We start from the raw sequence: 57,671 nt of genomic DNA on the forward strand, positions 1-57,671 counted from the left end.
GGTCAGGGCCACGCTGCTGTCGGTCAGGGCGCGGCTGTTGTTCATCACGGCGGATACCTGCTGCGTGCCGTTCTGCAGACCGGCCACCAGGCCTTCGATTTCCTCGGTGGATTTCTGCGTGCGCTGGGCCAGGCCACGGACTTCGTCGGCGACCACGGCAAAACCGCGACCGGCTTCACCGGCCCGGGCGGCTTCGATGGCGGCGTTGAGGGCCAGCAGGTTGGTCTGTTCGGCCACGGCCTTGATCACGTCCATGACGCTGCCGATCTTGTCGCTTTCCTGTTGCAGCACGCTCATGGCTTCGGTGGAACGCACCACTTCGCTGGCCAGACGCTCGATCTGAGCGATGGCTTCGTTCACCACCTTGTCGCCTTCGCGGGCTTCACCGTCAGCGGCGGCTGCGGCTTGCGAGGCTTCTTCGGCGTTGCGCGCGACTTCCTGCACGGTGGCGGTCATTTCGTGCATGGCGGTGGCCACCTGATCGGTCTCGACCTTCTGGCTGTTCACGCCGGCGCTGGTCTGCTCGGTCACGGCCGACAGCTCTTCGGCGGCGCTGGCGATCTGGGTCACGCCGTCCCGGATGCCGCTGATCAGGTCGCGCAGGGTCACGCCCATGCGCGCAATGCCTTGTTGCAGCACGCCGAGTTCGTCGCGACGGGTAACGACCACGTTCTGGCTCAGGTCGCCGCTGGCGATGCGCTCGACCACGGCCATGGTTTCCTGCAGCGGACGGGTGATCTGGCGGGTGATGATGAACGCCGCGATGACGCCCACCAGCAGCGCCAGCAGAGTGCTGATCAGCTGCAGGGTGCGGGCCTGGGCGCTTTCCATGTCACGACGGTCGAGCTGGATCTGATACATCTGCTCGCTCAGGGTCACGATGTTGGCGCCCTGATCGGTCATTTCCTTGCGGGCCTGCACGGCTTCGCTGTTGGCGTTCTTGAACGCCTGCAAGGCACTGCGGTAGTTGGTCAGCGCGGTTTCCAGCTGACGCAGGGTGTCTTGCTGGGTGCTGGAGAAGTGCGCGTTCAACTGTTTCAGGCTGGCGATGGCCACATCCAGTTGGCCGACGGCTTTCTGCTCGGTATCGGCATTGGTGGTGGCGGTGTAGCCGCGCACTTCGTAGCGGGCCAGGATGAACGCTTCCTTGGCTTCGGTGATGGCCTGGAACTGCTCGAAGCGCTCCTCGCTCATCGCCATCTGCCGCACGCGGTTGCTGATCGATTCGATCAAGTTGTAAGCGGTCTCGGCATTGGCGGCCATGGTATCGCGCGCCGTATTGCCGGTGCGGTAGGCGTTGCGCATCTTGTTCAGGGAAGTCTGGTACTCGGCGATGGTCGCGGCCTGCTCCTTGAGCAGCTTGACGTTTTCCGGGCTCTTGAACTTGCCCAGCAGCGCCTGCTGTTGCGCGGCGAAACCATCGAGGGTGGTCTGCACGTTCTGCGCGGCGGTTTCATCACCATTGGTCAGCATGTATTGCAGGCGCACCACGCGCAGCTTGGTCAGGCCGGCGTTCAGCTGGGTGATGTCGCTCATCCAGTTGCTGCGGTCAATCAGGCCGCCGAGGCTGGTCCAGCCGGTCAGGGCCAGAATGCAGGTCAGGGCCAGAACGAGACCGAAACCCAGCCCCAGTTTGAGGTTCACGCTGATATTGCCGAACCAGCTATTCATCACAATTCCTCCAGAAAACGTTGTGCGTCTTGATCGTCGGTCAGGCTGGAAGATTGTTGTTTTTTTGAGCCAGCAAGGGTGTTAGCTGGACTGTATCGGCCGCAAATCCGAGAGCTGAAAGGATTTTGTCCGGCGGAATTTGTAACAAGAGTCTCAAGACTTTTTTCACATGGGTTTCACCGGCTGCCCACGGCGGCCTCTGTACCTTCGCCGGATCAAATGACAGTGCCGCGGACTGGCAAGGCGGATTTTTTGTGGAATTGAGACTGAGTCTGTTCGGCGTCAAACGCTCGATCGACCTGAGTGGCCTGGCCCGTTTTCGCAACCTCGGGGTCGTTCTGGCGGCAGCGGCGCTGGTGGTGCCGCTGACCCTGTGGCTGCTGGCGCCCAAGGCGGTGCCTGATCTGGCCCACGGCAACGTGGCCGGTGCGCAGGCGCTGGCCGCCGGTTGGGCCAAGGGCGACATGATTGTGCTGGTGCGCCATGTCGAGCGCTGTGATCACTCTTCGGCGCCATGCCTGAGCGGCAATGACGGCATCACCGACCGTTCGCGCAGCGTCGCGGTCGCCGTCGGTGCACAGTTCGAGCACCTGGGCCTGAACCATGCCGATATCTACAACAGCCCGATGACCCGCACCGTGCAGACCGCCGGCTACATGTTCAACCACGCGACGACCGGCGAAGACTGGCTGATCAGCTGCAAGGGCCGCATGTTGCAGGATGCCCTCGCGCACAAGGTGCCGGGGCGCAACCTGATTCTGGTTACCCACAGCGAATGCATGGCGCAACTGGAAAAAGACCTCAAGGTGTCGGCCACGACCCCCGGTTATGGCTCCTCGCTGTTCGTTTCCGCTGCCAACCCGGCGGCGCCGAAAATGCTCGGCTTCATCGAAGCCTCCGACTGGCGCACGCTGTCCAGCCGATAAGTGATCGTCACTCAAACGAAAAAACCGCCGGTGAGGGCGGTTTTTCGTTTGTGCTTCACAACATCAATAACTGACGAAGTAGTACGCCTGCCGCCCGACCATCATGGTCTTGAGCACCTTCAACGGGGCGGCGGGCTCGTTGTCCCCCGACATCACGGCGATGTTCGTGGAGGATGCACTGAGGAAATCCTTCAGTTGCGCATCGGTATCCAGGCCCTTGAGGACGCTCCGGGTATAGAACACGCTGGCGCCACCGACCCGTTCGTTGGCCTGGAACAGCGCGACCTGATGGCCGCCGGCTTGCAGATTCTGGATGTGTTCGGTCAGTGGCAGGAACGACAATTCCTTGTCCGCCTTCGGCAGTGCCCATTGCGCGGCGCCGAGGTAACTGGCGATCACCACCGTCAGGATACCGGCCGCCAAGGCCTGACGATGACGGGCGATCCATCCGACAAACCCGCTGTTACGGCCCTGCAATCTCTCGAACAGCACACCCGCATATTCCGCCGCGATCACCGCCGCTGCGGGCGTCATCGACATCAGGTACACCGTGCGCTTGCTCGACGCCAGGGTCAGCATGATGAACTGCGCCACGATCCACAGGCTGAAAAACAGCAGGTAACGATTGGCCTTCAATTGTTTGCGGAAGTGCCACAGCCCCAGGTAAACCAGAATGTTCCAGGGCAGGAACGCCTCCGGCAGCTTGGCGATGTAATAGTAGAACGGCTCATAGTGCCCGGCTTCGACGAAGGAACCGCTGAAGCGTCCGACACTGTTGGTCAGCAAGACCTCTCTGACGGCTTGGGCGCCGCCATGCTGATAGAGCACCACAAGCCAGATCAGCAGCGGAATCAACCCGACCACCGTCAGCAGTCCGGGCCGCAACCAGTCCGTCAGTTTGAAGCGCTTGTCCATCAGGTTGTCGGCCAGCAGGTAAGCGAAAATCACCACCCCCGGCATCGCCAGACCAAGCACGCCTTTGCTCAGGGTGGCGATGGCAATTCCGACGATAAACAGCAGCGAATTCCCCGGCGTCGAGTGGCGCTGCGCCTGGAAAAACGCCAGCAATGCCGTGGTCACGCCCAGCGCGAGCAACGCATCCTCGCCAACCCCGCGCACGTTGCTCCAGTAACTGGCCATGGTCGCCAGCAGAATGCCCGCTGTCCACGCAATCGCTTTCGGTCGTCCGAAGCGCCGCAGCATGCCGAATAGCACCATCACACTGAGCAGACCGGCCACCGCCGACGCCAGCCGCACCGCCCACGGCGACACACCGAACACGCGCATGGCGCCGGCGTCCAGCCACAGACTCAGGGGCGGCTTCTCCAGAAACGGTTCGCCGAAAAGCCGGGGCGTCACCCAGTCATCGTCCAGGTGCATCTCCATGGCGATACCGGCGACGCGGGCCTCGGTGGAACCTTGCAGTTGATGATTGCCCAGCGCAAAGAAAAACAGCAGGGCGGCAAGCAGGAACAATGAAGTGACGGCACGCGACGGCATAGGTTTCAGATAACCGGAAAGGGCGGGAGGCCAGAGCATACTTCGTCAATGCTTAACAAATTGTGAAACTCACGCGAGTCGCCGCGACCAACGCTGATCCGGGGCCTCGAATGCCGGATTGACCAGCGCCGTCAGCACATGATCCTGCCAGCGCCCGGCGATGTTCAGATACGCCTTGGCGTAGCCTTCTTTCTCGAACCCCAGGCGCTCAAGCAGCCGTGCACTGCGTTCATTGCCGGGAATGTAATTGGCCATGATCCGGTGCAGATTCTGGGTCTCGAACATGTAGGCGATGGCGGACTCCAGTGCTTCCTGCATCAACCCCTTGCCCTGATGCGCTTCATCGATGTGATAACCCAGATAACACGCCTGGAACGCACCCCGAATGATCCCGCTGAAATTGCACGCACCGATCATCTGCTCGCCATCCGGGGTCAGCAGCGCCATATGCACCGCCAACCCGGCTTCGAAGGCACTGGCCTGTACTTCGAGGCGTCGGCGGATCTGTTCGGTGGAGAAATAGTCGGTGGTACGGATCGGCGACCACGGCGCGAGATGCCGCTGGTTGCGTTGGTAGAAATCACTTTCCAGAGACGCCTGTTCCGGGTCAAGCACCGCGAGCGTCAGGCGTTGGCAGGGGAGGGTCAACAGCGGCATTAGGGGCTCCGGCTTTCAGGGGGGATCACCAGAATTGCGCGGTGGGCAGCAAAATACAAACGCGCTGCCAGACGCCGGACAAAAAAAAGCCCGCAGGAGAGCGGGCGAACCGTAGTTTCTTGAATGAGCGAGCGGACTTTACAGGTTTGATGGTGAAGGGGCTGTGAAGAAAAATTCATGTCGCTACACCTCCAGATCAAGACCTGATATCCGCGGATTGCGGCTCTTTCAAGAGGGTCAGTGGCAAAGAACCGGCTTCGAATCGGTTGGCGGCTGCAATGGATCGAGCTTGCTCAGAGCGCTGCCCACCAACAACTCCGCCAATCCCGCCAACTGATGCATCGCGACAATCCGCGCACGCTGCACCTCGTCCGGCCGATGAACCAGATCATGCGCCATGACATTCAGCGCCGCGAGGTTCTGGCTGGCGTGGGTCAACAACGTGACCAGATCAACGTCGGGACGCACGCTCAGGATCTGATCCACCGGAAGCAACCGCGAACCGCGCCTGCGGACAACGGAAATGGGGTGATCGGAAGTCGAGACCGTCCCGGACTCGGCAACCGGGGAATCTTCGGATGGATCGTGGGTATCTTTTTTCATGACCGGACTCCATGTGAGGGGGGATCCTTGCGCTTCGGCGGGGTAGTGCCGTTCACCTGTTTGTTGCGAGGAGTGGAGGGTAACCGGGTGGGGAAGGTGGGGGTAGTTCATGGAAGTCGACGGGGGTTGAGGGAAAATTCCTAGGGTGCTAACGGGGAAGATCGGAGCTCGCTCTTCGGATATGAATTTCCAGATGCGACGAGGCCCGCACTTGGCGGGCCTTGTTGTTGAGAGTTGGTGGGCCGGGGTAACCTGAAATGATTTTATAAGCCTATGAAAATTCCTGATTTTTTCAGTTTTTTATTTTTCGTGGAATACCGTTTGGAATGCGCAGCACGGAATTACGGCGGATTGTTGAATAGTGATCCTTTCAGTCAGCTATCAGGAGTCGTTTGGCGGCGGCCAACCGTGAGGTCGTCAGCCTTTTTTTCATCCCTTGTACAGAGGAAGAGGGGACAGGTATCGCTCGTCTGCCATGAGAGGCAGATGGGTAAGAGCCAACGACTCCTTACAGGTGTGGTGACGGCCTGGTTACCGAGACCTGAGTCGAGAGCGACTTAGCGTATTCGACATGGCAGGGGTGATCACTGCCGGAGAAGAGGGACAGTGTGATCACGGTTCGTCAGACCAGCGGCACCTGCGGCAAATTTTATGAGGGATTTTCGAGACAGTACGCCATTTGCCCCCTATGATTTGCACCTTTGCGTGCCTCTGCTTACGTTATCATGCAACCGCTCAGTCCCGAGTACCTCCCCACGCTTCCTCGAACCACTCAAACAACGACATCACGTCGCGGCAGAATTTGCGGCTGGTCGCCGCACATTTGACGTCATCGAAAATGCCTGTCCCGGCGTGAGCCGGTATATGGTGCGGCTTGTGCTTCGGGCCATCAAGTCAGAGAGGTTGATTGAGCCGACCGGCAAAGGGCGCGGTGCAAAATGGAAGCGCATCTCGGCAGGCATCTACGTTAGTACGGCGTTTCTGGCCACTAGCAGCAAGACGGATCAGTGAGGACTCACCATGGATAACGTTTTTCAGTTCCGCGACCAGCTCATTGAACGCTATGGCAATTTTTCCCGCAGCTTCGTACGCATCGCTGCACCCGATATCCAAGCAGAGGTAGAGCATCAATACACTCAAGGTCGCTACTGGCCTGAGCCACTGGTGCAGATCAATCCTAACTACCAACGCCAAGGCACGGCGCAGCAGTTGGTGGACCAGGGCATTTTGCACGCCGCCTGTGCGGAGATTTTCCAGGTCGGGAAAACCGAAGGTTCGCCTCAGCCACTGCATCTTTACAAGCATCAGTTGGAAGCCTTGGCCAAAGGTCAAGGACGTCAGAGTTATGTGGTCACGACTGGCACAGGGTCGGGGAAGTCTCTGTCCTTCTTCATCCCGATCATTGACCGCATTCTCAAGGAAAAGTCATCCGACGACAAAGCACGCACCAGGGCTATTGTCATTTATCCGATGAACGCTCTGGCCAACAGCCAGCTAGAAGAGCTTGACAAGTTTTTGCATGGCTATGCGCAAGAGCTTCGTCCCTTCACCGTCAAACGCTACACCGGCCAGGAAAGCAAAGCAGAACGCACAGCGATTGCGGATAACCCACCCGATATCCTGCTCACCAACTTCATGATGCTGGAATACATACTCACGCGTTTCGACAAAGACGACCGACGGGTTGTAGAGCACTGCGAAGGTCTTGAGTTTTTGGTGTTGGATGAACTGCATACCTATCGTGGCCGTCAGGGGGCGGATGTCGCTTTGCTAGTGCGACGCCTGCGAGAGCGCTTGAACGCTACGCAATTGGTGTGCATTGGCACATCTGCCACCATGTCCAGCACGGGCAGACAGATCGACCGTAACCGTGTGGTGGCCGATGTGGCCAGCAAGCTCTTTGGTACCAATATCAGTGAACATGATGTCATCGGTGAGACCTTAGAGCGTGTCACCAATCCACTCAAGGACATCAATGCAATTCGTTCAGCATTGCCTGCGGCCGTCGCTCGCGAGCATGATATCTGGGCTGATTTCGAAGCTTTCCGCGACGATCCGCTGGCTGTTTGGGTCGAGTTGACTCTAGGTATCGACCTTCCGCCCGATGAGCCTCCGCGCCGAGCCCGCCCTATGCGCTTGGAAGATGCCAGCGGCCGCCTTGCAAAAGACGCCGACTGCCGACCTGAAGAAGCCCGAGCCGCCCTGCAGCGCTTCCTTGTGGCCGCCCATAATATGCGTACGCCACAAGGCAAACCGCCATTCGCGTTCAAGCTGCACCAGTTCATTAGCGGCCCCGGCAAGGTGCTCACCACTTTGGAAGCGCGTGGCAAGCGTCTTGTTACGTTGGATGCACAGCGTTTCGCGCCGGGACGTCAGCAAGATAATGTGTTGCTTTACCCCGCGCACTTCTGCCGCGATTGCGGTCAGGAATACCTGCCTGTCTGGCACTCACAGCAACCTGTCAGCTTTAGCTCGCGTGAAATCGACGACATCGCGGCAGAGGACGATGCCAGCTATGGCTTTTTGTGCCCTCTGGTGCGCGGACAGCAATACGGCGGCCTGCTCGAAGACTTGCCGGAAAGCTGGATCGACCTCAGCCGCAGCGAGCCCAAGGTCAAGCCAGCTTACAAAAATGCCCTTCCTTATATGGTCACTGTCGATGCAAAAGGGAAAACAGGCTCGGGGACGGAATTCTGGTTTATCCCCGGCAAATTCCGCTTCTGCCTGAACTGCGGAACAACACATGAAGCTCATGGTAAGGATGCCAACCGCCTCTCCAGCCTATCTGGTGAAGGCCGCTCTTCTGCTACCACCATGATAACCCTGGCGGCCTTGCAACAGTTATTTGCATTTCCCGAACCATCACCAGGCCAGCCTGATCCGCGCAAGCTGCTAGGTTTCACCGACAACCGTCAGGACGCTGCTCTGCAGGCGGGGCATTTCAACGACTTCATTTTCCTGGTGACACTGCGCGCCGGCTTGGTTGGTGCACTTCAAAGCAGCGGCGGTCAAGTCGATGAAGAGCATCTTGCCGAAAGCGTATTCAAGGCCCTAGGTTTTCAAGGAATCGATAACGCAACACTGGTGGAGTATCTGCGTACCCCAAAACTCATGGGGCTGGCCCGGCAGGAAGCACAACGCACGTTGCGCTTCATCATCGCCTATCGATTATTGCGTGATTTGCGCCGCGGCTGGCGCTACAACAACCCAAATCTGGATCAGCTCGGTTTGTTGCAGATTCGTTATCGCGAGCTGGATGGCTTCTGTGCTGATTCGAGCATTTTTGCTGGCAACCACATCCTCGCCAGATTGACGGTCGCACAACGGGCGATTCTATACGAGCTGCTGTTCGACACCCTGCGCCGCCAATTGTGCCTAGAAAGTCGTTACCTCGACCCGGTCGAGCAGGACAAGGCGCGCACCAGTGCTCACACTTATCTGAATGAACGCTGGGCTTTTGCCCCCGACGAGAAGCTCGATACAGGTCGTTATCTCATTCTCAGCAAGCGACCGGAGTACCGCGGCAAGCCGCGTACAGATCTGGTTACAGGCGGCCCGCGCTCACGTCTGCTGCGGCAAATCAAGACCGCACCCTTTTGGCGCGACAGCGCCTGCGCCAGTGAAGTTTTGCATTGGAGGGATATCGAATGGGTCGAGCTTATCGAAGCCTTGCTGGAGTCTGCCAAGAACTACGGTTATGTGCAGAGTCAGCCCATCGATGCCCAGCTCGCGGGCTGGCGCTTGAACGCGGCAGCACTGGACTGGTGCCTAATTGCCGATCAGCCGCAATCTGACAGCAGTCGTATTAATCAGTATTTCCGCGCTTTGTACCTCGGTATTGCCGACATGTTACAACGGCCCTCGCATCCACTGTTTGACTTCGAGGCTCAGGAACACACGGCCCAAGTGGATGCGCCACGCCGACAACTGCTGGAGCAGCGTTTCCGCTACACCGAAAAAGATAGACAGGACTGGGCGCAGACCCCGGCTCATGAAGCTCCCCTGGAGCGTCTGCCGGTGATGTTCTGTTCGCCCACCATGGAGCTTGGTGTGGACATCTCCGCGCTCAACACTGTGTATCTGCGCAACGTGCCACCGACACCGGCCAACTATGCCCAGCGCAGCGGTCGTGCTGGTCGCTCAGGGCAGCAGGCCCTGGTCATCACCTACTGCGCGGCGCTTAGTCCGCATGATCAGTGGTTCTTTCACAATGCAGAGCAGATGGTGCACGGCGTAGTGCGCGCTCCAACTCTAGACCTGACCAACCGCGACCTCATCGACAGCCATTTGCAAGCGGTCTGGCTGGCCAGCACCCAGGCGCCATTAGATGACAGCATCGCACCCATGCTGGACCTCGATCAGCCCGGAAAGCCACTGAAGCAGCCCCTGCACGAAGCGTTGCGGTCATCTGCCGTCCAGCGGCGGGCATTGGTAAGTGCGGGACGTGTCATCGACCAACTCACGGGGGAGCTCGAGAGCAGTTCCTGGTTTACCCAAGACTATGTGCGCCAGGTCATCGACAACGCGGCGCAGGCCTTCTCCGGGGCACTGGAGCGTTGGCGCGTGCTGTTCGATGCCACCCGTCAGCAGATGGACATGGCCGACCGCATCGTAAAGAGCCATAGTGCCTCGCATACGGAACGCCAGAATGCTCAGCGCCGCTACGGTGACGCTGCGCGCCAGTATGCCGTGCTGCTCAAGTCCGGTAACGGCCAGAACAACGACTTCTACACCTATCGTTACCTAGCTAGTCAAGGCTTCCTGCCTGGCTACAATTTTCCGCGCCTGCCGCTTATGGCGTGGATTCCCGCCCGTGGCGGGCAGACTGCCAATGGCAAAGACGACGAAGGCAGCATGGTCAGCCGACCGCGTTTTCTTGCTCTATCCGAGTTCGGCCCACGCAGCCTCATCTACCACCAGGGTCGCATGTACCGCGTGGTGCGCGCCAAGCTCAACGTCGGCAATACGGACCACATCTCCGGTAGCAGTCAACTGTCTACCATTGCCTCGCTGGTATGCAGTCAGTGTGGCTACGGTCATCTCGGTGAGCCTGGAGGCGAGCAGCCGCTGGTCAACCGCTGCGAAAACTGCGACGCCCTGCTCACCGAGCACGATTGGGTGCGTGAACTCTACCGCATTGAAACCGTGGAGACAGTAGCTACGGAGCGCATCTCCATCAACGACGAGGAGCGTCAGCGGCAAGGCTTCGAGCTGCAAACCACCTACCGCTTCTTGCCCGGTCCTGATGGCTGTATACAGCAGCAGAAGGCCGTAATCCAACAAGGCGAGGACGTGCTGGGCGAGCTCACTTACGCACCCGCTGCACAAATCTGGCGCATCAACCGTGGCTGGCGCAGACGCAAGGACAAGGAGCAACTGGGCTTCTACATCAATCCCATCACCGGCACCTGGAGTAAACAGGATGCACCAGACGCCGAAGACGACAAGGGCGAAGGTGATGCGCTGATGGAAAAAGTGTCCAACCAGCGCATCGTTCCCTTCGTCGAGGATCACCGCAATCTATTGATCCTCGCACCTCTGCAAGTGCTATCACTGGAGGCCATGGCCACGTTGCAGGCTGCGCTCAAGCGCGGTATAGAAATGACCTTCCAGATCGAGGAATCTGAACTGGTGGCCGAGCCTCTGCCTAAATCTGATGAGCGTCGTGCCCTGCTGTTCTATGAAGCCGCCGAAGGTGGTGCCGGCGTCCTTACCCGCCTGGCTAACAGCCCCGCCGATATGGCCTTGGTGGCAGACAAGGCGTTGCAACTAATCCACTATCGCGCCCCGCAGAACGGCGTATGGACCATGGACGACCTGCCGTCACTTGAACGCAGTAATGAACTTGGCAATCATCAGTGCGAAGCTGGCTGCTACCAGTGCCTGCTGTCCTACTTCAACCAGCCCGACCATGAGCACATCAACCGCCGTAACGCCGATGCGCTTAAGTTGCTGGTGGCGCTGGCCAATGCTCAGGTAACGCCCTCAATGCAAAACCCGTCCGCTGCGGTGCCCAGTACGGCAGCCGACGAGCCTCTTGATGCCTGGCTAATAGCCCTCAAGCAGGCTGGCACATTGCAACCCGATGCGCTCAACGTGCCCGTCAACAACGGTGTAGCCGTCGCCGCCGCGCAATACAAGGCATCCCGTGCCTTGGTATTTCTATCCCTGGTGGATGAGCAGACCATAAGTGTATTGCAGGACAAAGGCTGGCAGGTGCTCGATTTTTCGGACGTTTCACACTGGTCACGACAATTTGCCACACACGCCGATGTGTTCGGTTCCAAGGAATAAAGGCGCATGACAACTCTCGAACACGACTTTCTGCCCGGCAATCTGGTGCGCGCCCGTGGTCGCGAATGGGTGGTGCAGAGTGACTCCCGCCGCGACTGGTTGCGCCTGCGCCCATTGAGCGGTGCCGATGACGAAAGCATCACCCTGATCCCTGAACTGGAACTGTATCCCGTCGAACCCGCCACTTTCTCCTGGCCCGATCCCGCGCATGCTGGCAACCACGCCGCCTCGCTGTTGCTGCGCGACGCCCTACGTCTGACCCTACGCGCCGGAGCCGGCCCGTTCCGCTCCTTCGGTAACATTGCCGTTGAACCGCGCAGCTACCAGCTCGTGCCGCTGTTGATGGCGCTGCGCCTATCCACCGTGCGCCTTTTGATCGCCGACGACGTGGGTATCGGCAAAACCATCGAAGCCGGTCTGATCGCCCGCGAACTGATGGATCGCGGCGAAATTAGCCGTTTGGCCATCCTCTGCCCACCGCATCTGGTCGAGCAATGGCAAAGCGAATTGGAAACTTGTTTCAACATTCAGACCACTGCGCTGACCTCATCCTCCGCCGCTCGCATCGAGCGCGAACTACCGCATGGCGTGCGCTTGTTCGACCATCATCCGGTGGTAGTGGTCAGCCTGGATTACATCAAGAGCGAACGCAACCGCGAGCAATTCCTCGCCACGGCCCCCGAGTGCATCATCGTGGACGAAGCGCACACCTGTGCCAGCAGCGGTGCAGGCAAGCAACTGCGGTTTGAACTGCTACAACGCCTGGCGAGAGACGAAGAGCGCCACTTGATTTTGCTCACCGCCACGCCGCACTCAGGCGATGAAGCAGCTTTCTACAACCTGCTGTCGCTGCTCGCCCCGCGCTTTGCCGCCCTGCAAGGCCGAATGACGGCCACCGACCCGCTGCGCCAAGAACTGTCCCGCCACTTTGTTCAGCGCCGCCGAAAGGACATCGCCGAATGGCAGGCCGAAACCGACGATGGACGCGGCTTCCCCCGCCGGATGAAAACCGAACTCACCTACCAACTCAGCGGTGAATGGGGCGCGTTTTTTGACGCTGTGCAGGACTACTGTCGTGAGCTTGCCGAAACTATTGAGCAGCAGGATGCCCAAGGTGGTGCCGGTCTCATCTGGTACGCCACTTTAGCATTGCTGCGCTGCGTAGCCTCATCGCCCGCAGCCGCTGTCAAGGCACTGACCACTCGGCTTGAAGGTGCCCTGCTGGATGATTCCTTTCTCAGCGACGAACGTCTGCATGATGGCGAAGCTGACGACCTCTCCAGCAACGACCTAGAGCCACCTGCGCAAGTACAAACCCAGGTGCGGGATGCCAGTCGCCTCCAAACCCTGATCACCGATGCACGCCGGCTCAGCGGTAAAAGGGGCGACCCCAAACTGGCTGCGCTGATCCAACATATCGAGCTGCTAGTGAAGGATGGCTACCATCCCGTAGTGTTCTGCCGCTACATCGCCACCGCCCATTACGTGGCCGAGCACCTCAAAGCTGCGTTTCCCAAGACCACGATCGAAGCCATCACCGGCGAGCTCACGCCCGAGCAACGCCGAGAGCGTGTGGACGACATGGCGGATGCCGACCAGCGTATCCTGGTCGCCACCGACTGCCTCTCCGAAGGCATTAACCTGCAGCACCTATTCACCGCCGTCGTACACTACGACTTGGCCTGGAACCCCACCCGCCACGAACAGCGCGAAGGCCGGGTCGACCGCTTCGGTCAACCGTCCGAAGAAGTGCGCTGCACCATGCTCTACGGCCAGGACAACCCCGTGGATGGCTTCGTGCTCAATGTTATCCTCAAGAAGGGGGAGGCCATCCAGAAGGAGCTGGGCGTGTTGGTTCCGCTACCCGAAGATGAGGCCCGCATCAACCAAGCGCTAGTCAAGGCCGCCCTGATGGGCCGTGAACGAATGGCAGCACCCTACACGCCTGATCTATTTGCCGAAGCCAACGTCGAACTACAGCCACTACAAGCGCAATGGCAGGATGCCCTGGAAAAAGCCAAGGCCAACCGTACCGTCTTCGCACAGCGCCGAATTAAACCCGACGAAGTGTTGCCCGAGTGGCATAAACAGCAACAAGCTTTGGGCACCCAGGCCGACGTGCAGCGCTTCTTGCAAAGCGCCTGCGTGCGTCTGGGGGCGCCGCTGGAAGCTGGCCGCAAGCAGACCGTACGCTTCCTGCCGCAGCACCTGCCGGAAGCCCTGCGCCAACGCCTGGCCGATGAAGGCATCACCACACCCCTGTCCATCGACTTTAGAGAAATGCACCGCAGCCACCCATTGGTGGGTCTGCTGGCCCAGCACCTGTTGGAAGGTGCGCTCGGGGGCGAAAATCCACTGGCCGCCCGCTGTGCCGTTACCCTGACCGAAGACGTTGAAGTAGTCACCACCCTCTATCTGCTGCGCCTGCGCCACCAGCTCAGCTACATACGCCGCCGCGAGCCCTTTCAGATGATGGCCGAGGAAACCGTGGCTTTGGCAGTGCAGGGCCGCAACGTTCCACAGTGGCTGGCCGACGACAGCGTGAGCCGCCTGCTTGAATGCACGCCCAGCGGCAACTTGCCTACTGAAGCCGTGCAACGCGAAGTACGTATGGCGCTCGACTTCCTCGCCGCGCACCCACAACAACTGCAAGCGTTGGCCCAGCAGCGTGCCGATACCCTGCTGACCGACCACCAACGTGTGCGCGAGGCCACCCGTGACGTAGGGCAGTACAGCGTCAGCCCCTGCCTGCCCGTCGATGTGATGGGTGTATACGTGCTGCTGCCTGACTCGCTATAAGCTTTGGCCTAGAGAAGAACAACCATGAAACGCACCCGCAAACCCCAGGCCACGCTGAACCTGCCTACCCTCAAACTCGAAGGCGGGCTGTTCCTGCCCGATCAACTGGAAAAAGCCGCCGAGGGCCGCGCCAGCGCACAGCTTGAGTCCGACTATGCCCCCCCTAAGGGTGTCAAGCTCAAGGACGAGTATAGCCGCGGCTTTCAGATCGCCTGTGCTCAATGGCAGCATTTCGCCGCACAGATGGAACGCACCGACGTCAATACCACGCAGCTCACCACCGCTTTTATTCATGAACTGCTCCGTGATGCTTTTGGCTACACCACCCTGCAACCTGCGCAAGAGCAAGAGGTAGGTGAACTGCGCTATCCCATCAGCCTTATGGCCGGTCACCTACCTGTTCTGGTGGCTCCGCACACCGTGAGGTTGGACGACGCCGACACGCAGTTTGCTGTGCAAGGCAGTGGAAACCGCAAAAAATCCCCATTCCAAGCTATGCAGGAACTGCTCAATTCCAGCGAAGCGCTGCAATGGGGCCTCGTTAGCAACGGCAGACAGTTACGCCTGCTGCGTGATGCTGCCTCGCTTACCCGCCCCAGTTTTCTCGAAGTCGATCTGGCCGATCTGTTCAGCAGCCAGCGTTATGCCGAGTTCGTCAATGTCTGGCGTCTATTGCACGCCAGCCGTGCTCCTTTGCTCCCATATCCTCTCATGGGGGATGGCCATGGTGAGGGGAGGCCATCCGCAACGTGCATCTGGGAGCAATGGCGTAGTGAAGGCCAGCAAGAAGGCACCCGTGTGCGCGATGGGCTGCGCAACGGCGTCGAACAAGCACTGTTGACCTTCGGCACGGGCTTTCTGCAACACAATGCCAACCACAGCCTGCGGGCTGCATTGGACAGCGGCACGCTGAGCAAGGACGCCTACTTCCAGCAACTGCTCCGCCTAATCTATCGTTTAATTTTCGTCTTCACAGTCGAAGAGCGTGGTGTACTGCACCCCAAGGATGACGGTGGCGAGTCCGTGGCTGCCCGACGCGCGTATACCGAAGGTTATGCCTTGGCTCGCCTGCGTGAGTTGTGTCTGAAACGCCGCGCCCGCACCCGGTACGACGATCAATGGCAAGCCATTCGTATTGTATTTCGTGGCCTTGCTCAGGGCGAGTCACGCCTAGCACTGCCTGCATTGGGCGGTCTGTTCGCTCCCGAGCAATGCCCCGATCTGGATGCCGCCAGCCTGGACAACGCCCACTTATTGGCTGCTCTGCAACAACTGCGCTGGGCTCTGGTGGCTCAGGGCAAAGGTAGCAGCCTTACTCCTGTAGATTACCGCAACATGGGGCCGGAGGAGCTCGGCAGCGTATATGAAAGCTTGCTGGAACTGGTACCCAGCATCGACTTGCCAGCGCGCCGTTTCGGCTTTGTCGGCCTTACCGAGGAAGGAAGTACCGCTGGTAACGCCCGTAAGCTCACCGGTAGCTATTACACCCCCGACAGCCTGGTGCAAGAGCTGATCAAAAGTGCACTTGAACCAGTCATTGAGCAGCGCTTGGCCGGCAATCCAACCAACCCCATCGCGGCGCTGCTGGCTATCCGGGTTATCGATCCCGCCTGCGGCAGCGGCCACTTCCTGCTTGCCGCCGCACGCCGCCTGGCAGAAACACTGGCCCAGTTACGGAGCCTCGAAGGCGGGCAGGAGGGGGCCATCCAGCCTCAGGACTACCGTCATGCTCTGCGCGAAGTGGTGGCCCACTGCATTTATGGCGTGGACCGCAATCCCATGGCTATCGAACTGGCACGCATGGCTTTGTGGCTCGAGGGCTACGAGGAAGGGCGCCCGCTGGGATTTCTCGATCATCACCTGCAAGTCGGCGACGCCTTGCTGGGCCTTACCGACTTAAAAGTATTGGAACAAGGTATCGCCAAGGACGCTTTCAAGCCCCTCAGCGGCGACGACAAAGACGTGTGCAAGGCACTGGCCAAAGTCAATGCCGCCGCCCTCAAAGACTTGGAGAAAAAGCGTACCGCGCGCACTTTCGGCCAGACCGAACTCGTTCAGCGGCACGATATTGGCCTCGAGGCATTGCGCGCGCTGGAAGCCCTGCCCGAAGACAGCAGTGAACAGATCGCCGCTAAGAAGCAGGCCTACGACCGCTACCTGCACACCGCTCGCACCGGCCAGCTTGCCCAGGCAGCCAATCTGCTGTTGGGGGCCTACCTGTTGCCCAAAACAGAAGGCAACGCTCAGGCCATCCCTACCACAGCCGCGCTCTACCTCACCCTGCTAGGCAATGCTCTGCCTACTGAACTGCAGCCGGCGCTGGCTGCGGCACAGCAAGCCTGCGAAGAGGCCCGGGTGCTCCACTGGCCATTGGCGTTTCCACAGGTATTTGCCCAAGGTGGTTTTGATTGTGTGCTGGGCAACCCTCCGTGGGAGCGCATCAAGCTGCAAGAGGAAGAGTTCTTCGCAACACGCCACAGTGACGTGGCTCGGGCCCGCAACAAGGCCGAGCGCGCTCAGCGTATTCAGTGGCTCAGTGATGGCATGCTGGCGCGCCACCTCTACCCCGAACTTGCCCATGAAACGCACGAGGACGAAGCGGAAAAACGCCTCTACCAAGCGTTTATATCGGCCCGTCGTACCAGTGAGGCGGCCAGCCTGTTCGCCCATGTTAAGGGTGACGATGGTGGCCGCTTCCCGCTTACCGGCGTGGGCGATGTGAATACCTATGCGCTGTTCTCAGAAACTATCCTGCAAATCCAAGCCAGTAGCGGCCGTGCCGGCTTTATCGTGCCCACTGGTATTGCTACTGATGACAGCACCAAGGCCTTTTTTGGTCACCTAACAAGCACTCAGCGACTAGTAAAGCTGATTAGCCTTTATGAAGTGCGTGCGTGGTTCAAAGCAACAGACGACAGAAAGTCGTTCTGCTTGCTAACCCTGGGAAATTCAGTTTCAACAGAATTTCTTTTTGATGCCAAGAAAATTCAAGATCTCTACGAGCCTGCAAAGTGGTTCACGTTAACACCCAGCGAATTCAGTCTTATCAACCCCAATACACTTACCTGCCCAGTGTTCCGCAGTGAGCGCGATGCTGAACTGTCTAAGAAGCTCTACCGTGTGGCGCCTGTTCTGATTCGTGATGCTGTGACCGCAGGTAAAGGCAAGCAGGCTAAGGTGATAGAGCCTGTAGTCAATCCATGGGGAATTTCGTTTTTGACGATGTTCCACATGTCGAACGAAAGTCATTTGTTCAAGTACGAATTTGCACCGGACCGTCTGCCCCTATACGAAGCCAAGCTTATACACCAGCTTGACCACCGCTGGGCAACGTATGACAACAATGGCAGCAGTCGCGATACAACCCTTGCCGAAAGAAATGATCCGGATTTCATCGTTACCCCACGCTACTGGATCAATCGTACCGAGGTGGAGGAGCGCCTGTGCAAACGCGACCGTGATGGTCGCGTAGTTTGGCAGTGGGAGCGAGATTGGCTAATGGGTTGGCGAGATATTGCCTTGCGCTCTGTAGAGCGAACAGTGATTGCATCGGTGATACCAAGGGTCGGAGTCAATCATAAAACTCCACTATGGTTCGCCAAATCCTCACCATCTGTTGAGCATTCGGCGGCGCTTTTGGGTAACTTTAATTCACTAGTTCTGGATTATGTCGCTCGCCAAAAAATTGGTGGAACATCGCTAACCTACTTCTACTTGAAGCAGTTTCCCTTTCTTCCTCCTGAACGCTATACCGAAGCCGATCTCGCTTTTATTGTTCCGCGCGTACTGGAGCTAACTTACACCGCCCACGATCTAGCTAGTTGGGCGCAGGATTTGGGCTATGATGGCCCACCCTTCGCCTTTGACCCCGACCGCAGGGCAATCCTTCGCGCTGAACTCGACGCCTGCTACGCCAATCTCTATAGCCTCACCCGTGACGAGCTGCGCTATATACTCGACCCCGCCGACATCATGGGCGACGAGTACCCTAGTGAAACTTTCCGGGTGCTTAAGAATAAGGAGCTGAAGGAGTTCGGTGAATATCGCACCCAAAGGCTGGTGCTGGAGGCCTGGGATATGTTGGAGCAGCCATCGCTCATCATTCCAGCAGTTAAACCGACGCGGCGTACCGCGCCGCTTTCTATCTATGCCGAAGGCGGCACACCTGCCTCCGAGGCAGAGGATTGGCTGGCTGGCCTCATATGCGATGTACTTGTACATGCCGGAGAGTGTGACGACAATCGCTTGCGACGCATTCTTGAAGCGCGGTTGCCAGAAGCTACTCCGCATGCAGGGTGGCTACATGATTGGCTGATGCCGTTGAATACAGAGCGTTGGACGCATATTTGTGGTTGGCTTCGCGATCTATTTGGCGTAGCCACCACTGCGTCTCTATCCATTCGCAATCAGGAACCATTGCACAACGTAATTGGCGATCATCGCACCGAATCGCTGGCTCAGGCCCTGGTCGAAGCGCGTCGCCAGAAAGATGCTGCCTTGAGAGAAGCGCTGGTAGGCTCGACATCGGCTGCACAAACAGATGAGCTACGCAAACGGGGATAAATGCATATGGACGATGCTACAACTTTTCCGACAAGCCCTGCTAAACCGCGCATATGGGTGGAAACGCTTTGGTTTTTGGAATCCCTGACAACTCAGCAGCCGTTGCGCGAAATCACATTTCAGTGCGGGCTGAACCTGATCGTATCGCCACCAGGGTCAGGAAGTTCAGGGCATGGTGTAGGTAAAACAGCATTCTGCCAGCTGCTGCGTTTTGTACTGGATGATCCGCTCTGGTCGAGCGGTTCGACGTTGCGCGATGAGCTGTTGAGCTGTCGTGAGTTGAAGGAAGGCGCAGTAGCCGCCCGTGTTCATGTCGGTGGTGAAGCCTGGACTGTTGTGAAACCATGGCTGCATCAGAAGCACTACCGAGCATCACGCGCAGCCGATTGGCGGCAGTTGGCCACGGGTGACGCTGAGAACGAATTCAACGCCTACCAAGCAGCACTCCACCAGCATCTGGTCGAAATCCTGCCTGTAAAAGAACTGCCAGCGTCGAAACAACCCATCGAATGGCATCAGATTCTGGCTTGGTGTTCCCGCGACCAAAACACTCGCTATCACAACTATTACCAGTGGCGTGCTGACGGGGTTGGATTTAGCCTGCCGGCGAAGTCCCCTGCGGCACTAATGCAAATCGTGCTGGGCCTACTGCACAACGCCACAACATTGCGTGATTTGGATAGCGCAGCCAAACAGATGGAGGATCAAAAATCACAGCTGCAAGCATTGCGTGAGGAGCCCGCGCGCTTGCTGACACACGTGCGCAGGCAATTGACTCGACGCCTCAGTGTCCCAGCCGCTACTCCATTCCGGCAGGACGGTCTGCTTGAGCATCCGAACCTTATCGGTTTCGCCAAGCAAAGACATGAGGCTTATCAGCAGGAACTGCGGACAATCGAGTCTGAGCGAAAAGATCTTGCTGCAGATCATCAGGCATGGGTGGAAAGGCGAGCGCCACTAAAAAACCTCATGGATCTTCTCTCCAACGAGATTGAGCAAGTGGAAGCATTGATTGCGGGCGATATCCAGCGAGTAGAAGAGTTGCAAAACGAAGTTTCGTCATTGCAGCAACGGCTGCCAACTCGCTGCGATGTAGGAAATCGCTTGCTCAAGGATTGCAGCTATGTCACTGAGCGCATCGGACAGACGCAAATTGACCGGAAGCAGCGTATCGCGGGGCATCAACGATCTAAGCAGGCTCTCGAAAGCGAGCTGCCGCTCCTGCAGGACCGGCTGAATGAGTTGAAGGAGGAGGCAGCGCCTATTGACGCAAAACTGGCAGCAATCTATCAGCAAAATACTGAACTGGATGCAAGATACGCACAGTCTCTGTCAGCACATCAGTTGCTCGACGAGTCCATCGAAGACTACGAATATTACGAAAATATCGCATCAGGCAGTTCCCAGTCGGCCGATATCGAAGCAGTCGAGCTCAAAGTTGAATCGACTCAGCGTCAACGCGAAAAGCTTCAGATACAGCTTGAGAAAGAGCGTGAGGCGGTGAAGGGGCGTCGCCGTGTCATCAGTGATGCCATGCAAGCTGTTGCTAAATCGTTACCCTCTTTCCGGTGGGGCGTTTTTAACGATGAGGACAAGCACCGCAATCACCCGTTTCAAATGGGGCCAATGCATTCAACGACTTTCAAGGTTCTGGAAATCCTGGCAGGAGATATTGCCTGCTTGCTAGACAGCACGAAAGATGAAAGCTTTCACCCTGGATTCCTTCTGCATGACTCTCCTCGTGAGGCGGAAATGAGCGAGGCCATACTATGGTCTCTGCTTAGGCATGTAGCATCGAGTGGAAGTGATTCGTTCCAATACATTGTCACCACTTCAACTGAGCCCACTGAGGCTTTCAAGTCTTTTGAGCGTCTCAGACTTTCATCCGATAACGAGAGTGGCCTTCTTCTTCGAAGGCGTCTGGGTGCAAATCTTGAGTCGTTGACATGAGTGACGCAGTGAATCCTCTACAACGCGCCTTGATTGAGAAAGCAGGCCACGACAACGGCTTCGAGCATGTGCTGCCCGCACTTGGTAATACCGTGATACTGGCTTCGGCACGTCACCGAAGTAGAGCGGCAATGGTGCCGATGGCCGGCGGGTTTGAGGTGCGCTTGCAGCCTGCTTCACCTGCGCTGGTGTCGGAGTTACTGCGCAGCTTCAAGCCATGGGCGGGGGTAGATGGTGCATTCTGTGTGCCCACTCTAGCCGATCTGTCCACATTGCTCCGCCGCGCGGCCAGTTTGTCACAGGCGCTACCGAATCAGGCTGTACGCGATTACCACTCGGCAGTTACGCAGGCACTAGCAGCCTTGCCGAGCGGAAGCGGAGGCACAGAAGTGGAACGCCTGGTACGCCAGCGCGTAGGGCAGGATCGTTTTCGAGATGCGCTATTGATTTACTGGGGCGGTGCCTGTGCGGTGACCGGCATCACCTTAGTTGAAACACTTCGCGCCAGTCACGCCAAGCCTTGGGCGCAATGCGCCGACGATGTCCAGCGGCTGGATTCCTTCAATGGCTTCCTGCTTGCGGCTCACCTTGATGCACTTTTTGATCGCTTTCTGATTAGCTTTGATGATGACGGAAACTTGCTAATCGCCGGTCGCATATCCCAAAACGATCTGCATCGCCTTGGTATCCACTCAGGCATGGCATTGCGCTGGCTGGCTAACGAGCATCGGCCATATTTACGGTGGCATCGCGAACGTTTCCTGCTCGGCGCCTGATCTAGAAACAGATCAATGCCTTGAGTTCTTGAGTTAAAACTCGATACAAATTCACTCGCAATTCAGCTTACTGTAAGCCATCGTTATGCTAGCTACTGGCGTTTGCTGTGGAATACCCATGATTTCCCTAGTCGACGAACAAGTAGCCGAACAGTTAGCAAATAATAATACCGCGTCGCGTCACTTCGCTGGCTCATGCGTTCCAGGTACCAAGCCAAATGCTTTCTCTGCCAAGCCCAAGGAGTGTCGCGCTGCCAGCGTTCTGCAATTTCAGCTTGGATAAGCATCGCCTGTCGCAAATGGCGTTGCCGCGTCGCATGCGACCCTGTCAGCACGCCAGCCAAGAACAACTCCATATCGAATGGCTTGGTCATGTTCGTCCCCCAATGTAGGCAGCAACCACATCGATTCGACCGTGCCCCAGCTCATTGCTGATTTGCCTCCGGGCCTCACGATCAAGGTGCTGATCTAACCCGTAGCATTGACCTCCTTTGATGGGCGCGCGGTGTTGGGTGATTTGCTCATAGCGCTCACATGCGTAAGCCGCTCGTAGCTCATGGAAGCCTTTTAGGCGGTGTGCATGCAGGATGTCCCGCGCAGGGCGAATGATTTCTTGCAGGACATTCAGATAGGTTTGATGGAGTGTAATCAGGTTGTGGCTACCCACAGGCGACACCTGCCGTGCAAACTCAAGTGCACCTCGAACATTATCGTTCACCGCAATCCAACGGGGCGCCGAGGCGCCAGCGCGACCGCCTTTCGTGCCGTCTTGGATGTTGATCCTACCGAACGCTTTCGCCTCACGATTTAGCCGCGGCAGGTCAGCCAGGATGGCCTCACGCAGGCGCATACCGGTGGCTCGCGCCAGCAGAACGATCGCGGCGGCCCGGAGCAGATTTTGGCTGCAAAGCGCATCGACGATCTGCTTCACCTGTTCGCGGTCCTGGCCCTGTGGCACAGACTGGCGAACCCCGGTGCGCTGCATACCTAACGCCTTGCTCGGACTTGGCAGTTTCACATGCTGGTCACCGCGAAGCGCTGCCATAGTCCTGTTAACGCTGGAAAGGCGGTTTTGTGCGGTGCTGACAGCAAGGTCACCGCGCCTAACCAGGTCGCGCAGATACGCCGCATAGTCCGCCAATACGTTCCGATCAATCTGCCGCGCATCATTGATACCCGGCCCCTGTTCTGAGCGGCACCACTTCACGAATGCCTGCCATCGATCACAGTGTGCCTTGACCGTGCCGTAATGACCGCCGCCGAACATGTCTTTCAGTGCCTGCGGCCCTGCATAGCTCAATTGTCTGCCGTAGCCAAAATTACGGCCGTCACGCCTACCCACCAATGCCATGTCGGTCACCTCATCTCTTGCTCTCCAGTCCTCGCCCCACGTCATCCCGCCAAGAATGCTGAGTGTTATCAGGGATCAAGGCCCCTGCGACCTGTGGGGATGTCCTCTACGCGGGACTGGCGGCTCCTTACGACCGGGAGCAAGGGCATCTCATGATCTGGCCTCCTGAGCACCGATAGCGGTGGGCGGGTGGAGGCAGCATTGGCTGACGAGACCAGTGCCTGAAGATCCTGAGCTATGTGCAAGCAGCGCTGCGATGACCGGGGCATGCCTGACTGTCAGTCAGGTGCAGTCCATTCCCTAGTCTGCGGCACCGTCATCTACAAGGCTGTTGCTGGTGACATCGGCGTTTGTCACGCCGATTGTCACGAGGGGGATTGCCGCAAAGCCATGTGCGTTCAGGGCTGCAGCAGTGGTAGAAGCGCCCGTCTCTTTCCAGAAGAAAGAGACGGGCACAGGTTGGCGCAAAAATTTGGCCAAGCGGTTAGGTTGCTGCAGGGCAGCGAGGTACGGTGTATCTGGCGCACGAGGGCCATATGTATAAGAGCATCCATCACTGGGAAGTGACCGGGCGAGCTGCCGGATGCGAATCGCCCTTGGGGAGAACCACCGCGGGAGCGGCGTGACCTTTAAGGCTCGGGTCACCTGGGGTGCTGTCATCGACAGCCTTTGCACCGCCAGTTCTACGCCTGTGGATAAACCCGGTCAAGGGCCGAAATTCTGTGCTCTTGAGGACGTGAAAAGCGGTTATCCATCGGTGGAATACCTTGGTAAATCCTGGACAATGTCGTGGCTTTTAGCTCTTCAAAGTGAGGTCCATCCAAACAGGGCGGCTTTGCAGCCCTGTTTGGATGGACCCGCGCTGACAAGCGGATAAACGAGGCTGCTTTCCCTGAACCTTGAACGCTCAATTGTTGTTGCTGCCGTTGATGCGCATGCAGAGCGCTAGCGTATCGGCACCACGTTCTTGTCTCTGACTTGGCCGTACGCTGAGGCAAGCAGGCTGCCGGTGGCGGCTTTCTGGATGTACTCACTCCACCAGGCCATCATCGGGCGCCGGCGCTCAATGTAGTCGGCTCGGTTGTAGGCGCTGCGCACCTCATCCTTGTCGACATGCGCCAGTGCAACTTCAATGAGTTCCGGGTCCCACCCATGTTCATTCAAGATGGTGCTGGCCATTGAGCGCATGCCATGGCTGACCAACCGATCCTGAAACCCCATGCGTTTCAACGCCATGTTGGCCGTTTGGCTATTGGCGTGGGTGCGTGGGTTTCTGTCTGCTGGGAAGACGTATTCGCGATGGCCGCTGTGATTCTTCAGTGATTCCAGCAGCGCGACAGCGTGATCACTCAGCGGGATGCTGTGTGGGCGGCGCTTCTTCATCCGCTCCGCCGGGATAGTCCAGACACGCCTTTCAAAGTCGATGTCTGCCCAGCGAGTGGTCGCCGCCTCGGCGGGGCGAGTCATCGTGTGTAACTGCCATTCGATCAGGCAGCGGGTGGTGCGTTTGATGCTGGCGTTCGCGATCTCCAGCATAAGCTCGGGGAGCTCTTCGGGTGGAAGCGCAGCCATGTTCTCTTTTTTGGGCTTCTTGAAGACTGCCCTGATGCCGCTGAGCGGGTTGGCGAAGATCAGGCCGGAGTTTACGCCGTAGGTCATGATCTCGTTTAGTCGCTGGCTGAGACGCTTGACCGTCTCCAGGCTGCCTTTCGCTTCGATTGGGCGAAGCAATGCGATCACCATCGGAGCGGTGATCTTCGTCAGTGGCGTTGTCTTCAAATCGGGGAACACGTGCAGCGTGAGCGATCGCCAAATGTCCTCGGCGTAGGCCGGGGTGACCGAGTCTTTCTTGAGCTCGAACCAGGCGGTGGCCACGTTCTCGAAGGTGTGTTCCGTTTCTGCGCGCTTGGCTTCATTCAGCGTATTGCGCTGCACCTTGGGATCAATGCCCTGTGCGAGTAGCTCACGCGCTTCGACTGCCTTTTTTCGTGCGTTCGCCAGTGACAGTTCGGGGTAGGTTCCGAAGCCGATGTTGATGCGCTTCTTGGTCACCGGTTCGCGGTAGTTGAAATTCCACAGCAACGAGCCATTGCTGCGTACGCGGAGCTGCAAACCGTCACCATCCGTGAGGACATAATCCTTGGACGCGGGTTTGACTCCCTTGAGTTGTCGATCGGAGAGGCGGAGGTTTTGAGCAGGCATGAGATTGTCCTCAGGCACTGATTCGGTATTCCAAAGATTAGCACTGGGTGGACTGGAATACCGTCTGGAATACCCGAACGGTTGGAACTCAAAAACTCTCAAAAGACCGCAAAAGCGCTGGAAGCCGCGTATTTACTGGATCGCAGACACAAAAAAAGACGCCCGTGGACGTCTTTGTTTGATCATTTGGTGGAGCCGGGGGGATTTGAACCCCCGTCCGCCAGTACTCCGCTGTCGGTACTACATGCTTAGCCGTGTCTATTAAGTTAACCCTCAGCGACCCGACGGGCAGGGTGCTTTGGGCGAGTTGTGTAAGTTTTAGCCGCTTCGTCCACAACGTACTGCACGGCGATTCTGTTCTATATGACAATCATTTCGGGTTTACAGACATCCCCTGATGATTGCTGGGCCCGAAGGCACCAGAAGTGCATGTCAGCTGCAATTAAGCAGCGAGAGCAGCACCGTATTGGTCGTCATTGGCAACTATAAGAAGTTGCAACAGTGGATTTACGACTTCTGTTACCAAGTCGGCATGCACCTAGAGTTTCGCAACCGGCGTCGAATCCTGAACGGCCCCGAACTCATTGCCCGGTACATCTGTTGGAGCAACAAGCACGTGCAGTGTACGCCAAACGGCCCGCGAGGCCAACCCGAAGGTTGGCCGGGCTTCGATCAATTGTTGGTGCCGCTGGATTTTCGGAGTTCCGTAATGGTCTGCGAGGTTTCCGCGACGCAATCATCGATTTTGCCCTGGGCCTTGAGCGCCTGTGCCTTCTGCACACTGGTTTCGGCGCGCTGGCTCAGTTCCGGCGACGATGAAAGCTGGGCCTTGGCATTGTTGATGGTCTGGATGTTGGCATCGCACAGGTCGGCAGGCTTGTCGGCCGCGAACGAGGCGGATGCCATCATCGATGCCGTAACGAACAGACCTAACAGTACAGAACGTTTCATATGAATCTCCTTGAACTGAGGGATCCAGACTTCGCTGGCCGTCAGGACGGGCAACCGGGTGGAGGAAAAGCCCCGTTTGGCGGGGCTTGTTCTGTGGACTGCCGTGGCTTTCAAGGAGTTCTATTTTTCTTCAGCCTGTTTTCGCCCGGGTCACCCGATCCACCAGATACACCAGCCCGTGATAGTCGATGCCGCCGTGTTGCGTCAAGCCGATTTCACAGGTCCGGCTGGTGGAAATTCCTTCGCTGCAATGTTGCACCGCATCCTTGAGGGTACGCAGCGAATGGCCGTTGAGCTCCGGTGTGGTGAAGCCCTTGTCGCCGGCAAAACCACAGCAATGAATACCTTCCGGGATCACCACGTTCTTGCTGCACTTGCGCACCAGATCGATCAGTGCCTGACTCTCGCCCAGATGCTGAGTGCTGCACGTCACATGCACGGCAATCGGTGCGTCCTGCGGAATGAACTCCAGCCGGTCCATCAGATGGGTGCGGATGAAGCGCACAGGGTCATACAGATCGAGACGAACATTTCCTACATCCTGTGCCAGTCGCAAGGTGCAGGGACTGGTGTCGCAGTAGATCGGATCGAGCCCGCCACGGCTGGCGTGCAGCAGGGCGCCGATCAGTTCCTGGCGCTTGTGCTCGGCCTGTTCGGCATAGCCTTTGGAGGCGAAGGGCTGGCCGCAGCAGAGGTTGTCCAGATTGTCTGGAAGCACCACCTGATAACCGGCCTTCTCCAGCAGACCACGGGTTTTGTCGTACAGCGACATCTGCTCCTTGTCGCCCGCCGCCGGCCCCATCACTCGCGACACGCAAGCCGCCAGATACACCACACGCGGGCGTCCGTCCGACAGGCCGGGGCTGACCCGAATGGCTTTTTCCGGCTGCGGCATGGCGTTGGTCCACTGCGGCACCTGGCCTTTGGACAGACGCGTCAGCGTTCCCGACAACTTCGCCAGACGCGGTGCTCCCAGCAGCATCCGAGCACCGTTGGCCACGTGCAGGGTGAACCGTGCGCCTTGCAGGGTGGTGGCGAAATTTCCTTCGATCCAGTTAGCCGCTTTCGTATGGGTGGCGTTACGGGCGCGCAGTTTTTTCACCAGCTCGCCGGTGTTGATGCCTACAGGACAGCGCTGCGCGCACAAACCGGTCGCGGCGCAGGTTTCGATGCCCTGGTACTCGTAGGCTTTTTCCAGTTCGGTGGTGTCGATGCCGGCGCGCTTTCGCGCCTGAATATCGCGCCAGATCACGATGCGCTGGCGCGGGCTCAGGGTCAGGCCTTTCGATGGGCAAACCGGCTCGCAGAAACCGCACTCGATGCATTTATCCACAATCTCGTCAGCGGCCGGCAGCGGTTTCAGGTGCTTGAGGTGGATCTGCGGATCTTCGCTGAGCACAACGTCCGGGTTGAGAATGCCCTGAGGATCGAGCAGGCGCTTGAGCTGCCACATCAATTGATAGGCGTCGCTGCCCCATTCCTGTTCGACAAAGGGCGCCATGTTGCGCCCGGTGCCGTGCTCGGCCTTTAACGAGCCGCCGAACTCCACGGCCACCAGCTGCGCCACGTCGTCCATGAACGCCTGATAGCGTGCGACTTCTTCCGGACTGTTGAAGCCTTGGGTGAAGACGAAGTGCAGATTGCCTTCCAGTGCGTGTCCGAAAAGGATCGCTTCGTCGTAGTGATGTTTGTCGAACAGCTCGATCAGACGGTTCACGCCGATCGCCAGTTGTTCCACCGGGAAGGTGACGTCCTCGATGATTACTGTAGTGCCGGTCTTGCGCACGGCGCCGACGGCGGGGAAGGTGTCCTTGCGGATGGCCCAGAGGCGGGCGTTTTCGACCGGGTCTTCGGTGAAATCGACCTGTTTTTCCACCGGGAAGCCGTTGAGCGATGCCATGATCTGCGCCAGTTGCTCTTGCAGCAAAGTGGAAGAGGCGGCGCGGGATTCGATCAGCAGCGCGCAGGCATTGTTCGACAGGTGCTGTACGAAATCCGGCATGCCGGGTTTGTCCTGCACCGAGCGCAGACTGCGACGGTCGAGCAGCTCCACGGCGGACACTGGTTGGCTCTTCAGCACCGTGACGGCGTTGCAGCAGGTTTCCACATCCGGAAAAACGATCAGGGCCGAGGCTTTGTTCGGGTGGTCGATCACCGTGTCGTAGGTCACTGCGCTGATGAAGCCGAGAGTACCTTCAGAGCCCACCAGCAGGTGACTCAGGATATCCACAGGCTCATCGAAATCCACCAGGGCGTTGAGCGACAGGCCGGTGGTATTTTTCAGGCGATATTTGTGGCGGATTCGTGCAGCCAGTTCGGCATTGGCGCGGGTCTCGCGGCCCAATGTCGCCAAACGCTCCAGCAACTCGCCGTGACTGGTGCGAAATGCCGCGACGCTGGCGGCGTCTTCGGTGTCCAGGCGCGTGCCGTCGGCCAGCACCAGGCGAATCCCGGCCAACGTATGGTAGGTGTTTTGGGCGGTGCCGCAGCACATGCCGCTGGCGTTGTTGGCGACGATGCCGCCGATCTTGCAGGCGTTGATCGACGCCGGATCCGGGCCGATCTTGCGCCCGAACGGCGCCAGCCACGCGTTGGCCTGAGCACCGATTACGCCCGGTTGAAGGCGGATTTGCGTGCCTTGCCCCCGGATCTCACGGGCGTTCCAGTTATCCCCAAGCACGATCAGCACCGAATCGCTGATCGCCTGGCCGGACAGACTGGTGCCGGCGGCACGGAAGGTCACCGGCACCTGATCGCGGCGGGCCAGTTTCAGCAGCGCCACCACTTCATCTTCGGATTCGACGCGGATCACCAATTGCGGAATCAACCGATAGAAGCTGGCGTCGGTGCCGAAGGCCAGTGTCGACAGCGGATCATCGAAACGCCGTTCGGCCGGAATCAGTTGTTGCGCATCGCGCAGGAAAGTCACCGGTAGGGTCATTGGTCCTCCAGGATCAACACCACCAGGTCTTTCGGGCCGTGGGCGCCGTAGGCCAGCACTTGTTCGATGTCGGCGGTTTTCGACGGGCCGGAGACCAGCAATGCATTGGTCGGCATGCCTTGCGCCCACTCGAATTCCTGCTGCACCTGATAGAAGTTGTCGCGGATCTGACTGGCCTTGAGCAGGGCGAAGTGCACCGGTGGTACCAGGCTCATCAACCGTGGTTCTTCGCGGGTCGGCCAGAGAATCAGGCTGCCCGTAGCGGCGATGGCGCCGAGGGTGCCGGTAAGGCTGGCCGGGGTGTCGTTGAACAACTCGGCTTTCCATTCCTCCACCGGTCGGTCGTAGGATTTCAGCGTCGGCAGATCAGGATTGTTCGCCCAGTGCTGTGTTATGCGTTGCCCGTGAGGCGTCGTCGGTGCGATCAGCAGGCTTGGTAACTGGCGGTCGCGCAGCAATTGCGCGAGCAGGGCCGGCCACGCGCCCGCAGACGTCAGATGGATTTCGGTGTGCACCGCTTCCATCAGTTTGCGCAGTTGCGGGATCCGTTGTTCGGCGCTGTAGGTGTAAGGCCGGGTCACCAGATCGACATCGAAGTTGTCGGCAATCGGTGTGGTGCCGGTCAGACTTTTACGCAACTTGCCGAGGATGTTTTGCTTGGCGCTCATCAACGATCTCCTTGTTTGGCCAGATGCTCGCGGGCCATGTCATGCAGTGAGCGGGCGGCGGGTTTCGGAGCGCTGTGATTCTGCGTCCACGGCCCGACATTGTTCGGCGTCAGCGCGCGCAGGCGTGTGGCGAAGAACGCAAACAGTCGATACAAAGTCGGCGAGCTGTTGAGTTTCGCCCAGGCATTCCAGATGAACCGTTCCTTGCGCGAATACTTGCTGCCCTGGCCGCGCATCACTTGATGAGGACTGTCGGGAGCTTTGACGTTCTCCTCGCGCAGGCGACGCAGCAAAGCAGGAATTGGAATTTTCACCGGACACACTTCACCGCAGGCGCCGCACAGCGAAGACGCGCTTGGGTGGTCCGGGACTTTCGCCAGGCCGACCATGTGCGGGGTGATGATTTTGCCGATCGGGCCGGGATAAACCTCGCCGTAGGTATGGCCGCCGACACGGGTGTAGACCGGGCAATGGTTCATGCAGGCGCCGCAGCGGATGCAGTTCAAGGTCTGGCGCAGTTCGCTGTCGGCAAACGCCTGGCTGCGCCCGTTGTCGAGCAGGACCAGATGCACTTCCTGCGGGCCGTCGAGTTCATGCTCCTTGCGCGGGCCGGAGATCATGTTGACGTAGGTGGTGATCGGAATGCCCAGCGCCGAACGGGTCAGCAATGACAGCAGCGGCACCACGTCACGCAGGTTTTCCACGACTTTTTCGATGCCGGTGACGGCGATGTGCACCGGCGGCACGGTGGTGGTCATGCGTCCGTTGCCTTCGTTTTCCACCAGCAGCAGGGTGCCGGTTTCGGCCACGGCGAAGTTGACACCGGAGACGCCGATGTCCGCTTCGAAGAATTTCTGCCGCAGGACCCTGCGACCGATCTGAATGAGTTGGTCAACGTCCTTGGTGTATTCCACGCCAAGTTTGTCGTGGAACAAGGACGCGACCTGACCGGCATTCTTGTGGATTGCCGGCATGATGATGTGTGAAGGCTTCTCGTGGTCGAGCTGGACGATGTATTCCCCCATGTCGGACTCCAGACATTCAATGTCTTGAGCCTCGAGGAAATGGTTCATCTCCATCTCTTCGCTGACCATCGATTTGCCCTTGATCACTTGCCGCGCCTCGTGAGCGCGGATGATCGAAAGGACGATGCCATTGGCCTCGTCCACCGTTTCCGCCCAGTGCACTGTCACACCGTTGCGGGTCAGGTTCTGTTCCAGTTGCTCGAGCAGGTCGGGCAACTTGGAGAGCGCGCGGGCACGGATCGCATTGCCCAGTGCGCGCAGGTGTTCTCTTTCGTGGGCATCGCTGAAAGCCGCTGCCCGCTTGGTCATCAGCGAATCCATCGCCGTGCGGAAGTTGTTCCGTAACTGCGAATCGCCCAGAGCGTTGCGGGCCCGGGCGCGGAAGTCGTCTTCTACGGCAACCACAGGAATCATTGTGGAAGTGCTCATCGCGCACCTCCGGTTCGTTGCCAGAGAAAGCTCGCCAGGTGTTGCCCGCGCAGCGCTTCCTTCTGTTTTTCCAGCGAGCCGTTGATGTTCATCAGGCAGCCGCAATCGGCACTGAGTACCTGATGCGCACCGGATTCCTTCAACGCCCGGGTCTTGTCGGCCACCATCGCGCCGGAAATGTCTGGCATACGGACGCTGAATGTCCCACCGAAGCCACAGCATTCGCTTTCGTGATCGTGGTTGACCCGTTCCACGTTGCTCAACTGCGCCAACAACTCGCGGCCGTGCAGGTGGGTGTTCATTTCCCGTCGTGCCGAACACGAAGTGTGCAGCGCCACTTTGACCGGCTCGCCGCTGTCCTTGAGCTGCACCTTGCAGACGAACAACAGAAACTCGGCCAATTCATAGGTCCGGGCCGCGAGGGCCTGAACCTGTTTCAGCGTTTGCGGCTCGTCCTTGAACAAGTCGGCGTAATGCTCACGGATCATTCCCGCGCAGGAGCCGGACGGCACCACCACTGGATAATCACCGGCAAACAACGCCAGTTGCGAGCGCGCCACCGTCCGTGCCTGCTCGGTGTAACCCGAGGTGTAGGCCGGTTGTCCGCAGCAGCTCTGCCCTTGCGGGTAGTCGACCCGAATGCCTTCGCGTTCCAGCAAGTGGATCGCGTCCATCCCGGCTTCGGGATAAAACAGGTCGACCACGCAGGTGCCGAACAGGTAGACCCGCGACGGTTTCTCGCTCGGGTACTGCCGGGGTTCGGGCAGTGGTGGTGCAACGCGGGTGGCGTTGGGCACGGCGTTGTAAAAAAGCTCGCTCATCAGGCGTGTCTCCGGGTGGACCCGGTTATCCGTCTGTCGAGGCTGCCGAATATAGAGCGTGTTGCTTTCAGCAGCCTTACAGACCGGGTTGTGAATTGCTGACGCCGGAATCGCGAACCGGCGTCGGTTATTTCCATGTCGCTTGTGGTCTTCTTGTAGGTATCAGTGCACCAGCATGCCGGTGAACCAGTAGGCCTGGGCCAGGGTGATCAGGCCGACAATCGTTGCAAAGAATAGGCTGTGCTTGAGGGTGAAGCGGAACAGGTCGGACTCCTTGCCTACCAGACCGGTCGCGGCACAGGCCACGGCGATCGACTGTGGCGAAATCATCTTGCCGGTCACGCCGCCGCTGGTATTGGCAGCGACAAGCAAGGTGTCGTTGACCCCGATCTGGTGCGCGGTGGTTGCTTGCAGCGAGCTGAACAGCGCGTTGGACGAGGTATCGGAACCGGTGAGGAACACACCCAGCCAACCGAGGAACGGCGAAAAGAACGGGAACGCTGCACCGGTCGCGGCCAGCACCAAAGCCATGGTCGAAGACATGCCGGAATAGTTGGTGACGAAGGCGAACGCCAGCACCATGCCGATCGACAGAATAGGCCAGCGCAGTTCGTAGAAGGTCTCTTTTAAAGTGGTCAGACCAGTTTTGAAATTGATCTTCAGGATCACCATCGAGATCAGCGCGGAGAAGAAAATCGCCGTGCCGGTGGCGGAGATCGGATCGAGCTTGAACACCGCCGGGATGGCTGTCGGTGTGGCGACGATCGGTGCGGTCTTGATCACCAGTTGATCCAGATGCGGGATCGCGAAGTTGAACACCCAGGCATACATCGAGCCACCGGCGGCGAACATGGCCTTGAACGGTTTGAGGGTCCAGATGGTGACCAGCACCGTGAGGATCAGGAACGGCGACCAGGCCTTGAAGATTTCCCCGAAGCTGTAGGGTGATTCGATGGTGGTGCGTTTTTGGCCGAAACCACCGACGCTGGCGGTCACCACCGAGGCGGAAACCGCGCCGGCAATGTGTTGGCCGGCGGCGCGTTTCGGCTGCCAGATTTTCAGGAACAGCGTCAGCGCAATCAGGCTGGCCAGGGCCGAGGTGATGTCCGGCAGTTCCGGGCCGATGAAGTTCGAGGTGAAGTACTGGGTCACTGCGAAGCTCAGGCCGGCAACCAGTGCGGCTGGCCAGGTTTCACGCACGCCGCGCAGGCCGTCCATCATGAACACCAGCCAGAACGGCACGAACAGCGACAGCAGCGGCAACTGGCGGCCGGTCATGGCGCCGATCTTGAACGCATCGATACCGGTGACCTGCCCGGCGACGATGATCGGAATCCCCAAGGCACCGAATGCAACCGGCGCGGTGTTGGCAATCAGGCACAGGCCGGCGGCGTACAGCGGATTGAAGCCCAGTCCGACCAGCAGCGCGGCAGTAATCGCCACCGGCGCACCGAAACCGGCTGCACCTTCGAGGAAGGCACCGAAGCAGAAACCGATCAGCAGCACCTGCAAGCGCTGGTCATCGGTGATCGACAGCACTGAACTGCGGATGACTTCGAACTGACCGCTCTTGACCGTCAGTTTGTACAGGAACACCGCCGCCACGATGATCCAGGCAATCGGCCACAGACCGTAGGCAAAACCATACCCGGCGGCGGCGAACGCCATGTCCACCGGCATCTGGAACGCGAAGATCGCCACTAGGATCGCCAGTGCCAGCGTGATGCTGCCGGCGACATGGCCTTTGAGGCGGAACACCGCCAGGGCAAGGAAGAAGAACACGATGGGGATGACGGCCGCGAGTGCGGACACGCCGAGACTGCCGAGCGGGCTGTAGAGCTGTTGCCAGGTTTGCATATGGGGTGGCCCCTAATTGTTGTTGGTCAGGCACTGTCAGCGTTCTTGGTTAATTGGTAAGACCAATTTACAATCGCTGTCGGCTAGGGTAAAAGCCTTGATGTCGGTGTGTCAATTTGTCGCCCGGAAACTTTCGTCGAATGACCGGTGCAGGCTCGAACTGATCCGCTCCGGGGCGTTTCATCTGGCAGGTGTCGGCAGGGCGTCGATAGGCCAGAATAGAGAGCCCGGCGCATGGTCGGGCTCGTGGAGAATTGAGTGATGGGGTTTGATCAGATACGTCAGCGCCGTTTGTCTGACGATATTGTCGAGCGGCTTGAGGGGATGATCCTTGAGGGCACGCTCAAGCCTGGCGAGAGACTGCCGGCCGAGCGCGTGTTGGCGGAGCAGTTCGGTGTTTCCCGACCTTCGCTGCGCGAGGCGATCCAGAAACTGGCGGCCAAGGGGTTGCTGGTCAGCAAACAGGGTGGCGGCAATTACGTGGTGGACAGCCTGGGCTCGACTTTCAGTGATCCGCTGCTGCAATTGCTGGAAAGCAATCCCGAGGCCCAGCGCGATTTGCTGGAATTTCGCCACACACTGGAGGCATCGTGCGCCTATTACGCAGCATTGCGCGCCACCGATGTGGATCGCGAGCGACTGACCGCCGCGTTCGAAGAGCTACAGGACTGCTACTCGCGCCATGACGAAGTGAGTCGGGCCGAGGAGGGCGCGGCGGACGCGAAATTCCACTTGGCCATCGCCGAGGCCAGCCACAACGCGGTGTTGCTGCACACCATTCGCGGATTGTTCGACCTGCTCAAGCGCAACGTGGTGACCAATATTGGCGGTATGTACAAACAGCGCACGGAAACCCGCGACATGCTGATCACTCAGCATCGGGAACTGTATCAGGCGATTATCGAAGGGCGTGCGGAGCAGGCGCGAGAGGTGTCCAGCCGACACATTCTGTACGTGCAGGAAGTGCTGGAAGAGGTGCGTCAGGAAGTTCAGCGCGTGGCTCGGGCGGAGCGGCGCAAAGGGATGTAGCGGTGAACGATTGATTGTGGCGAGGGAGCTCGTTCCCGGTACTGGTCATTTCATGAAGACCAGGCGACTGATTCGCAGTCGAGCGGGAGCAAGCTCCCTCGCCACAGAGCCGGATCAAGGTTGAGGAATCAGTCTTCCTTGCCCTTGTTGCGCACCGCACGCTGCAACTCGCGACCGGCATCGCGTTCGCGTTCGGTATCGCGCTTGTCGTATTCCTTCTTGCCCTTGCCCAGAGCGATCTCGCACTTGACCATGTGCTTGCTCCAGTACCAGGACAGGCAGACGCAGGCGTAACCCTTCTGCTGCACGGAAGCGGCCAGCTTGTCCAGCTCGCGGCGGTTGAGCAGCAGCTTGCGGGTGCGGACCGGGTCGGCGATGACGTGGGTGCTGGCAGTCGTCAACGGCGTGATGTGACTGCCGAGCAGCCAGGCTTCGCCGTCCTTGAGCAGGACGTAACTGTCGACCAGTTGCAGCTTGCTTGCCCGCAGACTTTTTACTTCCCAGCCGGCCAGGACCAGACCAGCCTCGAACTTGTGCTCGATGAAGTAATCGTGTCGCGCCTTTTTGTTTTGCGCGATGGTCCCTGTTGGGTGTTTCTTCTGTTTAGCCATAGGGGCGGCATTATATGGAGATAAATGGCTGTCGGCTACGGTGATGCTGCGTGCTTGAGCAGGTTGAGTGAATCCCGGACAATGCGGCCTCTTTTTCTAACGCTTGGGCGTGATAAACGATGTCGACAGACAAGGTTTCTGTCCACGGCAGTTGGGCTAGCCGCTGGGTTTTCATATTCGCCGCGACCGGTTCGGCCGTGGGACTGGGCAGCATCTGGAAGTTCCCCTACATGGTCGGGGTCTACGGTGGCGGTGCTTTTGTGCTGATGTTCCTGGCCTGCATTGCGCTGATCGGCATCCCGGTGATGCTCGCGGAAACCCTGATCGGCCGGCGTGCGCGGCAGAGTCCGGCCAACGCCCTGAAGGTGCTGGCCCGGGAAGCGGGATACTCGGGCAAGTGGTCGTGGGGTGCGTTCGCCGGGATGATCACGGCGTTGCTGATCCTGTCTTTCTATAGCGTGGTCGGCGGCTGGTCGCTGGATTACATCATCGACATGGGGCGCGGGGATTTCCAGGGGGCGACGGCCGATCAGGTCGGTGCCTATTTTGGCAATGTCATCGCCGATCCCTGGCGCATCACGCTCTGGCACACGGTTTTCATGCTCCTTTCCGCCATCGTGATCGCCAAAGGCGTGGTTGCCGGGCTTGAGCGCAGTCTGCGGATCATGATGCCTTTGCTGTTTGTGATGGTTCTCGTCTTGCTGGGCTATAGCATGACCACCGGGCATTTCATGGAAGGCGTGCATTTCATGTTCGACTTCCACCCGGAGAAAGTCCTCGACGGCCTGCTGCCGGCCATGGGGCACGCGTTCTTCTCGCTGAGCGTGGGCGTGGGCTCGATCATGATCTACGGCGCCTACATGACCAAGGAGGCTTCGCTGTCCGGCACCGTCGTGGGTGTGGCGCTGCTCGATACCTTCGTTTCATTGGTGGCCGGTCTGGCACTGTTTCCGATTGTGTTTGCCGGCGGTCTGAACCCGAGCGAAGGTCCGGGGCTGATGTTCGTCAGCCTGCCATTCGCATTTGGTAACGTGCTGTTCGGTCAATTGATGGGCGTGGTGTTCTTCGTCCTGGTGGCAATTGCTGCCTGGAGTTCGGCCATTTCCCTGCTGGAGCCTATGGTCGCCTATCTGGTCGAGCGGACTAAAATCAGTCGTGCCTGGGTGACGTTCTGGCTGGCGTTCACCTGTTGGTTCGTCGGGCTGGGTACGGTGTTTTCCTTCAATATCTGGAAGGAAGCCAAATTTTTCGTGAACGAAGGCGGGATGTTCCATCTCTACCAATGGGGTGCTGCAGGCGGTCTGGACTTCTTTGGTGTGATCGACTTCTTCACCTCGCGAATCATGCTGCCACTCGGCGGGCTGTGCTTTGTGCTCTTTGCCGGTTGGGTGATGGGGCGCGAAGCGGTGCGTGACGAATTGTCGATCCGCAGCCCGGTGCTGTTCGCTCTGTCTCTGTTCTTGATGCGCTATGTGGCGCCCATCGGCATTCTTGTAGTGTTTGCCACCCAGCTCTGGAAGTAACGCTCACATGACGACACATATTCAACGATCGGCACTGTTGCCTTACCCGGCGCAGTTTCTCTACGACCTGGTCAATGACGTGGCGCGTTATCCGGAGTTTCTGCCGTGGTGTTCCTCCGCAGAAGTTCTGGAAAGCTCGCCCGAGCACATGCGCGCCAGTGTCGGCGTGGCCAAGGGAGGGTTGAGTCAGCACTTTGTGACGCGTAACACCCTGGTGCCGGGTCAGTCGATCGAGATGAACCTCGAAGAAGGGCCGTTCAATCAGTTGCACGGCGTCTGGGTGTTCAAGGCGCTGAACGAGAAGGCCTGCAAGATCAGCCTCGATCTGTCCTTCGATTATGCCGGCCCGCTGGTCCGCGCCACGCTCGGGCCGCTGTTCAATCAGGCCGCGAACACATTGGTGGATGCATTCTGCCAGCGCGCCAAGCAGTTGCATGGTTGAGCCGGTGATCGAAATCGAAGTGGTGTATGCGGCGGTTGATCGTCAGGTGCTGCGCACGATCAGCGTGGCAAAGGGATCAACCGTGCGTGCTGCGCTGTTGGCCAGCGGTATTGGCGCCGATTTTCCTGAGCTGGATCTGACTGCTTGTCCGGTCGGAATTTTCGGCAAGGTGATCGCCGATCCGGATGTGCGGGTTGTTCAGGCGGGGGATCGCCTGGAAATCTATCGGCCATTGCTGGCTGATCCGAAAGAGGTGCGCCGATTGCGGGCCGCCAAGGCTGCCGAGGCCAAAGCGAGAAATCAGTGATTACGCCGATCTGCAGGCAATAAAATGTATGGTCAGCCCATCTCCTGCAACCTCATGGGCTGTTTTCGGTAAAGCTGGCTTGCGCTAATGTATCCGGGCTCATTGTGAGCGTTGCGCCACAACGCTCGGCCCTCGATGAGTAGCCGCTCCCGACTGTCCTGAAAAAACCCTCAGCCTCTGAAGCTGATTTTATTGCCAGGTTCTCAGTCGGGCCGTTTGCCGTTTACTGTCATCAGTCAGTGACGTCGCAAAAGCCGGTGTTAAAGCTGTACATTCAAGCTTTCGGATGTGGGTCGTACTGGCCGCCTTTGGCCAGTACCGCCCACACGATTCGCGCCAGTTTGTTCGCCAGCGCGCAGGCGACGATATTGGAGTGCCGACGCGTCAGCAGCTCTCGAACCCAAGGCCCCAACGCATCATCCCTACCGTCGATATGCTGCATGATGGCTCGTGCGCCCTGCACCAGCAGCCGGCGTATGTGCTTGTCGCCGCGTTTTGTGATCCCCAGCAGCACTGTCTTTCCGCCGGTTGAATGCTGTTTCGGTACCAACCCCAACGAAGCCGAGAAATCACGTGCGCTGCGATAGTTCGAGACATCCCCTATATCTGCCAGCAAGGCGCTGGCAGTGATCGGGCCGATGCCAGGGATGCTCTGCAAACGGCTTCCGGCGTCGTCCTCTTTCAACTGATGCTTGAGGTCGGACTCGATGTCCTTGATCTCTTGGTCCAGTTGTTGAATCTGCCGGTAGAGACGCATCACCAAACCCTTGAGGCGCAACGGCACCAAGTGTTGCGGGTTGTCGAGCAACGTCGGCACACGGTGCAGCGCAGCGGTTCCAATAGGCAGGCTGATCCCGAACTCCAGCAGAAACCCATGAATCTGGTTGATCGCGACGGTGCGATGGCCACTCAGGGAATCTCGGACACGATGCAGCGCTGAAAGCGTTTGTTGCTCTGCGGTTTTGATCGAGCAGAAGCGCATCGCGGGGCGGCTTGCCGCCTCGCAAATCGCTTCGGCATCAATGAAGTCGTTTTTGTTGCCTTTGACGAACGGTTTGACGTACTGCGGGGCGATCAGCTTCACCTTGTGGCCCAAAGTGCCGATCTGTCGAGCCAGCCAGTGAGCGCCGCCGCATGACTCCATCACCACCGTGCAGGCCGGTAGCTGGGCCAAGGTGCTGAGCAATTGGCCGCGATTGGTTTTCTTGCGCAGTACCTGATGACCTTTGGCATCCTAGCCATGCAGGTGGAAACTGTGTTTGCCAATGTCGATACCGAGAAGCGTCATCGTGTTCATGAGAGATCCTCCGCCGAAAACGAGAAAAGCCCTGCAAGCGTAAACCTGCAGGGCTTCTCGGTCAGGCTGACCATCTCATTAAACCCGGAATGCCCGGGTTTTTTATTGCGTCGCAAATTATTGCGGCGAGGTGTCCAGTGGCTCTGGTGTCGGAACCGGTACGGTTTCCACGCCATCGACGTCCTTCTGGATCTGATCCAGCAAGGAACCTGGCTTGACCGGTTTTTCCGGTTTTGGCTTCTCGGCGTTTTCGGCAGGAGCGGTCACGGTGGTGCCGCTGTCTTTGCCAAGAATGGCTTCGTCACGGCTCACACCCGGCATGAAGTCACCGGAGAGGCTGACAAGACGGTCATTCGAGTCGAAAAAGACACTCATGCGTTCCTGCTGGCGTTCACCGCCACCCGGTTGCAGGCTGTACAGATAATCCCAGCGATCGGCATGGAACGTGTCGACAAGCAGAGGGTTGCCCATGATAAACCGTACTTGTGGCCGGGTCATTCCCGGGCGCAACTGGTCTATCATGTCCTGCGTGACGACATTGCCCTGCTGGATGTCGATTTTGTAAACCCCGGGGAATGAACAACCGGCGAGTGCGAGCAGTCCCACAAAGGTGAAACTGGTTAGCAAGAGCTTGGTGTTTTGCATCGGTGGGCGACTTCCACTATCTTGGCTGGGACAACGTAAACGCCGATCATACCCGCATTAAGAGAAGCTGCGAAGCAGCATCGCGAGAAAGCTGACCATGGTTGAAAATAGCGAACTACGCAAAGCCGGCCTCAAAGTGACCCTGCCACGGGTCAAGATCCTGCAAATGCTCGACTCTACCGAGCAGCGTCACATGAGTGCCGAGGACGTCTACAAGGCGTTGATGGAGGCGGGCGAGGACGTCGGTCTGGCCACGGTTTACCGTGTTCTGACCCAGTTCGAAGCCGCTGGCCTTGTGGTCCGTCACAACTTCGACGGCGGCCACGCGGTATTCGAGCTGGCCGACGGTGGTCACCACGACCATATGGTCAATGTGGACTCCGGCGAGGTTGTCGAGTTCGTCAGTCCGGAAATCGAAAAACTCCAGAAGGCGATCGCCGAGGCGCATGATTTCGAGCTGGTGGATCACAATCTGGTGCTGTACGTACGCAAGAAAAAGTAAGCATGTCGCGCGAATTTCACGTTCGCGAAACGAACGAAGGCGACCCAAGGGTCGCCTTCGTGCTTTCTGTGGTGCTCAAACCTTTGCGGTAACGACCATCTTCCTGGCGTGGGCCAGAGACTCTTTGGTCAAATCGATACCGCCGAGCATCCTTGCGACTTCTTCTATACGGTCATTCTTGCTCAGCTTCGAGACGGCGGTGTGAGTCGCCTGTTCACCGCGCACCTTGTGCACGAATAGATGTTGATGCCCCTGAGCCGCCACTTGCGGCAAGTGCGTAACGGTCAGTACTTGCCCGCGTTCACCCAGGCGTCGCAGCAACTGGCCGACGATCTCGGCGGTCGGGCCGCCGATGCCCACGTCCACTTCGTCGAAGACCAGTGTCGGCACGCGCGACGTCTGGGCAGTGATGACCTGAATCGCCAGACTGATTCGTGAGAGTTCGCCGCCGGATGCCACTTTGGCCAGGGCTTTCAACGGTTGGCCGGGGTTGGCGCTGACCAGCAGTTCAACCTGCTCGAGGCCGTTGGGCTGGAGCTCGCCGCTGACGTTGGGGCGAAGTTCGATGGTGAAGCGCCCGCCAGGCATGCCCAGTCGTTGAATCTCCTGCTCCACGGCGTCGGCCAGGCTGCCAGCAGCCTGATGGCGCAGATCGCTCAGCTCGCGAGCCTTTTCCTGATAGTGGCGAGCAAATGAGGCGAGCTCCTCGCCCAAGCGTTCGATGGATTCGTCGTTGGCATTCAGGGTTTCGATTTCATCCAGCAGTTTTTGCTGCATTTCGGCCACTTCGGTCGGCTGGATCCGGTGCTTGCGAGCCAGGGTATAGATGGCGTCGAGGCGTTCCTCCAGATATTGCAGGCGTGCCGGGTCGGCATCGAAGTTGTCGAGGAAGCGGTTCAGCTCGCCAACGGCCTCTTCGACCTGGATCTGCGCACTGGTCAGCAAACTGCTGGCCTCGCCCAGGGCGCCGATGGAATTGTTTACGCTGGACAGGCGATTGAGGCTGGCGGTCAGCGCGTTCAGCACATTGCCGGAATCGCTTTCGCTGCATTGTTCTACCACTTGCCGGCAGATACCCAGCAGGGTTTCGGCGTTGGTCAGGTTCTTGTGTTCCTGTTCCAGTTCTTCCAGTTCGTTCTCGCCGAGCCCGAGGTTTTCCAGCTCTTCGAGTTGATAGCTGAGCAGTTGATGGCGGGCGCGCTGTTCGTCGCCGGAGTTGGACAGACGTTCCAGCTCCTGGCGAGTCTGGCGCCAGCGCTGGGCGGCCAGTTGTACCTGACGGGCGAGATCGGTGGCGCCGGCGTACTCGTCGAGCAGTCGACGATGCGTGTCGGTCTTGAGCAGGGATTGGTGTTCGTGCTGGCTGTGGATGTCGATCAGCAGCTCACCGAGGGCCTTGAGATCGCCGAGCGGGCAGGGCGTGCCATTTATATAGCCGCGTGAACGACCTTCGGAGGTGATGACCCGGCGCAGGATGCACGGGCCATCGTTTTCCAGGTCGCGCTCGGCCAGCCAGGTGCGGGCTTCGGGAATGTCGGCCAGATCGAAGGTCGCCAGGATGTCGGCCTTGTCCGCACCCGGGCGAACCACGCCGCTGTCGGCGCGATCGCCGAGTGTGAGACCGAGCGCGTCGAGCATGATCGATTTGCCGGCGCCGGTTTCCCCGGTAATCACGCTCATCCCGCGATCGAGTTCGAGATCGAGATGTTCGACGATGGCGTAGTTGTGTACGGACAGGTGCACCAGCATAAAGGCCGCTCCCAGGCTTCAGGTCTGGTTATTTATACAGTGTTTTGTTTCGGCCTGACAATGCCCTCGCTTAGCTCGATTGGTTTGACCCGATCAAATGCTTATCGCAGCTGGAAATGACAAAGCAGCACTTTTTTGTAGGGTTAATCGTTGTCAGCCCTTGAAGCCTGATTTTGCGGCCCCATATACCGGGGCAGAAGCGCGAGTCGAGCTCGCGGACGATATTGAAAGGAGAATTCTATGGCTGACGAACAGACAGTAGATACGCAGAATCCAGAAGCCAATCAGGCGCCCGAGACCTCGGGTGATGACCTGGCGACCCGTGTACAAGTGCTCGAAGAGCAATTGGCCGCCGCGCAGGATCAATCTCTGCGCGTAGCTGCCGATCTGCAGAACGTCCGCCGCCGTGCCGAGCAAGACGTCGAAAAGGCGCACAAATTTGCGCTGGAAAAATTCGCCGGCGATCTGCTGCCGATCGTCGACAGCCTGGAGCGCGGCCTCGAGCTGTCGAATCCGGACGACGAAAGCATCCGTCCGATGCGCGAAGGCATCGAGCTGACCCTGAAAATGTTCCAGGACACCCTCAAGCGCTATCAGCTTGTCGCGGTCAGTCCGCAGGAAGGTGAGCCGTTCAATGCCGTCGAGCATCAGGCAATGGCCATGCAGGAGAGTGCCGTCATGGAGCCAAACAGCGTTCTGAAGGTGTTCCAGAAGGGCTATCAGCTCAATGGCCGCCTGCTGCGTCCGGCGATGGTCGTGGTCAGCAAGGCGCCGGCGCCGGTTTCGCCTTCGATTGACGAGAAGGCTTGAAATTAGCCGCAAGGCCCCCATTTAGAAGTCAAGCGTTTAAGTATTACCGCAGTTAGCCACCACTGCTGCGGCAACCAAATCCAAAGTTTCGGGAGAGTGAACATGGGCAAAATTATCGGTATCGACCTGGGGACTACCAACTCCTGCGTCTCCGTGCTGGAAAACGGCCAGGCCAAAGTAATTGAAAACGCCGAAGGCGCGCGCACCACGCCGTCGATCATTGCTTACGCCAACGATGGCGAAATTCTGGTCGGTCAGTCCGCCAAGCGTCAGGCTGTAACCAACCCGCACAACACACTGTTCGCGGTGAAGCGCCTGATCGGCCGTCGCTTCGATGAAGAAGTCGTACAGAAAGACATCAAGCTGGTGCCTTACAAAATCGTCAAGGCCAGCAATGGTGATGCGTGGGTCGAGGCTGCCGACAAGCAAATGGCTCCGCCGCAGATCAGCGCCGAAGTCCTGAAGAAAATGAAGAAGACCGCCGAAGACTACCTCGGCGAAGCGGTGACCGAAGCGGTCATCACCGTTCCGGCGTACTTCAACGACAGCCAGCGTCAGGCGACCAAAGATGCCGGTCGCATCGCCGGTCTGGACGTAAAACGTATCATCAACGAACCAACCGCAGCCGCTCTGGCTTACGGTATGGACAAGGCCAAGGGCGATCACACCGTGATCGTTTACGACCTGGGTGGTGGTACTTTCGACGTGTCCGTGATCGAAATCGCTGAAGTCGATGGCGAGCACCAGTTCGAAGTGTTGGCCACCAACGGCGACACCTTCCTGGGTGGTGAAGACTTCGACATGCGCCTGATCGACTATCTCGTCGACGAGTTCAAGAAAGAGTCCGGCATGGATCTGAAGAACGATCCACTGGCCCTGCAGCGTCTGAAAGAAGCCGCTGAAAAGGCGAAGATCGAGCTGTCTTCCTCTCAGTCGACCGACGTCAACCTGCCGTACATCACTGCAGACGCGACCGGTCCGAAGCACCTGAATGTGAAGATCTCCCGTGCCAAGCTCGAGTCGCTGGTCGAAGATCTGGTGAACCGCACCATCGAGCCATGCCGCATCGCTCTGAAAGACGCCGGTATCGACGCCAGCAAGATCGACGACGTGATTCTGGTCGGTGGTCAGACTCGTATGCCGCTGGTGCAGAAGGCGGTGACCGATTTCTTCGGTAAGGAAGCACGCAAGGACGTGAACCCGGACGAAGCCGTTGCCATGGGTGCTGCCATCCAGGGCGCCGTTCTGGCCGGTGACGTGAAAGACGTTCTGCTGCTCGACGTCAGCCCGCTGACCCTGGGTATCGAAACCATGGGCGGCGTGATGACCGCGCTGATCGAGAAAAACACCACGATTCCTACCAAGAAATCGCAAGTGTTCTCGACTGCCGACGACAACCAGGGCGCCGTGACCATTCACGTCCTGCAGGGCGAGCGCAAGCAAGCCGCACAGAACAAGTCGCTGGGCAAGTTCGACCTCTCCGAGATTCCACCGGCTCCACGCGGTGTGCCACAGATCGAAGTGACCTTCGACATCGACGCCAACGGCATCCTGCACGTCGGTGCGAAAGACAAGGCGACCGGTAAAGAGCAGAAGATCACCATCAAGGCCAGCTCTGGTCTGTCGGATGAAGAAGTCCAGAAAATGGTGCGTGACGCCGAGCTGAACGCCGAGGAAGACCGCAAGTTCGAAGAGCTGGCAGGCGCCCGTAACCAGGGTGACGCGCTGGTGCACTCGACTCGCAAAATGGTCACCGACGCTGGCGACAAAGTGACTGCAGAAGAGAAGACTGCAATCGAGGCCGCCGTGGTTGCCCTGGAAGCTGCTGTGAAGGGTGACGACAAGGCTGCCATCGAAGCGAAGATCGAAGAGCTGTCGAAAGTCTCCGCTCCGGTTGCCCAGAAGATGTACGCCGAACAGGCTCAGCCTGCTGAAGGCGCGGCGCAGCACGACGAGAAAGCTGAAAAGGCTGACGATGTCGTCGATGCCGAGTTCGAAGAAGTAAAAGACCACAAGTAAGTTGTTGGTCGCCCGGTTGACTGCCTTGCGGCGGTGACTGGTAGGATGTCGCCGCGCGGGAGCTTGCTCCCGCGTTGGCGTATCTGGAATACGCGAATTTTTACAGCATGCGTCAATGTGCGCGTGTGGGTGGCATGGCCGGAAATGCTCCTGCTTTTCGAGCTGAAAGTGCCACATGAATCAAAGACCAGGATCGTTGAATAGACGTGAGTTGGGTCCGGGCCTGTATTGGGGCTCAGCGAGTTTGGCGATCCTCAGGAGGGGTTTGCCGGACGTCCTCAAGAGTGCAAAGACTTATGGCAAAACGTGACTATTACGAAGTGTTGGGTGTTGAGCGCGGCTCAAGCGACGCCGACCTGAAGAAGGCCTATCGTCGATTGGCGATGAAGCATCACCCGGACCGTAATCCCGGTGACAAGGCATCGGAAGAACTGTTCAAAGAGGCCAACGAGGCCTATGAAGTATTGTCCGATTCCAGCAAGCGTGCGGCGTACGACCAGTATGGTCACGCCGGTGTCGACCCAAGCATGGGTGGCGGCGGTGCCGGCTTCGGCGGGCAGAATTTCTCCGACATCTTCGGCGATGTCTTCAGTGATTTCTTCGGTGGTGGTCGCGGCGGTTCCCGTGGTGGTGCCCAGCGTGGCAGCGACCTGCGCTACACCCTGGAGCTGAATCTGGAAGAGGCGGTGCGCGGTACCACTGTCAATATCCGCGTTCCGACGCTGGTCAACTGCAAGCCATGCGATGGTTCGGGCGCCAAGAAAGGTTCGTCGCCATCGACCTGCCCGACGTGCGGCGGCATCGGTCAGGTGCGCATGCAGCAAGGTTTCTTCTCGGTGCAGCAGACCTGCCCGCGTTGCCATGGTCAGGGCAAGATCATTTCCGACCCGTGCGATTCCTGCCACGGCGAAGGTCGTGTCGAAGAATACAAAACCCTTTCCGTCAAAGTGCCGGCCGGTGTCGATACCGGTGATCGCATCCGTCTTTCCGGCGAAGGCGAGGCGGGCACCCAGGGTGGCCCGACCGGTGACCTCTACGTGGTGATCAATGTGCGTGAGCACGAGATCTTCCAGCGTGACGGCAAGCATCTGTTCTGCGAAGTGCCGATCAGCTTTGTCGACGCGGCGCTGGGCGGCGAGCTGGAAGTTCCGACCCTTGACGGTCGCGTCAAGCTGAAGATTCCGGAAGGTACCCAGACCGGCAAGCAATTCCGCGTGCGTGGCAAGGGTGTGGCGCCGGTGCGTGGCGGCGGAGCCGGCGACCTGATGTGTCGTGTGGCGGTCGAGACCCCGGTCAACCTGAATCGTCGTCAGCGTGAATTGCTCGAAGAGTTCCGCAGTTCCCTGGCAGATGACAACAGTCATTCGCCGAAGACCGCTGGCTGGTTCGATGGTGTGAAGCGCTTCTTCGGCGATCTGTAAGGAGTCGGCATGCGACGTATAGCTGTGATGGGCGCCGCCGGGCGCATGGGCAAGATCCTGGTCGAAGCCGTGCAGCAGCGCGCGCCGCTGACCGGTCTGACGGCTGCCGTCGTTCGTCCTGGCAGTACGCTGATCGGGGTGGACGCCGGTGAGCTGGCGTCGCTGGGTCGAATCGGCGTACCGCTGTCCGGGAATCTGGAATCGGTCGCGGAAGAATTTGATGTCCTGATCGACTTCACTCTGCCGGAGGTCATGCTGAAGAACCTGGCGTTCTGCCGCAAGGCCGGCAAGGCCATGGTGATCGGCACGACCGGGCTGGATGCCGCCCAGAAGCAGTTGCTGGCCGAGGCGGGCAAGGACATTCCGATCGTCTTCGCGGCCAACTTCAGCGTCGGTGTCAACCTGTCGCTGAAGCTGCTCGACATGGCGGCTCGGGTGCTGGGAGATGATGCAGACATCGAAATCATCGAAGCCCATCACCGGCACAAGATCGATGCGCCGTCGGGCACGGCCCTGCGCATGGGTGAGGTGATTGCCAATGCGCTGGATCGTGACTTGCAGAAAGTCGCGGTCTATGGTCGTGAAGGGCATACCGGTGCCCGTGAGCGTGAAACCATCGGTTTCGCCACTGTTCGCGGCGGTGATGTGGTGGGCGATCACACGGTGCTGTTCGCCTGCGAGGGCGAGCGTCTGGAGATCACCCACAAGGCTTCGAGTCGCATGACATTCGCCAAGGGGGCGGTGCGTGCGGCGTTGTGGCTGGATGCTCGCGAGCCCGGTCTTTACGACATGCAGGACGTGCTCGATTTGCGTTGAGCCTTGCTGGAGCCCGGTGCAAACGCTCTGTTTGTGCCGGGTTTGCTCCGCCGAGCGACACCCTGTCGCATTCTCAAGCCTTTCAGGCTCATTGGCGGTAGACCAAAAATCCCTTTTTCTGTAAGCTACAGCTTTAGTGTGTCCACTAAAAGCGCGCAGAATAATTCCAGTGAAGAAGCGGGGTGACGTGTCCATACGTCACTCCGCTTTTTTACAACCTGCGATTGCCCTTTCATGCGTTATTTACGGGAGGTCTTCTTGACTAAGCCAGCCATACTCGCCCTTGCTGATGGCAGCATTTTTCGCGGCGAAGCCATTGGAGCCGACGGTCAGACCGTTGGTGAGGTGGTGTTCAACACCGCAATGACCGGCTATCAGGAAATCCTTACCGATCCTTCCTACGCCCAGCAGATCGTTACCCTGACTTACCCGCACATCGGCAACACCGGCACCACGCCGGAAGACGCCGAGTCCAATCGCGTCTGGTCCGCCGGCCTGGTCATCCGTGACCTGCCGCTGGTAGCAAGCAACTGGCGTAACACGATGTCCCTGTCCGATTACCTGAAAGCCAACAACGTTGTGGCGATCGCCGGTATCGACACCCGTCGCCTGACCCGCATCCTGCGTGAAAAAGGCGCCCAGAACGGCTGCATCATGGCCGGCGACAATATCTCCGAAGAAGCGGCCATCGCCGCTGCGCAAGGCTTCCCGGGCCTGAAGGGCATGGATCTGGCGAAAGTCGTCAGCACCAAGACCCAGTACGAATGGCGCTCCACTGTATGGGAGCTGAAAACCGACAGCCATGCGACCATCGAAGCCTCCGAGCTGCCATACCACGTGGTTGCCTACGACTACGGCGTCAAGGTCAACATCTTGCGCATGCTGGTCGAGCGCGGCTGCCGCGTGACTGTCGTGCCGGCGCAAACCCCGGCGGCCGACGTGCTGGCCCTGAATCCGGATGGCGTGTTCCTGTCCAACGGCCCTGGCGATCCGGAGCCTTGCGACTACGCGATCAAGGCGATCAAGGAAGTGCTGGAAACCGAGATTCCGGTGTTCGGCATCTGCCTCGGTCACCAGTTGCTGGCCCTGGCCTCCGGCGCCAAGACCCTGAAGATGGGCCACGGCCACCATGGTGCCAACCACCCGGTTCAGGATCTGGACACTGGCGTAGTGATGATCACCAGTCAGAACCACGGTTTTGCGGTTGACGAAGCGACCCTGCCAGCCAACGTCCGCGCGATCCACAAATCGCTGTTCGACGGCACCCTGCAAGGTATCGAGCGCACCGACAAGAGCGCGTTCAGCTTCCAGGGTCACCCTGAAGCCAGCCCGGGCCCGAACGATGTGGCGCCCCTGTTTGACCGCTTCATCAACGAGATGGCCAAGCGACGCTAAGCGTTCGCCTTGAGACTGTAGCGAGAAGCTCTCGAAGGCGGCCCCGGAACCGGCGGCCCCTTCGGGACTTCAGAAATCGATCAAGACGGCTTGCCGACTGACCTGCGGATTTGAGTGACAACCCATGCCAAAACGTACAGACATTAAAAGCATCCTGATTCTCGGCGCTGGCCCGATCGTTATCGGCCAGGCCTGTGAATTCGACTACTCCGGCGCCCAGGCCTGCAAGGCCCTGCGCGAAGAGGGCTACCGCGTCATCCTGGTGAACTCCAACCCGGCCACCATCATGACCGACCCGGACATGGCCGACGCGACCTACATCGAGCCGATCAAATGGCAGACCGTTGCCAAGATCATCGAAAAAGAGCGTCCGGATGCGGTACTGCCGACCATGGGCGGCCAGACCGCGCTGAACTGCGCCCTGGACCTGGAGCGCGAAGGCGTCCTGGAAAAATTCGGCGTGGAAATGATCGGTGCCAACGCCGACACCATCGACAAGGCCGAAGACCGCTCGCGTTTCGACAAGGCGATGAAAGCCATCGGTCTGGAATGCCCGCGTTCCGGTATCGCCCACAGCATGGAAGAAGCCAACGCCGTGCTCGAGCGCCTGGGCTTCCCGTGCATCATCCGTCCGTCCTTCACCATGGGCGGCACCGGTGGTGGTATTGCGTACAACCGTGAAGAGTTCGAAGAAATCTGCGCACGCGGTCTGGACCTGTCGCCGACCAAGGAACTGCTGATCGACGAATCGCTGATCGGCTGGAAAGAGTATGAAATGGAAGTTGTCCGCGACAAAAAGGACAACTGCATCATCGTCTGCTCGATCGAAAACTTCGACCCGATGGGCGTGCACACCGGTGACTCGATCACCGTCGCTCCGGCCCAGACCCTGACTGACAAGGAATACCAGATCCTGCGTAACGCCTCGCTGGCGGTATTGCGCGAGATCGGCGTCGAGACCGGCGGTTCCAACGTGCAGTTCGGTATCTGCCCGAACACCGGCCGCATGGTCGTGATCGAAATGAACCCGCGTGTATCGCGCTCTTCGGCCCTGGCTTCGAAAGCCACCGGTTTCCCGATCGCCAAGGTTGCGGCCAAACTGGCGGTCGGCTACACCCTCGACGAACTGTCGAACGACATCACCGGCGGCAAGACCCCGGCGTCGTTCGAACCGTCCATCGACTACGTCGTCACCAAGATGCCGCGCTTCGCTTTCGAGAAGTTCGCCAACGCTGACGCGCGTCTGACCACTCAAATGAAGTCCGTAGGCGAAGTCATGGCCATCGGCCGCACCTTCCAGGAGTCCCTGCAGAAAGCTCTGCGCGGTCTGGAAGTGGGTGTTTGCGGCCTGGACGAGAAAATCGACCTGAGCAACCCGGAAAGCATGAGCGTGCTCAAGCGCGAATTGACCGTGCCGGGTGCCGAGCGGATCTGGTACGTGGCGGACGCCTTCCGCGCCGGTATGACTGTCGAAGAAATCTTCGGCATGAACATGATCGACCCGTGGTTCCTGGTGCAGATCGAAGATCTGATCAAGGATGAAGAGAAGGTCAAGACCCTCGGTCTGTCCGCAATCGACCGCGACCTGATGTTCAAATTGAAGCGCAAGGGCTTCTCCGACCAGCGTCTGGCCAAACTGCTGGGCGTTACCGAGAAGAACCTGCGCACTCACCGCCACAAGCTGGAAGTGTTCCCGGTCTACAAGCGCGTCGACACCTGCGCTGCCGAGTTCGCCACCGACACTGCCTACCTGTACTCGACCTACGAGGAAGAGTGCGAAGCGGCGCCGTCCGGTCGCGACAAGATCATCATTCTCGGCGGTGGCCCTAACCGTATCGGCCAGGGCATCGAGTTCGACTACTGCTGCGTACACGCGGCACTGGCGCTGCGCGATGACGGTTACGAGACCATCATGGTCAACTGCAACCCGGAAACCGTATCGACCGACTACGACACTTCCGACCGCCTGTACTTCGAGCCGGTGACCCTGGAAGACGTGCTGGAAATCTGCCGTGTCGAGAAGCCGAAAGGCGTGATCGTCCAGTACGGCGGCCAGACGCCTCTGAAACTGGCTCGCGCTCTCGAAGCGGCCGGTGTGCCGATCATCGGCACCAGCCCCGACGCCATCGACCGTGCGGAAGACCGTGAACGCTTCCAGCAAATGGTTGAGCGTCTGAATCTGCGTCAACCGCCAAACGCTACCGTACGCAGCGAAGATGAAGCTGTCCGTGCTGCCGCGAAGATCGGTTACCCGCTGGTGGTGCGTCCGTCCTACGTACTGGGCGGCCGGGCGATGGAAATCGTCTACAAGGAAGAAGAGCTCAAGCGTTACCTGCGTGACGCGGTGCAAGTGTCGAACGACAGCCCGGTTCTGCTCGACCACTTCCTCAACTGCGCCATCGAGATGGACGTGGATGCGGTCTGCGACGGCAAGGACGTAGTGATCGGCGCAATCATGCAGCACATCGAACAGGCGGGTGTTCACTCCGGTGACTCCGCATGCTCGCTGCCGCCGTACTCGCTGCCGGCACACATTCAGGACGAGATGCGCGAGCAGGTCAAGAAAATGGCCCTGGAACTGGGCGTGGTCGGCCTGATGAACGTTCAGTTGGCATTGCAGGGCGAAGACATCTACGTCATCGAGGTCAATCCGCGCGCTTCTCGTACCGTGCCGTTCGTGTCGAAGTGCATCGGTGTTTCCCTGGCGATGATCGCTGCCCGCGTGATGGCCGGTAAGACCTTGAAGGAAATCGGCTTCACCAAGGAGATCATTCCGAACTTCTACAGCGTGAAAGAGGCGGTGTTCCCGTTCGCCAAGTTCCCTGGCGTAGACCCGATCCTCGGCCCGGAGATGAAGTCCACCGGTGAAGTGATGGGCGTCGGCGACACCTTCGGCGAGGCCTTCGCCAAGGCCCAGATGGGTGCCAGCGAAGTGCTGCCGACCGGCGGTACCGCGTTCATCAGTGTGCGTGACGATGACAAACCTCTGGTTGCAGGCGTGGCCCGCGATCTGATCAACTTGGGCTTCGAAGTGGTCGCCACCGCCGGCACTGCCAAGCTGATCGAAGCCGCAGGCCTGAAAGTGCGTCGCGTGAACAAGGTGACCGAGGGTCGTCCGCACGTGGTCGACATGATCAAGAATGACGAAGTCACTTTGATCATCAACACCACCGAGGGTCGCCAGTCGATCGCCGACTCTTACTCCATTCGTCGTAACGCCTTGCAGCACAAGATCTACTGCACCACCACTATTGCTGCTGGCGAAGCGATCTGCGAAGCGCTGAAGTTCGGTCCTGAGAAGACAGTACGCCGCTTGCAGGATCTACACGCAGGATTGAAGGCATGAATAAATACCCAATGACCGTCCAGGGCTCCAAGGCCCTGGAAGAAGAGCATGCTCACCTGACCAAGGTCGTTCGTCCGAAGCTCAGCCAGGACATCGGTACGGCCCGCGAGCTGGGTGATTTGAAGGAAAACGCTGAATACCATGCTGCCCGTGAGCAACAAGGCATGGTCGAGGCGCGTATTCGTGATATCGAAGGTCGTCTGCAGAACGCGGTGATCATCGACGTGACGACCATTCCGCACACCGGCAAAGTGATTTTCGGCACGACCGTCGAGATCGCCAACGTCGAGACCGACGAAAGCGTGACTTACCAGATCGTGGGTGAGGACGAAGCGGACATCAAACTCGGCAAGATTTCGGTCGGCTCGCCGATCGCCCGCGCCTTGATCGCCAAGGAAGAGGGCGACACCGTCGTCGTGAAAACGCCGGGCGGCGATATCGAGTATGAGATTGTCGAAGTCCGTCACATCTGAGACAAGGCGCCCGCTGCGTGCGGGTGCCATGCTCTGGCAGCTGGCCCAGATGTTGTGGGTTGGCGGTCTATGGCTGGTGCACCTCGGTCTGCGGCCGGTGCTGGGCCAGATTGGTCTCGCACCGCTGCTGATCGACGAGGTCGCCAGTGCGTTTGAAGTACCGGTGGTGGGTTTCGCTGCCGCGTGCGTGATTTTTCAGGCCTTGGTGCTGGTGCGGGCCGAGGGCCTTGCCAGTTTATGGCGGGATTTTCGTGGGCAGGTGTTGCTGATGGCGCTGTATGCGAGTGCGATGTATGTCGCCGTGCGTGTCGGCTGGCCGGATGCGCAGCGCTGGCAGGTATTCAGTTATCTTGTTTTGGGGTTTTCCGGGCTGGTACTGGTGATGCAGCCGGTGCCGGGGTGGAGTGCCAGGGTGCGCGAAGCACACCCTTGACCTTGTTCATCACTTGAAGCGATGAACGTTCGACAGCTGCTTGTTGACGCTGAAGTTCCTGCGGTAAATCAGTGCCATTTTGCCGATGACCTGAACCAGATCGGCATTGCCGGCCTTGCACAGTTCTGCAATGGACGCCAGGCGATCCTCGCGATCGAGGATGTTGAGCTTGATCTTGATCAGCTCATGGTCCGCCAGGGCGCGCTCGAGTTCGGCTAGAACACCCTCAGTCAAACCGTTGTCCGCCACGATCAATACCGGTTTCAGATGGTGACCAATGGATTTGTACTGTTTCTTCTGCTCTGGAGTGAGCGGCATAATCTGACCCTTTCGTCTGGATTCTGTAAAATGGCGGCCATTTTACCCGAGGGCTCGTGGATCCGCCCAATTAATCACGACCCTAATCAACGAGGTGCCCAATGGCGCGTTCCAAGACAAGCCTTGGTTGGCTGAAACGACATGTCAACGATCCTTATGTGAAACAGGCGCAGAAGGATGGCTACCGCTCGCGTGCGAGTTACAAGCTTCTGGAGGTCCAGGAGAAATACAAACTGATTCGTCCCGGCATGAGCGTGGTCGATCTGGGTGCTGCGCCCGGTGGCTGGTCGCAGGTTACCAGCCGTCTGATCGGTGGTCAGGGCCGTCTGATCGCCTCGGACATTCTGGAAATGGACGGCATTCCGGACGTGACCTTCATTCAGGGGGATTTCACCCAGGATGAAGTGCTGGCTCAGATCCTTGAAGCCGTGGGTAATTCGCAAGTGGACCTTGTGATTTCCGATATGGCCCCCAATATGAGTGGTACGCCTGCCGTAGATATGCCGAAAGCCATGTTTCTGTGCGAGCTGGCGCTTGATCTGGCAGAGCGGATACTCAAGCCGGGTGGTAATTTTCTGATCAAGATTTTCCAGGGAGAAGGGTTCGACACTTATTTGAAGGACGCTCGTCAGAAATTCGACAAGGTCCAGATGATCAAGCCGGATTCTTCCCGTGACAGTTCCCGCGAGCAATACATGCTGGCTTGGGGCTACCGCGGCGGTAGCATGTAAAACGAGTTTTTTTGGCGGGGTGATAGGTTTTTCGTATTTCGCCCTCCGTGCATAAGCGAATATTGTGTAGAAAGTGTTTCACAAAGGGTTACAGACGGCGCCTGCCAGAGCTGTAGGTAATGTAGTAAGTTAAGCCGGTGAATATCATGCGAAGCGCGCGCCATCAGCGGAGCTTGCTTCAGAGGGTAGTTAATTGAACGATATGGCAAAGAATCTGATCCTGTGGTTGATCATCGCGGCTGTCCTGGTGACGGTGATGAACAACTTCTCCAGCCCTAACGAGCCGCAGACCCTCAACTATTCCGACTTCATCCAGCAGGTCAAGGATGGCAAGGTCGAGCGCGTGGCCGTCGATGGCTACGTGATTACCGGCAAGCGCAACGATGGCGACAGCTTCAAGACCATTCGTCCGGCGATTCAGGACAATGGCCTGATCGGCGATCTGGTCGACAACCATGTCGTGGTCGAAGGCAAGCAGCCTGAGCAGCAAAGCATCTGGACCCAGCTTCTGGTGGCCAGCTTCCCGATTCTGGTCATCATTGCGGTATTCATGTTCTTCATGCGCCAGATGCAGGGCGGCGCAGGTGGCAAGGGCGGGCCGATGAGCTTTGGCAAGAGCAAGGCTCGCCTGCTCTCCGAGGATCAGGTGAAGACCACGCTGTCGGACGTTGCCGGTTGCGACGAAGCCAAGGAAGAAGTTGGCGAGCTGGTAGAGTTTCTTCGCGATCCGGGCAAATTTCAGCGCCTGGGCGGTCGCATTCCTCGCGGCGTACTGATGGTCGGTCCTCCTGGTACCGGTAAAACCTTGCTGGCCAAGGCAATTGCCGGCGAAGCCAAGGTGCCGTTCTTCACCATTTCCGGTTCCGACTTCGTCGAAATGTTCGTCGGTGTCGGCGCCAGCCGTGTTCGTGACATGTTCGAACAGGCCAAGAAGCACGCCCCCTGCATTATCTTCATCGACGAGATCGACGCCGTTGGTCGCCATCGTGGCGCCGGCATGGGTGGTGGTCACGACGAGCGCGAACAGACGCTCAACCAGTTGCTGGTGGAGATGGACGGTTTCGAAATGAATGACGGCATCATCGTCATTGCTGCAACCAACCGTCCTGATGTGCTGGATCCTGCCTTGCTGCGCCCTGGTCGCTTCGACCGTCAGGTTGTGGTCGGTTTGCCGGACATCCGTGGTCGCGAGCAAATCCTCAAGGTACACATGCGCAAGGTGCCAATGGGTGATGACGTTGCTCCGGCCGTTATCGCGCGCGGTACTCCGGGCTTCTCCGGTGCTGATCTGGCCAACCTGGTCAACGAGGCTTCGCTGTTCGCTGCCCGCGCCGGCAAACGCATCGTTGAAATGAAAGAGTTCGAGCTGGCCAAGGACAAGATCATGATGGGCGCCGAGCGCAAATCCATGGTCATGTCCGAGAAAGAAAAGCAGAACACCGCTTATCACGAAGCAGGCCACGCAATCGTCGGTCGTGTCGTGCCAGAGCATGATCCGGTCTACAAGGTTTCGATCATTCCTCGCGGTCGTGCGCTGGGTGTGACCATGTTCCTGCCGGAAGAAGATCGCTACAGCCTGTCCAAGCGCGCGCTGATCAGCCAGATCTGCTCGCTGTACGGCGGCCGTATCGCTGAGGAAATGACTCTGGGCTTCGACGGAGTGACCACTGGCGCCTCCAACGACATCATGCGTGCCAGCCAGATTGCACGGAACATGGTGACCAAGTGGGGCCTGTCTGAAAAACTCGGCCCGTTGATGTATGCGGAAGAAGAAGGCGAAGTGTTCCTCGGTCGTGGCGGTGGTGGTCAGAACGCCAGTTTCTCTGGTGAAACGGCCAAGCTGATCGACTCGGAAGTGCGAAGCATCATTGATCAGTGTTATGGCACCGCCAAGCAGATTTTGACGGACAACCGTGACAAGCTTGACGCCATGGCCGACGCCCTCATGAAGTACGAGACTATCGACTCCGAGCAGATCGACGACATCATGGCAGGACGCACGCCTCGTGAGCCTCGTGACTGGTCGGGTGGCGCCGGTACACCGCCTCCGGTTGTTCGGGATGAGCGTCCGGAAACACCGATTGGCGGTCCGGCTGCCGACGTTTAAGGTTTGAAATGACTTCTGTACAGTCCCTGACCCGGTTGCCTTGCGGCAGCCGGGTTCTTGATTTGGCCCGGACGCATGTCATGGGCATTCTCAATGTCACTCCCGATTCCTTTTCCGATGGTGGCCGATACAGCCAGCTTGATGCAGCGTTGCGTCACGCCGAGGCGATGGTTTCTGCCGGTGCAACTTTGATCGACGTGGGTGGTGAGTCCACTCGGCCAGGTGCGCGAGCAGTGTCACCGCTGGAGGAGCTTGAGCGTGTGGCGCCGATTGTCGAGCTGATCAATCGCGAGTTGGATGTGGTCATATCCGTTGATACCTCGACCCCAGCCGTCATGCGGGAAACCGCGCGTCTGGGGGCCGGGCTGATCAATGACGTTCGATCGTTGCAGCGTGACGGCGCTCTGGATGCGGCGGCGGCCACCGGGTTACCGGTCTGCCTGATGCACATGCTGGGTGAGCCCGGCAATATGCAGGACAACCCGCATTATCAGGATGTCACCCGGGAAGTGGGTGAGTTTCTCGCCGAGCGTATGGAGCGATGCGCCTCAGTCGGTATACCCGCCGAACGGATCATTCTTGATCCGGGCTTCGGCTTCGCCAAAACCCTTCAGCACAATCTAAGCTTGTTCAAACACATGGAAGCTCTCCATGCATTGGGTCGACCTCTGCTGGTGGGCGTTTCGCGAAAAAGCATGATCGGACAGACCCTTGATCGCCCGGTGGGGGAGCGCCTTTCTGGTGGTCTGGCTCTGGCTGCGCTGGCGTCGGTCAAGGGGGCGCGTATTTTGCGCGTCCATGATGTGGCAGAAACGGTGGATGTCGTGCGCATGATCGCAGCCGTGGAATCAGCCGAATAAGAATGATGGAGCACTTATGAGCAAGAAATATTTTGGTACCGACGGCATTCGTGGCCGCGTTGGCGAGTACCCGATCACTCCTGACTTCATGCTCAAGCTTGGCTGGGCTGCCGGTATGGCTTTCCGGAAAATGGGCGCCTGCAAGGTGCTCGTTGGCAAGGACACGCGGATTTCCGGGTATATGTTCGAGTCGGCCCTGGAGGCCGGTCTGACATCGGCGGGTGCCGATGTCATGTTGCTTGGTCCGATGCCGACGCCTGCCATCGCTTATCTGGCGCGTACCTTTCAGGCTGAGGCCGGTATCGTGATCAGTGCCTCGCACAATCCCCACGATGATAATGGCATCAAGTTTTTTTCCGGCCGGGGCACCAAATTGCCGGATGAGCTGGAACTGATGATCGAGGAATTGCTCGACACACCGATGACCGTCGTCGAGTCGAGCAAGATTGGCAAGGTGTCGCGAATCAACGACGCCTCTGGCCGCTACATCGAATTCTGCAAGAGCAGTGTGCCAACCAACACCAGCTTTGCCGGTCTGAAGATTGTTATCGACTGCGCGCACGGTGCAACCTACAAGGTCGCGCCGAGTGTGTTTCGCGAGCTGGGTGCCGATGTCGTCGTCTTGTCCGCCCAGCCCGACGGGTTGAACATCAACGACAACTGTGGCTCGACTCACATGGGGCCATTGCAGGCGGCGGTGCTTGCCGAGCGGGCTGATCTGGGGATCGCATTCGATGGTGACGGCGACCGCGTGCTGATGGTCGATCATACCGGTGCGATAGTCGATGGTGATGAGCTGATCTTCATCATTGCTCGCGATCTGCATGAGCGTGGCAAGTTGCAGGGCGGTGTC

General features: G+C 58.8%; 40 protein-coding genes, 1 other RNA gene and 3 pseudogenes (2 of these 44 only partly in view). 24 read left to right on the forward strand and 20 right to left on the reverse strand.

Annotation, left to right across the window (positions count from 1 at the left end; genetic code table 11):
• Both NWV16_RS27790 and NWV16_RS27795 read right to left on the reverse strand, forming a co-directional pair.
• Positions 1-615: the 5' portion of a methyl-accepting chemotaxis protein gene (locus NWV16_RS27790; protein WP_371321019.1), read on the reverse strand. It extends 249 nt beyond the left edge of the window; only the first 615 of its 864 coding nucleotides appear in the window; it begins with the start codon at positions 613-615; its stop codon lies off the left edge, out of view.
• Positions 616-657: 42 nt separating this feature from the next.
• Positions 658-1,536, reverse strand: a pseudogene (locus NWV16_RS27795) (methyl-accepting chemotaxis protein); the annotation flags it as partial.
• A 389-nt stretch (positions 1,537-1,925) separates the two neighbouring features.
• Here NWV16_RS27795 and NWV16_RS04595 point away from each other — a divergent pair.
• Entirely contained in the window at positions 1,926-2,597 is a 672-nt protein-coding gene (locus NWV16_RS04595) for a histidine phosphatase family protein (protein WP_260522142.1), read from the forward strand.
• Between the two features lie 63 nt (positions 2,598-2,660).
• Here the strand turns inward: NWV16_RS04595 and NWV16_RS04600 are convergent, their stop codons facing one another.
• From NWV16_RS04600 to NWV16_RS04610, 3 genes are all read right to left on the reverse strand, one after another.
• On the reverse strand, positions 2,661-4,136 hold the full coding sequence (locus tag NWV16_RS04600) for an ArnT family glycosyltransferase (protein ID WP_260522143.1): 1,476 nt from the start codon (positions 4,134-4,136) through the stop codon (positions 2,661-2,663).
• Between the two features lie 30 nt (positions 4,137-4,166).
• Complete coding sequence (rimJ, locus tag NWV16_RS04605) at positions 4,167-4,754, reverse strand: ribosomal protein S5-alanine N-acetyltransferase (protein ID WP_260522144.1); 588 nt, start codon at positions 4,752-4,754, stop codon at positions 4,167-4,169.
• A 237-nt stretch (positions 4,755-4,991) separates the two neighbouring features.
• Positions 4,992-5,357: a DUF6124 family protein gene (locus tag NWV16_RS04610; protein ID WP_260522145.1), complete on the reverse strand. Its 366-nt coding sequence runs from the start codon at positions 5,355-5,357 to the stop codon at positions 4,992-4,994.
• Between the two features lie 831 nt (positions 5,358-6,188).
• Between NWV16_RS04610 and NWV16_RS04615 the strand changes: the two are divergent.
• From NWV16_RS04615 to NWV16_RS04640, 6 genes and pseudogenes are all read left to right on the forward strand, one after another.
• Positions 6,189-6,368 (forward strand): annotated as a pseudogene (locus tag NWV16_RS04615) (cell filamentation protein Fic); the annotation flags it as partial.
• Between the two features lie 9 nt (positions 6,369-6,377).
• On the forward strand, positions 6,378-11,651 hold the full coding sequence (locus NWV16_RS04620) for a DEAD/DEAH box helicase (protein ID WP_260522146.1): 5,274 nt from the start codon (positions 6,378-6,380) through the stop codon (positions 11,649-11,651).
• A gap of 6 nt (positions 11,652-11,657) precedes the next feature.
• The gene (locus NWV16_RS04625) at positions 11,658-14,450 is read left to right on the forward strand and encodes a DEAD/DEAH box helicase (RefSeq protein ID WP_260522147.1); all 2,793 of its coding nucleotides are present in this window, start codon (positions 11,658-11,660) and stop codon (positions 14,448-14,450) included.
• 24 nt (positions 14,451-14,474) lie between these two features.
• On the forward strand, positions 14,475-19,013 hold the full coding sequence (locus tag NWV16_RS04630; RefSeq protein ID WP_260522148.1) for an Eco57I restriction-modification methylase domain-containing protein: 4,539 nt from the start codon (positions 14,475-14,477) through the stop codon (positions 19,011-19,013).
• Positions 19,014-19,019: 6 nt separating this feature from the next.
• Positions 19,020-20,963: a chromosome partitioning protein ParA gene (locus NWV16_RS04635; protein ID WP_260522149.1), complete on the forward strand. Its 1,944-nt coding sequence runs from the start codon at positions 19,020-19,022 to the stop codon at positions 20,961-20,963.
• The gene (locus tag NWV16_RS04640) at positions 20,960-21,739 is read left to right on the forward strand and encodes an HNH endonuclease (protein WP_260522150.1); all 780 of its coding nucleotides are present in this window, start codon (positions 20,960-20,962) and stop codon (positions 21,737-21,739) included. Before NWV16_RS04635 ends, NWV16_RS04640 begins: the two co-directional genes overlap by 4 nt.
• A gap of 92 nt (positions 21,740-21,831) precedes the next feature.
• Here NWV16_RS04640 and NWV16_RS04645 read toward each other — a convergent pair whose 3' ends face one another.
• The 10 genes from NWV16_RS04645 to NWV16_RS04690 all read right to left on the reverse strand — a co-directional run bounded on the left by NWV16_RS04645 (position 21,832) and on the right by NWV16_RS04690 (position 33,984).
• Positions 21,832-22,113 (reverse strand): hypothetical protein, encoded by a 282-nt coding sequence (locus NWV16_RS04645; RefSeq protein WP_260522151.1) that lies wholly within the window; start codon positions 22,111-22,113, stop codon positions 21,832-21,834.
• Entirely contained in the window at positions 22,110-23,090 is a 981-nt protein-coding gene (locus NWV16_RS04650; RefSeq protein ID WP_260523478.1) for an integrase domain-containing protein, read from the reverse strand. Before NWV16_RS04650 ends, NWV16_RS04645 begins: the two co-directional genes overlap by 4 nt.
• A 945-nt stretch (positions 23,091-24,035) precedes the next feature.
• A complete protein-coding gene (locus NWV16_RS04655) occupies positions 24,036-25,292 on the reverse strand; it encodes an integrase domain-containing protein (protein ID WP_260522152.1) in 1,257 nt (418 codons plus the stop codon).
• A gap of 187 nt (positions 25,293-25,479) precedes the next feature.
• Positions 25,480-25,869: a transfer-messenger RNA gene (gene ssrA, locus NWV16_RS04660) on the reverse strand.
• Positions 25,870-25,964: 95 nt separating this feature from the next.
• A complete protein-coding gene (locus NWV16_RS04665; protein WP_065259951.1) occupies positions 25,965-26,243 on the reverse strand; it encodes a hypothetical protein in 279 nt (92 codons plus the stop codon).
• 130 nt (positions 26,244-26,373) lie between these two features.
• Positions 26,374-29,184 carry an FAD-binding and (Fe-S)-binding domain-containing protein gene (locus NWV16_RS04670; RefSeq protein WP_260522153.1) on the reverse strand — a complete coding sequence of 937 codons (2,811 nt, stop codon included), beginning with the start codon at positions 29,182-29,184 and terminating at the stop codon, positions 26,374-26,376.
• Complete coding sequence (locus NWV16_RS04675; RefSeq protein ID WP_260522154.1) at positions 29,181-29,852, reverse strand: lactate utilization protein C; 672 nt, start codon at positions 29,850-29,852, stop codon at positions 29,181-29,183. The genes NWV16_RS04670 and NWV16_RS04675 overlap by 4 nt, the downstream gene beginning before the upstream one ends.
• Complete coding sequence (locus NWV16_RS04680; RefSeq protein ID WP_260522155.1) at positions 29,852-31,306, reverse strand: LutB/LldF family L-lactate oxidation iron-sulfur protein; 1,455 nt, start codon at positions 31,304-31,306, stop codon at positions 29,852-29,854. Before NWV16_RS04680 ends, NWV16_RS04675 begins: the two co-directional genes overlap by 1 nt.
• Complete coding sequence (locus NWV16_RS04685; RefSeq protein ID WP_065259955.1) at positions 31,303-32,127, reverse strand: (Fe-S)-binding protein; 825 nt, start codon at positions 32,125-32,127, stop codon at positions 31,303-31,305. Before NWV16_RS04685 ends, NWV16_RS04680 begins: the two co-directional genes overlap by 4 nt.
• A gap of 162 nt (positions 32,128-32,289) precedes the next feature.
• Positions 32,290-33,984 (reverse strand): lactate permease LctP family transporter, encoded by a 1,695-nt coding sequence (locus tag NWV16_RS04690; RefSeq protein ID WP_260522156.1) that lies wholly within the window; start codon positions 33,982-33,984, stop codon positions 32,290-32,292.
• 261 nt (positions 33,985-34,245) lie between these two features.
• On the opposite strand from NWV16_RS04690, the gene NWV16_RS04695 reads away from it, so the two are divergent.
• Positions 34,246-35,013: an FCD domain-containing protein gene (locus NWV16_RS04695; RefSeq protein WP_260523479.1), complete on the forward strand. Its 768-nt coding sequence runs from the start codon at positions 34,246-34,248 to the stop codon at positions 35,011-35,013.
• Positions 35,014-35,141: 128 nt separating this feature from the next.
• Here the strand turns inward: NWV16_RS04695 and smpB are convergent, their stop codons facing one another.
• Positions 35,142-35,624: an SsrA-binding protein SmpB gene (gene smpB, locus NWV16_RS04700; RefSeq protein WP_065259958.1), complete on the reverse strand. Its 483-nt coding sequence runs from the start codon at positions 35,622-35,624 to the stop codon at positions 35,142-35,144.
• Between the two features lie 119 nt (positions 35,625-35,743).
• Here smpB and NWV16_RS04705 point away from each other — a divergent pair, with 119 nt between their 5' ends.
• From NWV16_RS04705 to NWV16_RS04715, 3 genes are read left to right on the forward strand one after another with little or no spacing between them, the layout of a single operon-like run.
• The gene (locus tag NWV16_RS04705; RefSeq protein WP_260522157.1) at positions 35,744-37,147 is read left to right on the forward strand and encodes a sodium-dependent transporter; all 1,404 of its coding nucleotides are present in this window, start codon (positions 35,744-35,746) and stop codon (positions 37,145-37,147) included.
• Between the two features lie 7 nt (positions 37,148-37,154).
• A complete protein-coding gene (locus NWV16_RS04710; protein ID WP_065259960.1) occupies positions 37,155-37,589 on the forward strand; it encodes a type II toxin-antitoxin system RatA family toxin in 435 nt (144 codons plus the stop codon).
• Positions 37,582-37,896 carry an RnfH family protein gene (locus tag NWV16_RS04715; protein ID WP_260522158.1) on the forward strand — a complete coding sequence of 105 codons (315 nt, stop codon included), beginning with the start codon at positions 37,582-37,584 and terminating at the stop codon, positions 37,894-37,896. The genes NWV16_RS04710 and NWV16_RS04715 overlap by 8 nt, the downstream gene beginning before the upstream one ends.
• 274 nt (positions 37,897-38,170) lie before the next feature.
• Here NWV16_RS04715 and NWV16_RS04720 read toward each other — a convergent pair.
• A pseudogene (locus NWV16_RS04720) lies at positions 38,171-39,193 on the reverse strand (IS110 family transposase).
• Between the two features lie 117 nt (positions 39,194-39,310).
• Positions 39,311-39,838 (reverse strand): outer membrane protein assembly factor BamE, encoded by a 528-nt coding sequence (locus NWV16_RS04725; protein WP_260522159.1) that lies wholly within the window; start codon positions 39,836-39,838, stop codon positions 39,311-39,313.
• 97 nt (positions 39,839-39,935) lie between these two features.
• Here NWV16_RS04725 and fur point away from each other — a divergent pair, with 97 nt between their 5' ends.
• On the forward strand, positions 39,936-40,340 hold the full coding sequence (gene fur, locus NWV16_RS04730; protein WP_260522160.1) for a ferric iron uptake transcriptional regulator: 405 nt from the start codon (positions 39,936-39,938) through the stop codon (positions 40,338-40,340).
• A 75-nt stretch (positions 40,341-40,415) separates the two neighbouring features.
• On the opposite strand, the gene recN is transcribed toward fur, so the two are convergent.
• A complete protein-coding gene (gene recN, locus NWV16_RS04735) occupies positions 40,416-42,089 on the reverse strand; it encodes a DNA repair protein RecN (RefSeq protein ID WP_260522161.1) in 1,674 nt (557 codons plus the stop codon).
• A 240-nt stretch (positions 42,090-42,329) separates the two neighbouring features.
• Here recN and grpE point away from each other — a divergent pair, with 240 nt between their 5' ends.
• The 8 genes from grpE (at position 42,330) to NWV16_RS04775 (ending at position 52,802) form a co-directional block, all read left to right on the forward strand.
• Positions 42,330-42,899 carry a nucleotide exchange factor GrpE gene (gene grpE / locus NWV16_RS04740; RefSeq protein WP_065259965.1) on the forward strand — a complete coding sequence of 190 codons (570 nt, stop codon included), beginning with the start codon at positions 42,330-42,332 and terminating at the stop codon, positions 42,897-42,899.
• 102 nt (positions 42,900-43,001) lie between these two features.
• Positions 43,002-44,918: a molecular chaperone DnaK gene (dnaK, locus tag NWV16_RS04745; protein ID WP_260522162.1), complete on the forward strand. Its 1,917-nt coding sequence runs from the start codon at positions 43,002-43,004 to the stop codon at positions 44,916-44,918.
• 296 nt (positions 44,919-45,214) lie between these two features.
• Positions 45,215-46,339 (forward strand): molecular chaperone DnaJ, encoded by a 1,125-nt coding sequence (gene dnaJ, locus NWV16_RS04750; RefSeq protein ID WP_260522163.1) that lies wholly within the window; start codon positions 45,215-45,217, stop codon positions 46,337-46,339.
• A 9-nt stretch (positions 46,340-46,348) separates the two neighbouring features.
• Positions 46,349-47,155, forward strand: a complete 807-nt coding sequence (gene dapB, locus NWV16_RS04755; protein ID WP_260522164.1) for a 4-hydroxy-tetrahydrodipicolinate reductase — start codon at positions 46,349-46,351, stop codon at positions 47,153-47,155.
• 258 nt (positions 47,156-47,413) lie between these two features.
• Complete coding sequence (carA, locus tag NWV16_RS04760) at positions 47,414-48,550, forward strand: glutamine-hydrolyzing carbamoyl-phosphate synthase small subunit (protein WP_065259971.1); 1,137 nt, start codon at positions 47,414-47,416, stop codon at positions 48,548-48,550.
• A 124-nt stretch (positions 48,551-48,674) separates the two neighbouring features.
• Positions 48,675-51,896, forward strand: a complete 3,222-nt coding sequence (gene carB, locus NWV16_RS04765; protein ID WP_260522165.1) for a carbamoyl-phosphate synthase large subunit — start codon at positions 48,675-48,677, stop codon at positions 51,894-51,896.
• On the forward strand, positions 51,893-52,369 hold the full coding sequence (gene greA / locus NWV16_RS04770) for a transcription elongation factor GreA (RefSeq protein WP_007953757.1): 477 nt from the start codon (positions 51,893-51,895) through the stop codon (positions 52,367-52,369). The genes carB and greA overlap by 4 nt, the downstream gene beginning before the upstream one ends.
• 28 nt (positions 52,370-52,397) lie before the next feature.
• Positions 52,398-52,802: an MFS transporter gene (locus NWV16_RS04775; protein WP_260522166.1), complete on the forward strand. Its 405-nt coding sequence runs from the start codon at positions 52,398-52,400 to the stop codon at positions 52,800-52,802.
• A 9-nt stretch (positions 52,803-52,811) separates the two neighbouring features.
• On the opposite strand, the gene NWV16_RS04780 is transcribed toward NWV16_RS04775, so the two are convergent.
• The gene (locus tag NWV16_RS04780; RefSeq protein WP_260522167.1) at positions 52,812-53,120 is read right to left on the reverse strand and encodes a YhbY family RNA-binding protein; all 309 of its coding nucleotides are present in this window, start codon (positions 53,118-53,120) and stop codon (positions 52,812-52,814) included.
• A 101-nt stretch (positions 53,121-53,221) separates the two neighbouring features.
• Here NWV16_RS04780 and rlmE point away from each other — a divergent pair, with 101 nt between their 5' ends.
• The 4 genes from rlmE to glmM form a co-directional block, all read left to right on the forward strand.
• On the forward strand, positions 53,222-53,851 hold the full coding sequence (rlmE, locus tag NWV16_RS04785; RefSeq protein ID WP_065259975.1) for a 23S rRNA (uridine(2552)-2'-O)-methyltransferase RlmE: 630 nt from the start codon (positions 53,222-53,224) through the stop codon (positions 53,849-53,851).
• Between the two features lie 202 nt (positions 53,852-54,053).
• Complete coding sequence (gene ftsH, locus NWV16_RS04790; RefSeq protein WP_065259976.1) at positions 54,054-55,958, forward strand: ATP-dependent zinc metalloprotease FtsH; 1,905 nt, start codon at positions 54,054-54,056, stop codon at positions 55,956-55,958.
• Positions 55,959-55,966: 8 nt separating this feature from the next.
• On the forward strand, positions 55,967-56,818 hold the full coding sequence (folP, locus tag NWV16_RS04795; protein WP_260522168.1) for a dihydropteroate synthase: 852 nt from the start codon (positions 55,967-55,969) through the stop codon (positions 56,816-56,818).
• Positions 56,819-56,834: 16 nt separating this feature from the next.
• Positions 56,835-57,671 carry the 5' portion of a phosphoglucosamine mutase gene (gene glmM / locus NWV16_RS04800; protein ID WP_260522169.1) on the forward strand. The gene runs 501 nt beyond the window's last position, so the window shows 837 of its 1,338 coding nt (coding positions 1-837); its start codon is at positions 56,835-56,837; its stop codon lies off the right edge, out of view.

The sequence above is a fragment of the Pseudomonas sp. BW7P1 genome (assembly GCF_024981055.1).
Taxonomy (GTDB): domain Bacteria; phylum Pseudomonadota; class Gammaproteobacteria; order Pseudomonadales; family Pseudomonadaceae; genus Aquipseudomonas; species Aquipseudomonas bananamidigenes.

Coding starts and splice junctions, on each gene's coding strand:
- grpE (WP_065259965.1), top strand. CDS start 42,330: ATGGCTGACGAACAGACAGTAGATACGCAGAATCCAGAAGCCAATCAG.
- NWV16_RS04675 (WP_260522154.1), bottom strand. CDS start 29,852: ATGAGCGCCAAGCAAAACATCCTCGGCAAGTTGCGTAAAAGTCTGACC.
- NWV16_RS04715 (WP_260522158.1), top strand. CDS start 37,582: ATGGTTGAGCCGGTGATCGAAATCGAAGTGGTGTATGCGGCGGTTGAT.
- dnaK (WP_260522162.1), top strand. CDS start 43,002: ATGGGCAAAATTATCGGTATCGACCTGGGGACTACCAACTCCTGCGTC.
- NWV16_RS04600 (WP_260522143.1), bottom strand. CDS start 4,136: ATGCTCTGGCCTCCCGCCCTTTCCGGTTATCTGAAACCTATGCCGTCG.
- NWV16_RS04635 (WP_260522149.1), top strand. CDS start 19,020: ATGGACGATGCTACAACTTTTCCGACAAGCCCTGCTAAACCGCGCATA.
- folP (WP_260522168.1), top strand. CDS start 55,967: ATGACTTCTGTACAGTCCCTGACCCGGTTGCCTTGCGGCAGCCGGGTT.
- dapB (WP_260522164.1), top strand. CDS start 46,349: ATGCGACGTATAGCTGTGATGGGCGCCGCCGGGCGCATGGGCAAGATC.
- ftsH (WP_065259976.1), top strand. CDS start 54,054: ATGGCAAAGAATCTGATCCTGTGGTTGATCATCGCGGCTGTCCTGGTG.
- NWV16_RS04645 (WP_260522151.1), bottom strand. CDS start 22,113: ATGACCAAGCCATTCGATATGGAGTTGTTCTTGGCTGGCGTGCTGACA.
- NWV16_RS04705 (WP_260522157.1), top strand. CDS start 35,744: ATGTCGACAGACAAGGTTTCTGTCCACGGCAGTTGGGCTAGCCGCTGG.
- NWV16_RS04665 (WP_065259951.1), bottom strand. CDS start 26,243: ATGAAACGTTCTGTACTGTTAGGTCTGTTCGTTACGGCATCGATGATG.
- NWV16_RS04690 (WP_260522156.1), bottom strand. CDS start 33,984: ATGCAAACCTGGCAACAGCTCTACAGCCCGCTCGGCAGTCTCGGCGTG.
- NWV16_RS04680 (WP_260522155.1), bottom strand. CDS start 31,306: ATGAGCACTTCCACAATGATTCCTGTGGTTGCCGTAGAAGACGACTTC.
- smpB (WP_065259958.1), bottom strand. CDS start 35,624: ATGGCTAAACAGAAGAAACACCCAACAGGGACCATCGCGCAAAACAAA.
- NWV16_RS04685 (WP_065259955.1), bottom strand. CDS start 32,127: ATGAGCGAGCTTTTTTACAACGCCGTGCCCAACGCCACCCGCGTTGCA.
- NWV16_RS04695 (WP_260523479.1), top strand. CDS start 34,246: ATGGGGTTTGATCAGATACGTCAGCGCCGTTTGTCTGACGATATTGTC.
- NWV16_RS04655 (WP_260522152.1), bottom strand. CDS start 25,292: ATGCCTGCTCAAAACCTCCGCCTCTCCGATCGACAACTCAAGGGAGTC.
- greA (WP_007953757.1), top strand. CDS start 51,893: ATGAATAAATACCCAATGACCGTCCAGGGCTCCAAGGCCCTGGAAGAA.
- NWV16_RS04650 (WP_260523478.1), bottom strand. CDS start 23,090: ATGGCATTGGTGGGTAGGCGTGACGGCCGTAATTTTGGCTACGGCAGA.
- dnaJ (WP_260522163.1), top strand. CDS start 45,215: ATGGCAAAACGTGACTATTACGAAGTGTTGGGTGTTGAGCGCGGCTCA.
- NWV16_RS04725 (WP_260522159.1), bottom strand. CDS start 39,838: ATGCAAAACACCAAGCTCTTGCTAACCAGTTTCACCTTTGTGGGACTG.
- carB (WP_260522165.1), top strand. CDS start 48,675: ATGCCAAAACGTACAGACATTAAAAGCATCCTGATTCTCGGCGCTGGC.
- NWV16_RS04610 (WP_260522145.1), bottom strand. CDS start 5,357: ATGAAAAAAGATACCCACGATCCATCCGAAGATTCCCCGGTTGCCGAG.
- NWV16_RS04640 (WP_260522150.1), top strand. CDS start 20,960: ATGAGTGACGCAGTGAATCCTCTACAACGCGCCTTGATTGAGAAAGCA.
- rlmE (WP_065259975.1), top strand. CDS start 53,222: ATGGCGCGTTCCAAGACAAGCCTTGGTTGGCTGAAACGACATGTCAAC.
- rimJ (WP_260522144.1), bottom strand. CDS start 4,754: ATGCCGCTGTTGACCCTCCCCTGCCAACGCCTGACGCTCGCGGTGCTT.
- fur (WP_260522160.1), top strand. CDS start 39,936: ATGGTTGAAAATAGCGAACTACGCAAAGCCGGCCTCAAAGTGACCCTG.
- recN (WP_260522161.1), bottom strand. CDS start 42,089: ATGCTGGTGCACCTGTCCGTACACAACTACGCCATCGTCGAACATCTC.
- NWV16_RS04780 (WP_260522167.1), bottom strand. CDS start 53,120: ATGCCGCTCACTCCAGAGCAGAAGAAACAGTACAAATCCATTGGTCAC.
- NWV16_RS04625 (WP_260522147.1), top strand. CDS start 11,658: ATGACAACTCTCGAACACGACTTTCTGCCCGGCAATCTGGTGCGCGCC.
- NWV16_RS04670 (WP_260522153.1), bottom strand. CDS start 29,184: ATGACCCTACCGGTGACTTTCCTGCGCGATGCGCAACAACTGATTCCG.
- NWV16_RS04630 (WP_260522148.1), top strand. CDS start 14,475: ATGAAACGCACCCGCAAACCCCAGGCCACGCTGAACCTGCCTACCCTC.
- NWV16_RS04710 (WP_065259960.1), top strand. CDS start 37,155: ATGACGACACATATTCAACGATCGGCACTGTTGCCTTACCCGGCGCAG.
- NWV16_RS04775 (WP_260522166.1), top strand. CDS start 52,398: ATGCTCTGGCAGCTGGCCCAGATGTTGTGGGTTGGCGGTCTATGGCTG.
- NWV16_RS04620 (WP_260522146.1), top strand. CDS start 6,378: ATGGATAACGTTTTTCAGTTCCGCGACCAGCTCATTGAACGCTATGGC.